The sequence below is a fragment of the Streptomyces purpureus genome, from assembly GCF_014648195.1.
Taxonomy (GTDB): Bacteria; Actinomycetota; Actinomycetes; order Streptomycetales; family Streptomycetaceae; genus Streptomyces; species Streptomyces purpureus.
Genome location: NZ_BMQQ01000030.1, coordinates 27,167 through 82,215 on the forward strand (window position 1 = coordinate 27,167; position 55,049 = coordinate 82,215).

General features: G+C 72.3%; 54 protein-coding genes and 1 pseudogene (1 of these 55 cut by a window edge). 27 read left to right on the forward strand and 28 right to left on the reverse strand.

All coding sequences use genetic code 11. The features are described from left to right. A pseudogene (locus IEZ01_RS35265) lies at positions 1-233 on the reverse strand (3-oxoacyl-ACP synthase); the annotation flags it as partial. A 274-nt stretch (positions 234-507) separates the two neighbouring features. On the opposite strand from IEZ01_RS35265, the gene fdhD reads away from it, so the two are divergent. Continuing rightward, positions 508-1,356 carry a formate dehydrogenase accessory sulfurtransferase FdhD gene (gene fdhD, locus IEZ01_RS28525; protein WP_019890528.1) on the forward strand — a complete coding sequence of 283 codons (849 nt, stop codon included), beginning with the start codon at positions 508-510 and terminating at the stop codon, positions 1,354-1,356. 69 nt (positions 1,357-1,425) lie between these two features. Here fdhD and IEZ01_RS28530 read toward each other — a convergent pair whose 3' ends face one another. Both IEZ01_RS28530 and IEZ01_RS28535 read right to left on the reverse strand, forming a co-directional pair. Further along, the gene (locus IEZ01_RS28530) at positions 1,426-1,836 is read right to left on the reverse strand and encodes a hypothetical protein (protein ID WP_019890526.1); all 411 of its coding nucleotides are present in this window, start codon (positions 1,834-1,836) and stop codon (positions 1,426-1,428) included. 569 nt (positions 1,837-2,405) lie between these two features. Continuing rightward, positions 2,406-3,428, reverse strand: a complete 1,023-nt coding sequence (locus IEZ01_RS28535; RefSeq protein ID WP_189204523.1) for a bile acid:sodium symporter family protein — start codon at positions 3,426-3,428, stop codon at positions 2,406-2,408. A gap of 232 nt (positions 3,429-3,660) precedes the next feature. Between IEZ01_RS28535 and IEZ01_RS28540 the strand changes: the two genes are divergently transcribed. The 6 genes from IEZ01_RS28540 (at position 3,661) to IEZ01_RS28565 (ending at position 12,574) form a co-directional block, all read left to right on the forward strand. Continuing rightward, positions 3,661-4,536 (forward strand): LysR substrate-binding domain-containing protein, encoded by an 876-nt coding sequence (locus tag IEZ01_RS28540; RefSeq protein WP_189204525.1) that lies wholly within the window; start codon positions 3,661-3,663, stop codon positions 4,534-4,536. 432 nt (positions 4,537-4,968) lie between these two features. Next, entirely contained in the window at positions 4,969-6,792 is a 1,824-nt protein-coding gene (locus tag IEZ01_RS28545) for an AMP-dependent synthetase/ligase (RefSeq protein WP_106959866.1), read from the forward strand. A 132-nt stretch (positions 6,793-6,924) separates the two neighbouring features. Continuing rightward, positions 6,925-8,184, forward strand: coding sequence for an ABC transporter substrate-binding protein (locus tag IEZ01_RS28550; RefSeq protein WP_189204527.1), 1,260 nt, complete (start codon positions 6,925-6,927; stop codon positions 8,182-8,184). A 24-nt stretch (positions 8,185-8,208) separates the two neighbouring features. Beyond that, positions 8,209-10,926, forward strand: coding sequence for an ABC transporter permease subunit (locus IEZ01_RS28555; protein ID WP_189204537.1), 2,718 nt, complete (start codon positions 8,209-8,211; stop codon positions 10,924-10,926). Beyond that, the gene (locus IEZ01_RS28560) at positions 10,923-11,732 is read left to right on the forward strand and encodes an ABC transporter ATP-binding protein (protein WP_189204539.1); all 810 of its coding nucleotides are present in this window, start codon (positions 10,923-10,925) and stop codon (positions 11,730-11,732) included. The genes IEZ01_RS28555 and IEZ01_RS28560 overlap by 4 nt, the downstream gene beginning before the upstream one ends. A gap of 14 nt (positions 11,733-11,746) precedes the next feature. Continuing rightward, positions 11,747-12,574 carry an aldo/keto reductase gene (locus tag IEZ01_RS28565; RefSeq protein WP_189204541.1) on the forward strand — a complete coding sequence of 276 codons (828 nt, stop codon included), beginning with the start codon at positions 11,747-11,749 and terminating at the stop codon, positions 12,572-12,574. A gap of 6 nt (positions 12,575-12,580) precedes the next feature. Here the strand turns inward: IEZ01_RS28565 and IEZ01_RS28570 are convergent, their stop codons facing one another. Further along, positions 12,581-13,507: an NADP-dependent oxidoreductase gene (locus tag IEZ01_RS28570; RefSeq protein ID WP_189204543.1), complete on the reverse strand. Its 927-nt coding sequence runs from the start codon at positions 13,505-13,507 to the stop codon at positions 12,581-12,583. A 172-nt stretch (positions 13,508-13,679) separates the two neighbouring features. Between IEZ01_RS28570 and IEZ01_RS28575 the strand changes: the two genes are divergently transcribed. Further along, a complete protein-coding gene (locus tag IEZ01_RS28575; RefSeq protein WP_189204545.1) occupies positions 13,680-14,810 on the forward strand; it encodes a GlxA family transcriptional regulator in 1,131 nt (376 codons plus the stop codon). Continuing rightward, positions 14,807-15,271 carry an RICIN domain-containing protein gene (locus IEZ01_RS28580; RefSeq protein WP_019890515.1) on the forward strand — a complete coding sequence of 155 codons (465 nt, stop codon included), beginning with the start codon at positions 14,807-14,809 and terminating at the stop codon, positions 15,269-15,271. The genes IEZ01_RS28575 and IEZ01_RS28580 overlap by 4 nt, the downstream gene beginning before the upstream one ends. 48 nt (positions 15,272-15,319) lie before the next feature. Here the strand turns inward: IEZ01_RS28580 and IEZ01_RS28585 are convergent, their stop codons facing one another. Together IEZ01_RS28585 and IEZ01_RS28590 are read right to left on the reverse strand one after the other, a co-directional pair. Then, a complete protein-coding gene (locus IEZ01_RS28585) occupies positions 15,320-16,189 on the reverse strand; it encodes a class I SAM-dependent methyltransferase (RefSeq protein WP_189204547.1) in 870 nt (289 codons plus the stop codon). A gap of 68 nt (positions 16,190-16,257) precedes the next feature. Beyond that, positions 16,258-17,205 (reverse strand): AraC family transcriptional regulator, encoded by a 948-nt coding sequence (locus IEZ01_RS28590; protein ID WP_189204549.1) that lies wholly within the window; start codon positions 17,203-17,205, stop codon positions 16,258-16,260. Positions 17,206-17,285: 80 nt separating this feature from the next. Here IEZ01_RS28590 and IEZ01_RS28595 point away from each other — a divergent pair, with 80 nt between their 5' ends. After that, the gene (locus tag IEZ01_RS28595; RefSeq protein WP_229833262.1) at positions 17,286-18,155 is read left to right on the forward strand and encodes a Rossmann-fold NAD(P)-binding domain-containing protein; all 870 of its coding nucleotides are present in this window, start codon (positions 17,286-17,288) and stop codon (positions 18,153-18,155) included. Positions 18,156-18,170: 15 nt separating this feature from the next. Here IEZ01_RS28595 and IEZ01_RS28600 read toward each other — a convergent pair whose 3' ends face one another. Beyond that, positions 18,171-18,473: a 4a-hydroxytetrahydrobiopterin dehydratase gene (locus tag IEZ01_RS28600; protein WP_019890511.1), complete on the reverse strand. Its 303-nt coding sequence runs from the start codon at positions 18,471-18,473 to the stop codon at positions 18,171-18,173. A 207-nt stretch (positions 18,474-18,680) separates the two neighbouring features. Here IEZ01_RS28600 and IEZ01_RS28605 point away from each other — a divergent pair, with 207 nt between their 5' ends. Beyond that, the gene (locus tag IEZ01_RS28605) at positions 18,681-19,490 is read left to right on the forward strand and encodes a helix-turn-helix domain-containing protein (protein WP_028798147.1); all 810 of its coding nucleotides are present in this window, start codon (positions 18,681-18,683) and stop codon (positions 19,488-19,490) included. Here the strand turns inward: IEZ01_RS28605 and IEZ01_RS28610 are convergent. Continuing rightward, positions 19,480-19,902, reverse strand: a complete 423-nt coding sequence (locus IEZ01_RS28610) for a hypothetical protein (protein ID WP_019890509.1) — start codon at positions 19,900-19,902, stop codon at positions 19,480-19,482. The genes IEZ01_RS28605 and IEZ01_RS28610 overlap by 11 nt on opposite strands. 154 nt (positions 19,903-20,056) lie before the next feature. Further along, on the reverse strand, positions 20,057-20,995 hold the full coding sequence (locus tag IEZ01_RS28615; protein ID WP_189204607.1) for an oxidoreductase: 939 nt from the start codon (positions 20,993-20,995) through the stop codon (positions 20,057-20,059). Between the two features lie 80 nt (positions 20,996-21,075). Here IEZ01_RS28615 and IEZ01_RS28620 point away from each other — a divergent pair, with 80 nt between their 5' ends. The 3 genes from IEZ01_RS28620 (at position 21,076) to IEZ01_RS28630 (ending at position 22,613) form a co-directional block, all read left to right on the forward strand. Continuing rightward, positions 21,076-21,708, forward strand: a complete 633-nt coding sequence (locus IEZ01_RS28620) for an acyl-CoA-like ligand-binding transcription factor (RefSeq protein WP_189204551.1) — start codon at positions 21,076-21,078, stop codon at positions 21,706-21,708. Between the two features lie 120 nt (positions 21,709-21,828). Further along, complete coding sequence (locus IEZ01_RS28625) at positions 21,829-21,969, forward strand: hypothetical protein (protein ID WP_189204554.1); 141 nt, start codon at positions 21,829-21,831, stop codon at positions 21,967-21,969. An 80-nt stretch (positions 21,970-22,049) separates the two neighbouring features. After that, the gene (locus tag IEZ01_RS28630; protein WP_019890505.1) at positions 22,050-22,613 is read left to right on the forward strand and encodes an isochorismatase family protein; all 564 of its coding nucleotides are present in this window, start codon (positions 22,050-22,052) and stop codon (positions 22,611-22,613) included. Positions 22,614-22,675: 62 nt separating this feature from the next. Here IEZ01_RS28630 and IEZ01_RS28635 read toward each other — a convergent pair whose 3' ends face one another. Continuing rightward, complete coding sequence (locus IEZ01_RS28635) at positions 22,676-24,106, reverse strand: amidase (protein ID WP_189204556.1); 1,431 nt, start codon at positions 24,104-24,106, stop codon at positions 22,676-22,678. A gap of 155 nt (positions 24,107-24,261) precedes the next feature. Between IEZ01_RS28635 and IEZ01_RS28640 the strand changes: the two genes are divergently transcribed. Beyond that, a complete protein-coding gene (locus IEZ01_RS28640) occupies positions 24,262-24,906 on the forward strand; it encodes a TetR/AcrR family transcriptional regulator (protein ID WP_189204558.1) in 645 nt (214 codons plus the stop codon). Positions 24,907-24,943: 37 nt separating this feature from the next. Here the strand turns inward: IEZ01_RS28640 and IEZ01_RS28645 are convergent, their stop codons facing one another. The 6 genes from IEZ01_RS28645 to IEZ01_RS28670 all read right to left on the reverse strand — a co-directional run bounded on the left by IEZ01_RS28645 (position 24,944) and on the right by IEZ01_RS28670 (position 30,224). Next, positions 24,944-25,108, reverse strand: coding sequence for a hypothetical protein (locus IEZ01_RS28645; RefSeq protein ID WP_019890502.1), 165 nt, complete (start codon positions 25,106-25,108; stop codon positions 24,944-24,946). A 59-nt stretch (positions 25,109-25,167) separates the two neighbouring features. Beyond that, a complete protein-coding gene (locus IEZ01_RS28650) occupies positions 25,168-25,536 on the reverse strand; it encodes a hypothetical protein (RefSeq protein WP_158685722.1) in 369 nt (122 codons plus the stop codon). 91 nt (positions 25,537-25,627) lie between these two features. Continuing rightward, entirely contained in the window at positions 25,628-27,124 is a 1,497-nt protein-coding gene (locus IEZ01_RS28655) for an amino acid permease (RefSeq protein ID WP_189204560.1), read from the reverse strand. A gap of 66 nt (positions 27,125-27,190) precedes the next feature. Further along, entirely contained in the window at positions 27,191-29,329 is a 2,139-nt protein-coding gene (locus IEZ01_RS28660) for a phage holin family protein (RefSeq protein ID WP_189204562.1), read from the reverse strand. 301 nt (positions 29,330-29,630) lie between these two features. Further along, a complete protein-coding gene (locus IEZ01_RS28665; RefSeq protein WP_019890498.1) occupies positions 29,631-30,035 on the reverse strand; it encodes a hypothetical protein in 405 nt (134 codons plus the stop codon). 42 nt (positions 30,036-30,077) lie between these two features. Beyond that, positions 30,078-30,224 (reverse strand): hypothetical protein, encoded by a 147-nt coding sequence (locus tag IEZ01_RS28670; protein WP_189204564.1) that lies wholly within the window; start codon positions 30,222-30,224, stop codon positions 30,078-30,080. A gap of 229 nt (positions 30,225-30,453) precedes the next feature. On the opposite strand from IEZ01_RS28670, the gene IEZ01_RS28675 reads away from it, so the two are divergent. Then, positions 30,454-31,227, forward strand: coding sequence for an MBL fold metallo-hydrolase (locus tag IEZ01_RS28675; RefSeq protein ID WP_019890497.1), 774 nt, complete (start codon positions 30,454-30,456; stop codon positions 31,225-31,227). Further along, positions 31,224-31,859: a DedA family protein gene (locus IEZ01_RS28680; protein WP_019890495.1), complete on the forward strand. Its 636-nt coding sequence runs from the start codon at positions 31,224-31,226 to the stop codon at positions 31,857-31,859. Before IEZ01_RS28675 ends, IEZ01_RS28680 begins: the two co-directional genes overlap by 4 nt. Positions 31,860-31,911: 52 nt before the next feature. Here the strand turns inward: IEZ01_RS28680 and IEZ01_RS28685 are convergent, their stop codons facing one another. Together IEZ01_RS28685 and IEZ01_RS28690 are read right to left on the reverse strand one after the other, a co-directional pair. Then, on the reverse strand, positions 31,912-32,958 hold the full coding sequence (locus IEZ01_RS28685) for an MBL fold metallo-hydrolase (protein ID WP_019890493.1): 1,047 nt from the start codon (positions 32,956-32,958) through the stop codon (positions 31,912-31,914). A 24-nt stretch (positions 32,959-32,982) separates the two neighbouring features. After that, entirely contained in the window at positions 32,983-34,215 is a 1,233-nt protein-coding gene (locus IEZ01_RS28690) for an aminotransferase class I/II-fold pyridoxal phosphate-dependent enzyme (RefSeq protein WP_019890492.1), read from the reverse strand. A gap of 320 nt (positions 34,216-34,535) precedes the next feature. Between IEZ01_RS28690 and IEZ01_RS28695 the strand changes: the two genes are divergently transcribed. The 5 genes from IEZ01_RS28695 to IEZ01_RS28715 all read left to right on the forward strand — a co-directional run bounded on the left by IEZ01_RS28695 (position 34,536) and on the right by IEZ01_RS28715 (position 38,722). Beyond that, complete coding sequence (locus IEZ01_RS28695; RefSeq protein ID WP_189204566.1) at positions 34,536-36,098, forward strand: bifunctional phosphatase PAP2/diacylglycerol kinase family protein; 1,563 nt, start codon at positions 34,536-34,538, stop codon at positions 36,096-36,098. 123 nt (positions 36,099-36,221) lie between these two features. Next, the gene (locus tag IEZ01_RS28700) at positions 36,222-36,785 is read left to right on the forward strand and encodes a GNAT family N-acetyltransferase (RefSeq protein ID WP_040875223.1); all 564 of its coding nucleotides are present in this window, start codon (positions 36,222-36,224) and stop codon (positions 36,783-36,785) included. Beyond that, entirely contained in the window at positions 36,782-37,369 is a 588-nt protein-coding gene (locus tag IEZ01_RS28705) for a GNAT family N-acetyltransferase (protein ID WP_189204568.1), read from the forward strand. The genes IEZ01_RS28700 and IEZ01_RS28705 overlap by 4 nt, the downstream gene beginning before the upstream one ends. An 88-nt stretch (positions 37,370-37,457) precedes the next feature. Beyond that, positions 37,458-38,279: a class I SAM-dependent methyltransferase gene (locus tag IEZ01_RS28710; RefSeq protein WP_019890488.1), complete on the forward strand. Its 822-nt coding sequence runs from the start codon at positions 37,458-37,460 to the stop codon at positions 38,277-38,279. 95 nt (positions 38,280-38,374) lie between these two features. Beyond that, entirely contained in the window at positions 38,375-38,722 is a 348-nt protein-coding gene (locus IEZ01_RS28715; protein ID WP_019890487.1) for a VOC family protein, read from the forward strand. Between the two features lie 57 nt (positions 38,723-38,779). On the opposite strand, the gene IEZ01_RS28720 is transcribed toward IEZ01_RS28715, so the two are convergent. The 3 genes from IEZ01_RS28720 to IEZ01_RS28730 all read right to left on the reverse strand — a co-directional run bounded on the left by IEZ01_RS28720 (position 38,780) and on the right by IEZ01_RS28730 (position 40,793). Then, complete coding sequence (locus IEZ01_RS28720) at positions 38,780-39,679, reverse strand: arginase family protein (protein ID WP_189204577.1); 900 nt, start codon at positions 39,677-39,679, stop codon at positions 38,780-38,782. A gap of 86 nt (positions 39,680-39,765) precedes the next feature. Continuing rightward, positions 39,766-40,335: a GNAT family N-acetyltransferase gene (locus IEZ01_RS28725; protein WP_189204579.1), complete on the reverse strand. Its 570-nt coding sequence runs from the start codon at positions 40,333-40,335 to the stop codon at positions 39,766-39,768. 23 nt (positions 40,336-40,358) lie between these two features. Next, the gene (locus tag IEZ01_RS28730; protein ID WP_229833263.1) at positions 40,359-40,793 is read right to left on the reverse strand and encodes a hypothetical protein; all 435 of its coding nucleotides are present in this window, start codon (positions 40,791-40,793) and stop codon (positions 40,359-40,361) included. Positions 40,794-41,095: 302 nt separating this feature from the next. Between IEZ01_RS28730 and IEZ01_RS28735 the strand changes: the two genes are divergently transcribed. Continuing rightward, positions 41,096-44,077, forward strand: a complete 2,982-nt coding sequence (locus IEZ01_RS28735; protein WP_189204581.1) for a Tn3 family transposase — start codon at positions 41,096-41,098, stop codon at positions 44,075-44,077. 200 nt (positions 44,078-44,277) lie between these two features. Here IEZ01_RS28735 and IEZ01_RS28740 read toward each other — a convergent pair whose 3' ends face one another. The 5 genes from IEZ01_RS28740 to IEZ01_RS28760 form a co-directional block, all read right to left on the reverse strand. Then, the gene (locus tag IEZ01_RS28740; RefSeq protein WP_189204583.1) at positions 44,278-45,222 is read right to left on the reverse strand and encodes an NmrA/HSCARG family protein; all 945 of its coding nucleotides are present in this window, start codon (positions 45,220-45,222) and stop codon (positions 44,278-44,280) included. A gap of 173 nt (positions 45,223-45,395) precedes the next feature. Continuing rightward, positions 45,396-46,142 (reverse strand): SDR family NAD(P)-dependent oxidoreductase, encoded by a 747-nt coding sequence (locus IEZ01_RS28745; RefSeq protein WP_189204585.1) that lies wholly within the window; start codon positions 46,140-46,142, stop codon positions 45,396-45,398. A 118-nt stretch (positions 46,143-46,260) separates the two neighbouring features. Further along, positions 46,261-46,632 carry a DoxX family protein gene (locus IEZ01_RS28750; protein WP_189204587.1) on the reverse strand — a complete coding sequence of 124 codons (372 nt, stop codon included), beginning with the start codon at positions 46,630-46,632 and terminating at the stop codon, positions 46,261-46,263. Positions 46,633-46,732: 100 nt separating this feature from the next. Further along, the gene (locus IEZ01_RS28755) at positions 46,733-47,407 is read right to left on the reverse strand and encodes an SDR family NAD(P)-dependent oxidoreductase (RefSeq protein WP_189204589.1); all 675 of its coding nucleotides are present in this window, start codon (positions 47,405-47,407) and stop codon (positions 46,733-46,735) included. A gap of 43 nt (positions 47,408-47,450) precedes the next feature. Further along, entirely contained in the window at positions 47,451-48,386 is a 936-nt protein-coding gene (locus tag IEZ01_RS28760) for an NADP-dependent oxidoreductase (RefSeq protein ID WP_189204591.1), read from the reverse strand. Positions 48,387-48,526: 140 nt separating this feature from the next. Here IEZ01_RS28760 and IEZ01_RS28765 point away from each other — a divergent pair, with 140 nt between their 5' ends. After that, positions 48,527-49,222, forward strand: a complete 696-nt coding sequence (locus IEZ01_RS28765; protein ID WP_189204593.1) for a TetR/AcrR family transcriptional regulator — start codon at positions 48,527-48,529, stop codon at positions 49,220-49,222. A 357-nt stretch (positions 49,223-49,579) separates the two neighbouring features. Beyond that, entirely contained in the window at positions 49,580-50,449 is an 870-nt protein-coding gene (locus IEZ01_RS28770; protein ID WP_229833265.1) for a recombinase family protein, read from the forward strand. A 72-nt stretch (positions 50,450-50,521) separates the two neighbouring features. On the opposite strand, the gene IEZ01_RS28775 is transcribed toward IEZ01_RS28770, so the two are convergent. Further along, positions 50,522-51,979: an MFS transporter gene (locus IEZ01_RS28775; protein WP_019890483.1), complete on the reverse strand. Its 1,458-nt coding sequence runs from the start codon at positions 51,977-51,979 to the stop codon at positions 50,522-50,524. 248 nt (positions 51,980-52,227) lie between these two features. Between IEZ01_RS28775 and IEZ01_RS28780 the strand changes: the two genes are divergently transcribed. Both IEZ01_RS28780 and IEZ01_RS28785 read left to right on the forward strand, forming a co-directional pair. Next, on the forward strand, positions 52,228-52,977 hold the full coding sequence (locus IEZ01_RS28780) for a GntR family transcriptional regulator (protein ID WP_019890482.1): 750 nt from the start codon (positions 52,228-52,230) through the stop codon (positions 52,975-52,977). 362 nt (positions 52,978-53,339) lie between these two features. After that, complete coding sequence (locus IEZ01_RS28785; protein ID WP_189204595.1) at positions 53,340-54,440, forward strand: adenosine deaminase; 1,101 nt, start codon at positions 53,340-53,342, stop codon at positions 54,438-54,440. A 91-nt stretch (positions 54,441-54,531) separates the two neighbouring features. Here IEZ01_RS28785 and IEZ01_RS28790 read toward each other — a convergent pair whose 3' ends face one another. After that, on the reverse strand, positions 54,532-55,049 hold the 3' portion of the coding sequence (locus tag IEZ01_RS28790; protein WP_189204597.1) for a S66 peptidase family protein. 430 nt of this gene lie beyond the right edge of the window; 518 of the gene's 948 nt are visible here — the last part of the coding sequence; its start codon lies beyond the right edge, outside the window; its stop codon occupies positions 54,532-54,534.

A 55,049-nucleotide genomic window follows, 5' to 3' on the forward strand; every position in this document is an offset into this window, starting at 1 on the left:
TCGGTGGGCGCGAGTCCGGCGGAGGCGAGGGCCTTGGCGGCGGCATGTGCGGCGAGCTCGTCGACGGGCTCGTCGGGTCCGGCGATGTGGCGGGTTTTGATACCGACCCGGGTGGTGATCCACTCGTCGCTCGTGTCGACCAACGCGGCCAGGTCCTCGTTGGTGAGGATCCGGGCGGGCTGGTAGTGCCCGAGTGCGGTGATTCGAGTTCCCGTGGTGAGCGTGCCCGTCATACCCGGGACCCCCTTGATTCGGCTGTTGCGTCAGGAGCTCTCCAGTGTCGTCAGCGACTGGTGGGTAACCGGTTGCGTGAACCACCAAGATTCTTGGGCAGCTGTTGGAGACTCCACAACAAGAGGGGCACGCGCCGCGCGCCGGGACGAATGCCGCAGAGCAGCGCAATGTCACCTTGCACGCAGGGCAATGTCACCGTGTACGTGCCGTACAACCGGTGCAGGACAATGGATCGGACCGAACCGCTCTTCGAAACCAAGGGGACTGATTGCCATGGGACGGGTCACCGAGCGCCGGCGCACCCTGCGGATCCGGGGCGCGGCCGTGTCCACCCGCCCCGACACGCTGGTCGCCGAGGAGCCGCTGGAGATCCGGCTCAACGGCCGCCCGCTGGCGATCACCATGCGGACGCCGGGCGACGACTTCGCGCTGGCCGCCGGGTTCCTGGTCAGCGAGGGCGTGCTGGGCGCCGCGTCGGACGTACGGAACATCGTGTACTGCGCCGGTGCCAACGACGACGGCACCAACACCTACAACGTGGTGGACGTGCAGCTCGCGCCCGGAGTGCCCGTGCCCGACATCACCCTGGAGCGAAACGTCTACACGACGTCGTCGTGCGGCCTGTGCGGCAAGGCCAGCCTGGATGCCGTACGCACCACCGCGCGCTTCCCGGTCGCCGACACTCCCCCGCTGCGGGTGACCCCCGACCTGCTCGCCGGGCTTCCCGACCAGCTGCGGGCGGCGCAGCGGGTTTTCGACCGGACCGGAGGGCTGCACGCGGCCGCGCTGTTCTCCGAGTCGGGTGAGCTGCTGGACGTACGGGAGGACGTGGGCCGGCACAACGCCGTGGACAAGCTGGTCGGGCGGGCGCTGCGGGAGGACCTGCTGCCGCTGGACCGTGCGGTGCTGCTGGTGTCGGGCCGGGCGTCGTTCGAACTGGCGCAGAAGGCGGTGATGGCGGGGATTCCGGTGCTGGCGGCGGTGTCGGCGCCGTCGTCGCTCGCGGTGGATCTGGCCTCGGAGACGGGCCTCACGCTGGTCGGTTTTCTGCGGGGCCCGGACATGAACGTGTACGCGGGTGAGCATCGGATCGCGCTGGAGGCCTGGGTCCCGGCGGGCTGAGGCGGGCGCCCACCGGCTTCCTCCGCCGGGCGGGCTCATCCGGTGGGCGGGCTCATCCGGTGGGCGGGCTCATCCGGTGGGCGGGTCGATCAGCTGGAGGGCGAGCGCGGCCGACGGTTGCGCGATGCCGGGGCCGCCGGCCGCGCTCCAGGCCAGGATGTCGTCGAGGACGTCGTCGTCGAGGCTGAAGCCGACCCAGGCGGCGCGGGCCCCCTTGCGCCGGCCTTCGGTGGAGGGCTGGACCACGATCACATTGGCCTGCGCGCACGGGCCGAGGCAGTCGCTGGTACGCACCTGAAGCCGCCCGCCGGAGGCGGCCGCGGCCTCGCGCAGCCGGGCGAGCTGACCGTCGTGGTCGGTCCCGGGGTGCTTGCGCGCGTCACCGCAGCAGCAGCCCCGGCAGACGACGAGCGTGCAGGGGCGGGAGGCGCCCGGGCGTATCCAGGTGTGGCCGGTTCGGCGGCCGGCGTCTAGGGACATACGGTCACTCTAGGGGCCGGGATGATCTTGCCGAAGGGGCGGGCGCCCTCCGGGGCTCGGCGGGGGTCGGTTTCCGGCCGTACGGTGCGCCCGGCCGCGGTGGGGACCGGGTTCCGGCCGGAGCGGAGGGAGCCTCCCCGCCTCGGCGGGGGTCGGTTTCCGGCCGTACGGTGCGGCCAGCCTCGGCCGAGGTCGGATTCCCTCGGGCACGGCGGGAGCCTCCCGGCCGCGCGGAGGCTAGGTTCCCTCCGTACGGTGCGCCCGTCCTCGGCGGAAATTCGGATTCCCGCCGGGGCGGTCCACGGGCCCGGCTCGGCGGGATCGCCACCGGCGATGTGGCCGGGTCGGAGCGCCACTGGCAGGTCGGTCCTCCGGCCGGGACCGTTCCCCATGCTTCGGCGGACGGCGGAGCCGCGCCGGGCCGGTCTCGCGCGCCCCGGCGACCGGAAGTCACCTCCCCAGGGGGACGGCATCCCGATCCCCGAGCCTCGGCGGGCGTCGGTTTCCTCCCGCCCCCCGACGCCAGCGTCGGAGCCACCCGGGACGGTCCCGCGCCACGGCGGCCGGAGTCAGCCCCCCGCCGGGACGGCGTCCCGGTTCCCGGCCTGCGCGGTCGCGTCCGCGTCGCGTGAGCGGCGTGTGGCGATCACCGCGCAGACCATCAGCTGCATCTGGTGGAAGAGCATCAGGGGCAGGACGGCCAGCGCCGCCTGGGAGCCGAACAGCACGCTCGCCATCGGCAGACCGGCCGCGAGGCTCTTCTTCGACCCGGCGAACTGGATCGCGATCCGGTCCTCCCGGCCGAAGCCGAGGCGACCGGCTCCGTACCAGCTGAGGCTCAGCATGACGGCGAGGAGCACCGCCTCGACCCCGAGCAGCGCGGCGAGACGGCCAGGGGTGACCTGCTGCCAGATGCCCGCGACCATGCCCTGGCTGAAGGCGGTGTAGACGACGAGCAGGATCGAGCCGCGGTCGACGTAACCGAGCACCTTCTTGTGTCGCAGCAGGAAGCCGCTCACCCAGCGCCGCAGCAGCTGTCCCGCGAGGAACGGCACAAGCAGCTGGAGCACGATCTTCAGCAGGGAGTCGGCGGAGAAGCCTCCGGCGCTGCCGCCGATGAGCAGCGCGGCGAGGAGCGGGGTGACGACGATCCCGGCGAGGCTGGAGAAGGAGCCGGCGCAGATGGCGGCGGCGACGTTCCCGCGGGCGAGCGAGGTGAACGCGATGGAGGACTGGATCGTCGAGGGGACCAGGCACAGGAAGAGCAGCCCGCCGTACAGGGCGGGCGTGAGTATGGCCGGTACGAGTCCGCCGGCGGCGAGGCCGAGCAGCGGGAAGACGACGAAGGTGCAGGCGAGCACGGTCAGGTGGAGACGCCAGTGGGTGAGCCCGTCCAGTGCGTCGCGGGTGGAGAGACGGGCGCCGTAGAGGAAGAAGAGCAGCGCGATCGCCCCGGTGGAGGCCGAGCCGACCATGTCGGCGGCGACTCCGGAGGCCGGCAGCAGGGCCGCGACACCGACCGTACCCAGCAGGAGGAGGACGTACGGATCGACGGGCAGCCAGGCTGGCAGGAGGGTGGTGCGGCGGCTCATGGGGGGCGGGGGCTCCTTCTGGGGTGTCTGCGGCGGCTGAGCGGTCTGCGGTGGACGGCGGCGCGGGACCGAGGGGACGCGCGGGCTCCGCGCCAGGCCTTCACGGTGCCGGAGCGGCTGACGCGCCAGGCAACGGCCGCACTCCGCCTCTCCCATCCTGCGCGGTCGGCGAGCGATCGGGAATCCCGTACACCACTCTGACTGCGATCGCGATTCGCAATAACATGGCGGTGTGTACGACCCGACGCAGCTGCGGACCTTTCTCGCCGTCGCCCAGACGCTGAGCTTCACGCGGGCGGCGCGCCGTCTGGGGCTGCGCCAGTCGACGGTGAGCCAGCATGTGCGGCGGCTGGAGGAGGCTACGGGTCGCCAGCTGTTCAGCCGTGACACGCACAGCGTCGATCTCACCGAGGACGGTGAGGCGATGCTCGGTTTCGCGCGGACGATCCTCCAGGCCCATGAACGGGCGGCGGCCTTCTTCACCGGGACCCGGCTGGCGGGCCGGCTGCGGTTCGGCGCCTCCGAGGACTTCGTGGTCACCCGCCTGCCGGAGGTTCTTGAGGCGTTCCGGCGCGATCATCCCGAGGTCGATCTGGAACTGACCGTCGAGCTCTCCGGCACGCTGCACGCGCAGCTGGAGGCGGGACGCCTGGATCTGATCCTGGCGAAGCGCCCCGCCGGGGACAGCCGGGGCGAGCTGGTCTGGCAGTCGGCGCTCACCTGGATCGGGGCGCCCCGGCTGCGTCTCGAGCCGGACCGTCCGGTGCCGCTGATCGTCTTCCCGGCCCCGGGGATCACCCGGGCCCGCGCCCTGGAGGCGCTGGAGGCGCAGGGCCGGGCGTGGCGGATCGCCTGTACGAGCTCCAGCCTGAGCGGTCTGATCGCGGCGGCCCGCGCGGGCCTGGGCGTCATGGCGCATACGCGCGGTCTGATCCCGCCGGGCCTCACTGCCGTGCCGGCCCGGGCGGGCCTGCCGGAGCTCGGCGGCGTCGACTTCGTCGTACGACAGGCGGAGCAGCCGCGGGGCGCGCGGGAGGCGGCGGACGCGCTGGCCTCGGCGATCCTCGCGAGCGGTGACCGTCTGCGCGGCCCGGCGGCGAGGGACTGAGGACGGCGGACTGGTGACGGGGGAATGAGGGGCGGCGGGCCGGTGCGGGTCACGCCCGGAACCACGGGACCACCGGAGCCGCCACGAGCCGCCGGAGCCAGGAGCCACCGGAGCCAGGAGCCACCGGAGCCACCGGAAAGAGCCGACGCGACGCCGAACGAGCAGCGACCGGCAGTCCCTTGCCAGGAGCCTTCCCCGTGCCCACCCGGTACAGATTCGGTGCAGATTCGCCCCGCTCACTACTTACCCGCGAGTCAGTAGCGCCCCTCCGATCTCTCCCCAGCACCCTTCCCCAATCGGGGCCGAACCCCGCTCCCCCGGTCTGACCTGTGACGTTGTCAGTTGTCCGGACATTGTGAAGGCCCTCCCGCAGGGCCCAGGGGTGGGGTACCGTCACCGGCGCTGTGCGGAGCGCCACCAAGGAGCAAGTCATTGCGCGAGTTCACTGCGCCGCCCGTGGAGGCGGCGCCTCAGGTCGGGGGCCTGGCGGACGCCGTGTTCGACCATGCCCAGAACGCTCCGGACCGGGTCGCCCTCGGCCGTAAGGACGCCGCCGGGCACTGGCGGGACGTGACGGCGCGGGAGTTCCGTGACGAGGTCCTCGCGCTGGCCAGGGGGCTGATCGCGCACGGCGTACGGTTCGGCGACCGGGTCGCCGTGATGTCCCGTACGCGCTACGAGTGGACGCTCTTCGACTTCGCGCTGTGGACGGTCGGCGCGCAGCCCGTACCGGTGTATCCGACGTCATCCGCCGAGCAGGTGTTCTGGATGCTGCACGACGCCGAGGTGACGGCGTGCGTGGTGGAGCACGAGGACCATGCGATGACGATCGGCTCGGTGGTGGACCGGCTGCCGCGGCTGAAGCGGCTGTGGCAGCTGGACGCGGGTGCGGTGGCGGAGCTGGTCGCGGCGGGCGCCGCGGTCGACGAGGACGTGGTGCACCGGCACCGGCGGGCGGTGACGCCGGAGTCGGTGGCGACGGTGATCTACACGTCGGGGACGACGGGCCGCCCCAAGGGCTGTGTCATTACACATTCCAATTTCATGTTCGAGTCAGATGTGCTGACGGGGCGCTGGGAGCCGGTGTTCCACTCCAAGCCGGGCGACGAGCCGTCGACACTGCTGTTTCTGCCGCTCGCCCATGTCTTCGGTCGGATGGTGGAGGTGGCGGCGATCCGCAGCGGCGTGAAGATCGGGCATCAGCCGGTCCTCGCGGCGAGCGCCCTGCTGCCCGACCTGGCGGCGTTCCGGCCGACGTTCATCCTGGCGGTGCCGTACATCTTCGAGAAGGTGTTCCACGCGGCGCGGCGCAGGGCCGAGAAGGAGGGCAGGCTCGGGCCGTTCGACAAGGCGGTCGAGGTGGCGGTGCGCTACGCGGAGGCGTTGGAGCAGCGGGCGTTCGGCCTGGGGCCCGGGCCGTCGGCGCCGCTGCGGGTGCAGCACCAGTTCTTCGAGAAGCTGGTGTACGGGAAGGTGCGCGACGCGATGGGCGGCAGGGTCCGGCACGCGATGTCGGGCGGTTCGGGGATGGACCGGCGGCTCGGGCTCTTCTTCGAGGGCGCGGGGGTCACGGTCTACGAGGGGTACGGGCTGACGGAGTCATCGGCGGCGGCCACGGCGAACCCGCCTGAGCGGACCAAGTACGGCACGGTCGGGCAGCCGATCCCGGGGACGACGGTGCACATCGCCGAGGACGGGGAGGTGTGGCTGGGGGGCCCGCACATCTTCTCCGGCTATCTGAACGATCCGCGGTCCACCGGGGCGGTGCTCCGGGACGGCTGGCTGGCCACCGGGGATCTGGGCGCGCTCGACGAGGACGGCTATCTGACGATCACCGGGCGGAAGAAGGAGATCCTGGTGACCTCCGGCGGCAAGAGTGTGTCGCCGGCGGGCCTGGAGGAGCGGGTGCGGGCGCATCCGCTGGTGGCGCAGTGCATTGTCGTCGGCAACGACCGGCCGTACATCGCCGCGCTGGTGACGGTGGATCAGGAGGCGGTGGATCACTGGCTCGCTATGCAGAACCGGCCGCCGCTGCCGGCTGCCGAGCTGGTGCGGGATCCGGCGCTGGAGACGGAGATACGGCGGGCGGTGGTGGCGGCCAACACGTCGGTGTCGCAGACGGAGTCGATCCGTACGTTCCGGATCCTGGCGCATCCGTTCAGCGAGGAGCACGGGCTGCTGACGCCGTCGCTGAAGCTGAAGCGGAAGGCGATCGAGGCGGCGTACGCGGCGGAAGTGAACGCGCTCTACGGCTGATTGGTGACGTCTGACGATCACGCAGCCGATCTCAACGCCTTATCTGACGGCTCATCAATTGATGCTGCGTCAGTTATTGACGGTCGATCAGCCCCACCGCACAATTCGGGTCACTTGACGGAGGGACCCACCGTGTTGCGATCGATCCGCACCCTCGCCGCGGCCACCGCCGCCCTGCTCCTCGCCACCGCGTGCAACTCCGCCTCCACCGGCGGCAGTCCGGGCGATGGCCCCGGCTCCGCCACGCGGGGAGTGAGCGCCACGTCCATCAAGGTCGGCGGCATCGTCTCCATGACCACCGCCAGCGGCTACTCCAAGAAGGACACCGACCTCGGCGCCCGCGCCCGCTACGACCGCGCCAACGCGGAAGGCGGCGTCCACGGACGGAAGATCGAGTACTTGGGCGCCGAGGACGACGGTCAGGATCCGGCCAAGAACCTCGCCGCCGCCCGCAAACTGGTCCAGCAGGACCACGTCTTCGCCGTCTCCCCGATGAGCTCCGTCACCTTCACCGGCGCCGACTTCCTCGACCAGCAGAAGGTGCCCACGATCGGCTGGGGCACCCTGCCGTCCTTCTGCGGCCCCGCACACCTGTACGGATTCAACGGCTGCCTGGTCCCCATGCCCGGCGGCACTCTCAACCAGACCTGGCCCGAGGGCCTCGGCGCCGTCCTCGGCGGCGCGAAGGGCAAGTCCGTCGCGCTGATCGCCACCGACAACGACGCCGGGAAGTTCGGCATCCGTACCTTCACCCGCGGTTTCACCGCGGCCGGGTTCACCGTCTCGTACGCCAAGGCCGTCGTTCCGGCCGCCTCCACCCCGAACGACTGGTCCGCGTACACCAAGGAGATCCTGGGTTCCCGCGACGGCAAGGCGCCCGACGCGGTGGTCTCCGTGATGCAGACGCCGTACAACATCGGCCTGTTCACCGCGCTCAAGCGGGCCGGCTACCGCGGGGTGATCTCCGATCCCACCGACTACGACCCGGGCCTGCTCGCCAAGGACGCGACACGGCAGGCCCTGGACGGTGTGCATGTGCTGTTGCAATTTCAGCCGTTCGAGTCGGACACACCGGCGATGAAGCAGTTCAAGGAGGACATCAGGAAGGCGGCGGGCGGCAAGAACGTACCGCTCAACATGCATATGGTGACCGGCTACATGTCGGCCGACCTCTTCCTCTCCCTCGCCGAGAAGGCCGGCAAGGATCTCAGCGTCGACTCCTTCCAGCAGGCCGCCGCCTCCTTCTCCGACACGGGGACGCTGGTGGGCGACCGTGCCCTGCCCAAGGGCCGCAAGGAGAGCTTCGGCTGCGGGGCGCTCGTCCAGCTCAAGGACGGACGGTACGAGGTGTCGGTGCCGTTCCGGTGCTACCCGCCGATCCCGTTCGACTGACGGCCCCGGCATACGGCATTCGGCATGGGTGACCTGCTGGGATTCGTACTGAGCGGACTGGTCTCGGGCGCGCTGTACGCCCTGCTCGCGACGGGACTCGTCCTGTCGTACTCCGCCTCCGGGCTCTTCAACTTCGCGCACGGCGCCACCGCCTACCTCTGCGCACTCGCCTTCTACGAGCTGCACTCCGGCTTCGGCTGGCCGGCCGTGCCCACGGCGCTGCTGCTGGTGTGTGTCGTGGCCCCTGGGATCGGCTGGGGCCTGGACCGGCTGATGTTCCGCAAGCTGGCGCGGGTCGGTGAGACCGCGCAGATCGTGGCCACGATTGGGCTGCTGGTCGCGCTGCCGGCCGCGGGGCTGTGGGTGGTGGAGCTGCTGGCGGACGCGGGCGCGCCGGTGCTGCCCGCCGAGAACCAGTTCGGGCTGCCGGGCGTCGGGCCGAGCCCCGCCGTGTCCTGGCAGCCGCTGGACGGTGTCGGCATCGACTCCGACCAGCTGATCACCTGGGCCGTGACGGCTGTGGCGGCGATGGCGCTGTGGGTGCTCATGCGGCACACGCGCCTCGGGCTACGGCTGCGGGCGGCCGTCGACAACCGGGGCCTGGTCGAGCTGCGGGGCATCAGCGCGGACCGGCTCTCGTCGGTCGCGTGGATGCTGTCGTCGGGGCTCGCGGGTCTGGCGGGGGTGCTCGCCACGCCTCTGCTGGGCCTCTCCGCGCACGACTACACCCTGTTCTTGTTCGTGTCGGCGACGGCCGCCGTGCTGGGGCGGTTCGTGTCGGTCCCGCTCGCCTTCGCGGGGGGCCTCGGGCTCGGGGTGCTGCAGAACCTGGTCGCCGGGTACGCGACCTTCGCCGAGGGCATCACCGGCTTCCGCACGGCGGTGCCGTTCCTGATCCTCTTCGCCGGTCTGCTGATCCGGGCGCGCCGAGGACGTGCGGCGGGGACGGCCACGGCGGAGGCACCGCCGGTGGACCATCTGGCGGGTACGACCTGGGCCCGCCGGTGGGCGCCGTGGCTGGCGGCGGCCGTACTGCTCTGTGCCGCCTTCTACACCGTGACGACACCTTTCTGGAGCGGCATCCTCACCCAAGGGCTCGCGATCTCCCTGGTGTTCGTGTCGTTCACGGTGGTGACCGGCCTCGGAGCGATGGTCTCCCTCGCCCAGGCCACCTTCGTGACGGCGGCGGCGCTGGTGGCCGGGCTGCTGATGAGCCACGGCTGGCCATTCGTCCTCGCCCTGGCCGTCGGGACGGGTGTCGCCGCGCTGCTCGGCGCGGTGGTGGCGCTGCCCGCGCTGCGCCTTGGCGGCCGGTCGCTGGCCCTTGCGACGCTGGCCCTGGCCTTCCTGGCCGATCAGGTCCTCTTCCAGTTCCGGTGGCTGCGCAACGGCGACACCGGCTGGGAGATCCCCCGGCCGGTGATCGGGCCGCTCGACCTCGGGGACGACCGGGCAATGGGGGTAGCGCTCGTCGTACTGTGCACGGTCACCGTGTACGCGCTGACGCGGCTGCGTGACTCCGCCCGGGGCCGGGCGATGCTTGCCGTACGGTCGGCCCCCGAGGCGGCGCTCGCCTGCGGTGTCTCGGTGGTGCGGACGAAACTCCTGCTCTTCACCGTCTCGGCGGGCCTGGCGGGCCTCGGCGGCGTCATGTACACCTCGTACAACACACGCGTCACGGCGACGGACTTCACGGCGATGACGGGGCTGATCTGGCTGGCGGTCGTGGTCGCGGCGGGGGTACGGCGGCCGCAGTACGCGGTGGTCGCCGGCCTGGTCTTCGCGCTGGCGCCGCATCTGCTGGCGCAGTACGTCACCGAGTCCGCGCACCTTCCGGTGATCCTGTTCGGTCTGGCGGGCCTGGCGCTGGCCAATGATCCGGACGGCTACTGCGCGGCGATCCCGCTGCGGTGGCACGCACGCAGGCAGGCGGGCCGGAAGGGGCCGGCGTCGGGGTCCGCGTCCGCGTACGCGTCTGCACAGGGGGCGGAGCCGAGGCCGGGATCCGGAGAGGAACCGGGGGCGGGCGCGCGCGACGGCGCGGCGCTGCGGCTGCACGGTATACACGCGGGCTACGGCACCGCACCCGTACTGCACGGTGTCGATCTCGCCGTACGGCCGGGGGAGATTCTCGCCCTGCTCGGACCCAACGGGGCGGGGAAGTCGACGACGTGCCGCGTCGCGGCGGGGCTGCTCCGCCCCCGACGGGGAGAGGTCTGGGTCGGCGGGCGCGCGGCGTCGCGGGAGGGGCCGGTGGGGCGGGCGCGACGTGGGGTGCTGCTGGCTCCGGAAGGGCGGGGCATCTTCCCGGGGCTGACCATCGAGGAGAACCTGCTGCTCCAGCTCTCCGACCGGGACGCCCGCGACGCGGTCTACGACCGGTTCGAGGCCCTCGCCCGGCGCCGGAACGTGGCCGCCGGCTCGCTGTCCGGTGGCGAGCAGCAGCTGCTGGCCCTCGCGCCGCTGCTGCAGCACCCGCCCGCGGTGCTGGTCGCCGACGAGCCGTCGCTCGGGCTCGCGCCGCGCGTGGTGGACGAGGTCTTCACCCTCCTTGTGGAGTTGCGCGGCAACGGTACCGCGCTGCTGCTCGTCGAGGAGAAGGCCGCCGAGGTCCTCGGCATCGCGGACACGGTCGCCTATCTGGCGCAGGGCGCCGTCTCCTGGTGCGGGCCGCGCGCGGAGGTGGAGACGGACCGGCTGACGGAGGCCTATCTGGGCATGTCGCAGGGGAGGCGCCGATGAGCGGGTACGCGCTGGAGACGTCCGGGGTCGGCGTCCGCTTCGGCGGGGTGCGGGCCCTGTCGGACGTACGGATCGGGGTGCGGCCGGGCGAGGTGTGCGGGCTGATCGGGCCCAACGGGGCGGGCAAGACGACCCTGTTCGACGTGGTGTCGGGGATCCGGCGGCCGGAGGAGGGCCGGGTCCTGCTCGACGGCCGTGACGTCACCCGCCGCTCGCCGGTGTGGCGGGCCCGGCACGGGCTGCGCCGCACCTTCCAACGGCAGCAGCTCTTCGGTCAGTTGACGGTCGAGGACAATCTTCTCGTCGCGCAGGAGTGGCGCCGGGGCACTACGCGCGAGCGCCGGGCGCGGGCGGTGTCGCTGCTGCGGGAATGCGGCCTTGAGGACATAGCGGGCGCGTACGCCGGGGCGCTGCCGGTGGGCCGGGCCAGGATGGTGGAGCTGGCCCGGGCGCTGGCCGATCCGCCGCGGGTGCTGCTCCTCGACGAGCCGGCGTCGGGCATGACGGCACGCGAGCGCGGGCAGCTGGCGGCGGTGGTACGTCACATGGCGGACGAGGAGGACTGCGCGGTCCTCCTCGTCGAGCACAATGTGACCTTCGTGATGGAGCTGTGCGCCCGGGTGGTGGTGCTGGATCTGGGCGAGGTCCTCGCGGCCGGCACGCCCGACGAGGTGCGCGCGGATCCGCGGGTCCGCGACGCGTACCTCGGCACGCGGACCTCCGGGGAGCGGCACGGACGTGCGGCGGGCGAGGTGATCGCCCACGATGGTGACGTACACCTGACGGACGTGCCCGACGACCAGTGAAGGATCGAAAGCCCGTGACGAAGGTCCCCTCCATCACGCTCAACAACGGCGTCACCATGCCCCAGCTCGGCTTCGGTGTCTGGCAGATCCCCGACGACGAGGCGGAGCGGGCCGTGACCACGGCCCTGGAGGCCGGGTACCGGTCGATCGACACCGCGGCGGCGTACGGGAACGAGCGGGGCACCGGCCGGGCGGTCACCGGCTCGGGGATCCCCCGGGACGAGCTCTTCGTCACCACCAAGCTGTGGAACAACGACCACGGCTTCGACTCGGCACTGCGCGCCTTCGACGCGTCCCTGGACCGGTTGGGCCTCGACCACGTCGATCTCTATCTGATCCACTGGCCGGTGCCGTCGCAGGACGCGTTCGTCGACACGTACAGGGCGTTCGAGAAGATCCACGCGGAGGGCCGGGCGCGGGCGATCGGTGTCTCGAACTTCCTGCCGCGGCACCTGGACCGGCTCGTCGCCGAGACGTCCGTCGAGCCTGCCGTCAACCAGATCGAGCTGCACCCGCAGTTCCAGCAGGCCGAGTCCCGTGCGGCGCACTCGCGGTACGGGATCGCCACCGAGGCGTGGTCGCCGCTCGGGCAGGGGCGCGGCCTGCTGGAGGTGCCGACGGTCGTGGCGGTCGCCCGTAAGCACGAGCGGACCCCGGCCCAGGTGGTGCTGCGCTGGCATCTGCAACTGGGGAACGTGGCCATCCCCAAGTCGGCGACCCCGTCCCGGATCCGGGAGAACCTCGACGTCTTCGACTTCACCCTCGACGAGGACGACATGGCGGCCTTCGCGGCGCTGGACGAGGGCCGCCGGCTCGGCCCGGACCCGGAGGCGTTCGGGTGAGCCGGGTCAGACCGTGAGGACGATCTTGCCCCGGGTCCGGCCGGTCTCGCCGAGCTCGTGGGCCTTCGCCGCCTCGGCGAGCGGCAGGACGGTGTCGACCTCGACGCGGAGTCTGCCCTGCTCGATCAGGGCCGTCAGGGCGCGCAGGCCGGCGTAGTCCGGTTCGACGATGGTGAAGCCGGGCACGCCGTCGACCGGGGCGGTGAGGGGGACGAGCGTTCCGCCCTCGCGCAGGACGGTCCGGGAGCGGGCGGTGTAGTCGCCGCCGACGGTGTCGAGGACGGTGTCCACGTCCCGTACAGCCTCGGTGAAGTCGGTGGTGGTGTAGTCGATCAGCTCGTCGGCGCCGAGCTCGCGCAGGAATGCGTGCTTGGGGGCGCTGGCGGTGCCGATGACGTGGGCGCCGTGGGCCTTGGCGATCTGGACGGCGAGGTGGCCGACACCGCCCGCCGCGGCGTGGATCAGGACACGGTGGCCGGGGCGCAGCCGGGCGGTCTCGACGAGAGACTGCCAGGCGGTGAGCCCGGCCAGCGGCAAGGCCGCCGCGTGGATGTGGTCGAGGCCGGCCGGCTTGCGGACGAAGTGGCGGGCGGGCCCGGTGACGTACTCGGCGTAGCCGCCGGCCTGGCGAGGGAAGTCGGGCATCCCGAGCACTTCGTCGCCGGGGCGGTACAGCGTGACACCGAGGCCGACGGCCTCCACCACGCCGGAGACGTCGTAGCCGAGGACGGGTGTCTCGCCCCACGGGCCGAAGCCGCCGCCGGCGCGGGACTTCCAGTCGACGGGGTTGACGCCGGCGGCGTGGACGCGGACCAGGATCTCGGTCGGGCCGGGCTCGGGGCGGGCGAGGCGGACCTCGGTGAGGACCTCCGGGCCGCCCCATTCGGGGGTGCCGATGGCGCGCATGGTGGCGGTCGCGGCGTTGCTGGTCATCGGGTGTGTGCCCTTTCACATGGTGCGGTGAGGCTGCGTGTACGGCGGTGCACGGCGGCGTGGAATCGCTTGGGGCGAGGGCCGTGCCCTGTGCCGCTCTACGTCCTCAGCCTCCGCCAGGGGCAGCTCCCCCGGTACTGGCCGGATGGCCATGATGTGACAGGATCTGGCCATGGATCGTGGTGACAGAGATCGGGCAGGCGGCAGACACCGGGTGGTCGTCCTCGCCCCCGACGGGGTGATGCCCTTCGAACTGGGGATCCCCACACGGATCTTCGACTGCGCGTGGGACGGGGACGGCTCGCCGCTGTATGACGTGCGGGTGTGTACGCCGGACGGCGCCCCGGTCCGTACGGACGCGGGGTTCTCAGTCTCCGTCGAGCACGGCCCCGAAGCCCTGGAGGAGGCCGACACCGTGGTCGTACCACCCGCGCACGCTCTGCGGCGGCAGGCCGAGGAGGGTCTGCTCGACCAGAAGCTGAAGGACGCTCTGGCCCGGATCCGGCCCGGCGCGCGGATCGTGTCCATCTGCACGGGCGCGTACGCTCTGGCGGCCGTCGGGCTGCTCGACGGGCGGCGGGCGACGACGCATTGGTACGAGGCGGACCACTTCCGGGCGCTGTTCCCGCGTGTCGAGGTCGACGCCGAGGTGCTGTTCGTCGACGACGGGGACGTGCTGACGTCGGCGGGCGCGGCCGCGGGCGTCGACCTGTGTCTGCATCTGGTGCGCCGTGACCACGGCAGCGCCGTCGCCAACCGGGTCGCCCGGCTCTGTGTCGTACCGCCGTGGCGGGAGGGCGGACAGGCGCAGTTCATCGAACGGCCCGTGCCCGAGCTGTCGGTGGCCACGACCGCGCCGACGCGCGCGTGGGCTCTGGAACGCCTGGAGCGGCCGCTGACTCTGGCGGAGCTGGCCGGGCACGCGCGGATGAGTGTACGGACGTTCACGCGCCGCTTCCGGGACGAGTCGGGTCTCACGCCCGGGCAGTGGCTGACGGCGCAACGCGTCGAGCTGGCCAAGCAGTTGCTGGAGACGAGCGATCTTCCGGTGGACCACATCGCCGACCGGGCCGGTTTCGGCAGCGGCAACTCCCTGCGGCAGCACATGCGCAGCGTGGTCGGGGTCTCCCCGGCGGCCTACCGGCGCACGTTCCGGACCATGTCGACGGTGCCGGCCATGTCACACCGTACGGAGCCACCCCGTACCACTGCACACGGCACGAGTTCACGCGGTACGAGCTCACCCCGTACAACTTCACAGCGTGTGAGCTCACACCGTACGAGCGAGGAGTACAGCCGGTGAGCCCGTCCCCTGCCCCGTTCCCCGAGGGCGTCTATCGGGTGCGCAATGTCGGCAGCGGGCTGGTCCTGGAGGTCCACAAGGGCGCCAAGGGCAGCGGCGCCCGGGTCCAGCAGGCCGCGGAGAACGGCACGTCCGGCCAGCACTGGCACATAGCGCCGGTGCCCAATGGCAGCGGGCTGCATCATCTGGTGAACATGGCCAGCGGCAAGCGGCTGGACGTGGCCAACGCGTCCACCGAGAACGGCGCCGCGGTCCAGCAGTGGAGGGCCAACAACTTCGGCGCCCAGGAGTGGATCATCGAGCAGGACCTCCAGTCCCCGGGGACCGTGGCGCTGGTCAGCTTCATCAGCGGGCTGCTGCTGGAGGTCGCCGACGGTTCGACGGAGGACGGCGGGGCCGTGCGGCAGTGGGAGGACACGGACTCCCCCGCGCAGTGGTGGCGGCTGGAGCCCGTGTCCTAGACGATCACCGGGGCCGGTGGCACCCGGTGCGGTCGAGGGGGGCGGCGGTCAGCCGCGCCGGGCGGTGTGGACGGTGTGTGCGGTGGCGTAGTACACGTCGGGCCGCCGGTGCAGGCTCTGCGGGTCCCGCGGGTCGAGCAGCCGGTCCAGGGTGGCCAGGTCGTCGGCGGCGAGCCGGTCCGCGAGAACCGTCCGCCGGCGGGTGAACCCGGCCACGACGTGGTCGCGTACGACGGCGGGCAGCGGAGCCGGTACGTCCAGCAGGAACGTCCGGGTGCCGCTCGGCGTGACGCCGGCCGCCGTGAGCAGGGCGCGCCAGTCCTCGGTCTCTTCCGTGTGGCCGGGCAGCTCGGCCCGCATATCGGTGAACCAGTCCGCGTGGACCGCGTCGAGGCGGGCCTCCAGGCCCGGCCGGCCGATGCCGATGGTCCTGGGCAGGTGGCGGGCGGGCAGGCCGCCTTCGACGACGGCGAGCAGCCCGCCGGGGCGCAGCAGCCGGGTGAACGCGCTCAGGGCGGCGCGCTGATCCCCCAGATGGTGCAGCGAGTTGCCCGCCCAGACCAGGTCCGCCTCGCCCAAGTCATCGATGGCTGCGGGGAGTTCGGCGTGCCGTACGGAGACGCGGTCGCCAAGGCCGGCTCGCTCGGCGCGGCGCGCGGCCTGCTTGAGGAGGGGCTGCTCGGCGTCGACGGCGACGACCTCGGCGTAGGGGAACGCCTTGGCGAGGAGGCAGGTGAGGACGCCGGGCCCGCTGCCGACGTCGAGGATCCGGCGCACCCCTGCGGCGGGCACCAGGGTGCCGAGCCAGGACGCGGCCTGGGTGTAGAGGGGGGCCTGCAGCTCGGCCCCGGTCTCCAGGAGCGTGCTCAGCTCGTTCCAGTCGATCTGCGTGTCGTCGTGGTGGTGGTGATGGCTCATGGAGTCAGCGTGCTGGCCCGGCCGGTTCGAGGCGAGTTTCGTTGCCGTTTCGGCAACGGTGCGGACGGTCAGGTACAGGGGGCGGGGCCGGCTGTGCGGTGTTCCTGGGGGCTGATGCCGCGTTCGCGTTTGAAGGCGGCGCTGAGGGCGAACGAGCTGCTGTAGCCGACCTGCCGGGCCACCGACTCGACGGTGGCGTCCGTCTGGCGCAGCAGGTCGGCGGCGAGCGCGAGCCGCGAGCCGGTCAGGTACGCCATCGGGGGCTCACCCACCAGTTCGGTGAAGCGCCGGGCGAGGCCGGCGCGGGAGACGCCGGCCTTGGCGGCGAGTGCGGCGACCGTCCAGGGGTGGGCCGGATCGTCGTGGAGCAGGCGCAGGGCATGCCCGACGACGGGGTCGCCCATGGCGCGGTACCAGGCGGGCGCCTCGGCGCCCGGCCGGGAGAACCAAGCGCGCAGTACGGCGATCAGGAGCAGGTCCAGGACCCGGTCGAGGACGACGCTCTGGCCGGGCTCGTCGCGGGAGATCTCCTCGTCGAGGATGGGCATGAGGGGGCAGTTCCACACGGCGGCGGGGATGTGCAGCAGGGACGGCAGTGCGTCGAGGAGACGGCGGCTGACCTCGCCGCCCATCTGGTAGGTGCCGATGAGCATGGTGTGCGAGCCGTCCGCGGCGTTGCCCCAGGTGCGTACCCCCAGCCGCATGGCCTGCGACAGCGGCTCCCCGCGCAGGGTGGTGCAGGTGCCGCCGGGGCCGACGACGGCCTGCGGCGCGGTGTGCGGGATGTCGGCGACGGTGTACGGCTCGGGTCCGCGGGCGATCGCCACGTCGCCGGGGCGCAGCAGGACCGGGTCGCCCTCGTCGGGGACGATCCACGCCTCGCCCTCGGTGACGCACATCAGGCAGAGCGGGGCGCGGTCGTCGATCCGTACCGCCCAGGGTGGCTCCATGACCATACGGAGGAGGAAGGCCCCCTTGGCCCGCGGTCCGTCCAGGAGTCCGGCGAGTGCGTCCATGCGGGAAGCGTAGACGCACGCGTATGCGATTGAGCCTGTGCAGCATGGGAAGTTGCCTTGCCCGCCACCAGTCTTGAGGCATGACAACGACGACGAACACCAACTTGGACGCGACCCCTGTGGCGGACACGGCGTCCATCGGGACCGTCCTGGTCACCAGCGGCTCGGGCAAGACCGGACGCCGGGTCGCCGAGCGGCTCCAGGCGCGCAATGTGACCGTACGCTCCGGCTCCCGCAGGGGCTCGACCGTCTTCGACTGGGAGGCGCCGGAGACCTGGGGGCCGGCCCTGAGCGGGGCGGACGCCGCGTACGTCGCCTACTACCCGGATGTTGCCGCGCCCGGGGCGGTCGAGGCGATGGACGCCTTCGGGAAGCTCGCCGCCGGGCTCGGGGTGCGGCGGCTGGTACTGCTGTCGGGACGGGGCGAGCCGGAGGCGCTGCAGACCGAGGACGCGCTGCGGGAGGCGGCCACGGGCGTGGAGCTGACGGTCGTACAGGCCTCGTTCTTCGCGCAGAACTTCAACGAGGGCGCCATGGCGGACGGCGTGCGGGCGGGCGCGATCCCCTTCCCGGCCGGGACCACCGCCGAGCCGTTCATCGACGCCGACGACCTCGCCGACGTGCTGGTCGCGACGCTCCTGGAGGACGGTCACGCGGGGCTGGTCCATGAGGTGACCGGGCCGCGGCTGCTCACCTTCGCCGAGGTGGCCGCCGAGATCTCCCGGGCCTCGGGGCGCACGGTGACGTACGTACCGGTGAGCGGCGAGGAGTACGCCGCGATGCTGGAGGAGTACGGGCTGCCGCGGCCCGAGGCGCAGTGGCTGGCGGGGCTGTTCTCGATGCTGCTCGACGGCCACAACGCCTCGGTGACGGACGGGGTGGAGCGGGTTCTCGGCCGGGCTCCGAAGGACTTCGGGTCCTTCGCCGCCGCGGCCTGGCAGCGGGGCTGACCGGCCGGGGTGAGGTCAGTCGGCGCCGTGGCCGGGGGCGGCTTCCTCGACCCGGTGGGCGAGGGCGAAGTCGCGCTCGGTGATACCGCCGACGTCGTGGCTGTTCACGGCGAGGGCGACGGTGTTGTAGCCGAGGGTCAGGTCGGAGTGGTGGTTGAGCTCCTCCTGGATCTGGGCGACGTGGACGACGAGGGCGGTGGCCGCGAAGTGGGTACCGAGACGGTAGGTGCGGGCGATGCGGTCGCCGTCCAGGCTCCATCCGGGCAGTTCGCGCAGCCGGTCCTCGATCTCCTTCTGTGACAGCGGCTGGGTGGGCATGGCCGGGGCTCCCTCCGGTGAGACGGATATGACGGTGGGTCGACTGAGTCCGAGTCGGCGACGGGGTGGCGGATGTGACATTGCGCGGCGTCCGTCACACGGTGTGACATGGCGTACGGCGGTGACGATACGGTCTACGTACCCGCTCTTCGGTCTCCCCATCTGGGCGTCACCCGGCCGGTTCCCCTCCTGGGTTACCGTCTGCCCATGACAACTGTCGCCGGCGACAACGGGGTGGGGCCGCTGCTGCGCGGCTGGCGGGTGCGCCGGAGGCTGAGCCAGTTGGAGCTGGCGCTGCGCGCCGACTCCTCGGCGCGGCACATCTCCTTCGTCGAGACGGGCCGGTCGCGGCCGAGCGAGGAGATGATCCTCAAGCTGGCCGAGCACCTGGAGGTGCCGGTCCGGGAGCGGAACGCCTTGCTGCTCGCCGCCGGTTACGCTCCCCGGTACACGGAGTCGTCGCTGGACGACCCGTCGCTGGAGACGCTCCGGGACGGGATCGAGACCCTGCTCCAGGGCTACGACCCGTATCCGGCGATCGTGGTCGACGGCTCGTACACGGTGGTGGCGGCGAACCGGGCCATCGGGATGCTGCTGTCGGGGCTGCCGGAGCACCTGCTCACCCCGCCGCTGAACGCGATGCGGATCACCCTCCATCCGGAGGGTCTGGCGCCGCGCATCCGGAACCTGCGGGAGTGGCGGGGCCACCTGCTGGCCCAGATGGAGCGCCAGATCGGCCTGGCCCGTTCGGAGCCGCTGCGGGCGCTGTACGACGAGGTCGCCGCCTATCCCCTGCCGGAGACGGGCGGCGACCCGGACGACCGGGAGGACCCGGTGCCGTTCCCCTACTTCGCGCTGCCGCTGCGGATCGAGCACGACGGTCAGGTGCTGTCGTTCGTGTCGTCGATCTCGACGTTCAACACGCCGATGGATGTGACGGTCGCCGAGCTGGCCATCGAGACGCTGCTCCCGGCCGACCAGGCGACGGTGGCGTACCTGCGCTCGGTCAGCGGGTAGCGGCGGCGGCCCGCAGCGCGGACCACTGCAACGCGACGAACGCGGCGACGACGGCGGCCTGCGCCGGGATCCAGACCATGCCCACGGCGGTCGGCGACAGCCAGACGCCGAGGGCGACGACACTGAGAACCACCCAGACCGCGTTGATGTCCACCACGACCTTCACGGCCCCGACGGCGGGCCGCGCCCGCGAGGCGAGAAACCCGACGAACCCGGCGAACACGACCAGCAGCAGCCCGAGTTCGAGCAGCAGCCCGGCATCCACCCCGAGCAGCTCCCCGAGCGGCGCGGAGGCCACGGCGTAGGCCGCTCCGTTCGCCCCGGTGACGACGGCGTCGAGCGCGAGGAATCGACGCAGCATGGACTGCGGCTCGGTGGTACGGGAGATTCCGGCGAGCAGGGCGTGTGACATGGCGGATCAGCCTCCGTCAGGGATGAGTTCTCTCCAACCGCCGACCCCGCCCGGAGTGCGCCGGGCGGGGCCCCGGCAGACCCCACGATGCCGGGGGCCGGTGACGGGGGTCGATTACGTGAGAGGTAATGCCGGGGGCCGGCGCCAGGTCTGGCTAGACCGGGGCCGGGAGGCCGTAGCGGACGTCCGTCAGTTGTTCCGAGAGGTCCCACAGGCGGCGGGCGGTGGTCGGGGACGAGGCTGAGGGGGACAGCGGCACTCGGGTGGGGGTGCCGCGGAGTTCGGCGGGGCCGTTGGGGCCGATGAAGTGGCCGCTTTCGGCGGTCGGGGCCGTGGCCGCATAGAGCTGGGGCAGGGCGCCCTGGGGTGGTGACTGGGCGAGCAGGGGGTTGCCGAGTCGGCCGAAGACCAGGCGCCAGAGGGCGATCGGGGCGCTCGTCTGGAGGTTGGTGGCGGTGTAGCCGGGGTGGGCGAGGACGCTGCGGACGGGGCTGCCCGCCCGGGTCAGGCGGCGGTGGAGTTCCCAGCCGAAGACGGCGTTGGCGAACTTGGACTGGTTGTAGAAGGCCATGGGGCCGTAGGTGCGCTCGCCGGAGATGTCGTCGAAGTGGATGCGTCCCTTGCGGTGGTTGATCGAGCTGACCGTCACCACGCGGGGGTCATGTCCGGCGCTCAGCTGGTCCAGCAGGAGACCGGTGAGGGCGAAGTGGCCGAGGTGGTTGCAGGCGAACTGCAGTTCGTGGCCCTGTGGGCTCAGTGTGCGTGGCGGCGCCATCACGCCGGCGTTGTTGACGAGCACGTCGAGACGGGGGTGGTCGGGGCGCAGCCGGTCGGCGAAGGCGCGTACGGAGTCGAGGTCGGCCAGGTCGAGGTGGCGTACGTCGAGGTCCGCGTCCGGGTGCTCGGCGGTGATCTCGGCGGCCGCGCGGCGGCCCTTCTCCTCGTCGCGTACCGCGAGGATCACCCGGCCGCCGCGGCGGGCGAGCGCGCGTGTGGTCGCCAGGCCGAGGCCGCTGTTGGCGCCGGTGACGACGAACACCCGCCGGGTCTGGTCCGGAATCTGGTCGGCGGTCCAGCGCTGCTGCGATGTCATGTGGCACACACTGACGTCCATGACACCAAGTGTCAAGACGCCTCTGAGTGCCATATGAGGCATGGGGTTACCATGGCACCGTGAGCTCACGCCCCGAAGTCACGCGTCCCGAAGTCAGCCTGGCCCAGCGCAAACGCCAGCTCGTCTCCAACGAGTTGACCGAGGCGGCGCTGCAGCTGCTGGCGCGCAAAGGGTTCGACGGGGTGACCATCGACGAGATCGTGGCCACCGCCGGAGTCTCCAAGCGGACGTTCTTCCGGTACTTCGCGTCCAAGGAGGACGTGGTCGTCCAGTTCCTGGCCGAGATGGGCGCGGACATGTGCACGGAACTGGCGGCTCGCCCCGCCGGGGAGAGCCCGTCGGTGGCTCTGCGACAGGCCGTGTCGGTCCCCATCGCCGCCTGCGCCGACCACTTCGACCGGGCGCTGAGCGTCGTTCAGCTGATTCTGCGTACGCCTGCCCTGCACGCGCGTTTCCTGGAGCGGCAGGCACAGTGGCGTGACGACCTGGCGGCGGAGGTGGCGCGCCGCCAGGGGTTCGACGGGGACGGCGATCTGTATCCGCAGCTGGCGGCCGCCATGGCGCTGAGCGCCTTCGACACCGTGCTGCAGCGGTGGAGCGGCAGCGCCGGCGCCGCGGACCCGGCCGAACTGATCGACCAGGCCTTCGCGGTCATCGCACCGGCGCTGGACGCCGTCGGACGGCGCGCCTAGCGCACTCCGTTCACGGGCTGCTGATCGCGGCCGTGCCGTGGCGGCTCTACGCTCGGCACGGCGGCCATCCTGGCGCGGGCCGGGGGCCGTTGGTCGCCCGCGCTGCTCGGGGGCGGGGTCGTGTTCCTCGCGTCGGGCGCGCTCGTCGTACGGATTCCCGCGCCGGCGGCACTGGGCCTGCCGGCCGTCGCGGTGACCGCGCTGGCGGTGGCACACAGGCGGATCGCGGCGCGCGCGAGTCTGGTCGCGGAGCACGTGTAGGCCGGTCAAGCACCACTGTCAGTGGCCCGGCCTACAGTGGGGAGCGATACAAGACCCATGACGACGAACGGGAGTTCCCCTTGACGACCCTGCCCGATCGGCCGAACACCGCGCTGCTCGTCATCGATGTCCAGAACGGGGTGGTGGCAGGGGCCCACGACCGGGACGGTGTGATCGCGAACATCAACACCCTGGTGGGCAAGGCCCGCGCCGAGGACGTGCCGGTGGTGTGGGTGCAGCACTCCGACGACGAGATCGAGCGGGACAGCGAGCCCTGGCAGTACGTGCCGGAGCTGGCGGACCGCCGAGCGGCCGAGCCTCTTGTCCACAAGATCTACGGCGACTCCTTCGAGGACACCACGTTGGAGGCGCTGCTCGCCGAGCGTGGGGTCGGGCGGCTTGTCGTGACGGGCGCCCAGAGCGACGGGTGCATACGCGCGACCCTGCACGGCGCCTTCGTCCGCGGGTACGACGTGACGCTCGTCGGCGACGCCCATACGACACAGGACCTCAGTCGGTACGGCGCGCCGCCCCCGGACCAGGTGATCGCGCACACCAACCTCTACTGGCAGTGGCAGAGCGCACCCGGACGCCGCGCGGGCGTCGTCGGCACCGCGGACGTGAGTTTCGCCGAGGCGAGCTGAGCGACCCGGCGGGCGGGGCCGCCGACCGCCACCCCCACGGCCGAGACCGGCGCACCGCGCGTTCAGGCCGTACGAACCGCGGGGCGCGGGTCCAGCGGGGTCAGGACGCCGAGGCGGTCCTCGATCGCCTGGGACGCCAAGAGGCACAGGTCCTCGCGGAAGGCGCGGCCGACGATCTGGACTCCCATGGGCAGGCCTTCGGTCACGCCGGTGGGTACGGCCACGCCGGGGACACCGACGAAGCTGGTGACCGTGCACAGGCGCATGCCCGAGCCGACCCGCTCGCGGCCCGCGCTGTCGCGCGACTCCAGGCCCGGCTCCACCGGGGGCTCGGTGAAGACCGGGCCGAGCAACAGCGGGTACTCGTCGAGGAATTCGGCCCATGAGCGGCGGATGTTCAGCCACATGCCCATCAGCTTCATGAACTCCGCCGGGCTCGCGGGCGGTGTCCGGGCCATCGTCATCTCGATGTAGCGGTCTCCGCCGTCACCGAGGAGTGTGCGTACCGCCGGCCAGGTCGGGGCGAACTCGGTCACGGTGATCCGGCCGTACGCGTCGAGGGCCTCGTCCAGCCTGGGGACGTCGTCGACCTCGCGCACGTCGTATCCGGCGTCGCGCAGCGCGTCGGCCGCGGTCGCGACCGCGGCGCGGATCGCGGGGTGGACGCCGTGCCCGCCGGGGTCCGACACGACCGCGACCTTGACCGGGCCGGGCAGCGGCTCCCCGTACACGGGCACCGGCACGGCCCGGGGGTCGCGCGGGTCGGTCCCGGCCAGGACCTCGTACGCCAGGCGCAGGTCCCCCACGCTGCGGGCCAGCGGGCCGTCGGTGACGAGCATCTGGGAGGCGGGTCCGGGGTCCTCCGGGCCGAAGGCGCGGTGGTCGGCGGGGAACCGGCCCGTGGACGGCTTCAGCGCCGCGACCCCGCAGAACTGGGCCGGGATGCGCACCGACCCGCCGGAGTCGTTGCCGAGCCCGAGGGCCGCCATGCCCGTGGCGACGGCCACGCCGTCGCCCCCGCTCGTGCCACCGGGCGTACGGGCGCGGTCCCAGGGGTTGATCGTGTCTCCGAAGAGTTCGCTGCGCGTGTGCATCCCCGCCAGGATCAGGGTGGGCATGTTGCTGTGCCCGATGGGGATGGCCCCCGCCGCGCGCAGCCGGGCCACCGGAGGCGCGTCGGCCGGTGCCACCATGTCCAGGAAGCGTTCCACGCCGAACGTCGTCGGCACGCCTTCGACGGCGGTGCTCTCCTTCACCGTGAACGGCACTCCCGCGAGCGGCCCCAGCACGTCACCGGCGGCCCGTCGCCGGTCGGTGTTCGCGGCGGCCTCCCGCGCCCGTTCCGCCAGGAGCTGCGTGACCGCGTTGACCTGCGGGTTGACCTCGGCGATGCGCTCCAGGTGGCTGTCGACCAGTTCGACCGCCGAGACGTCTCCGTCGCGTACCGCCTCCGCCTGGGCGGCGGCCGTCATTTTCCACAGGGCGTCCTGCATGGCGCTGTCCTTTCCCCTCCACGTACCGATGCGCTTGCATCGGAACCATACTCTGGAACCGATGCGAGCGCATCGAATAAACTCCGCCGGGAAACTCCGCCGAGAGCTCCGGCGGAGTTACGAGAACAGGTCGAGGACGCAGAGAGGCGACGGGCATGCCGAAGCATGTCGATCACGAAGGCCGGCGCCGCCTCATCGCCGAGGCCGTCTGCCGGCTGGCCGACGAGCGCGGGCTGGAGGGCGTGACGCTGCGCGACGTCGCCGCCCGCGCCCAGGTGTCGATGGGCGCCGTGCAGCGCTGCTTCAGCACCAAGGAGGAGATGCTCGACTTCGCCCTCGGGCACGTGGGCGAGCGGATCGGCGAGCGCGTACGGGCCCGCCTCGTCAGGAGCCCGGCCCAGTCGGCCGGTACCGCTCTCGGCCACGCGGCCACCGAGATCTCGCTGCTCCGTGAGGAGCACCGCGCCCAGGCCAGGGTCTGGCTCGCCTTCGTCGCGCAGGCGGTCGTCAGCGAGCCGCTCGCGGCGACGCTGAAGACGAACTACGCCGCCCTGGAGCAGACGTTCACCCGGCTCGTGGCAGAAGCCCTCGAAGACGTCGCGGACGCGGCGGGCGCCGTCACGGAGGCCGGGGACCGGGCTGCCGCCGAGCCGCTCGACCCGCGACGCGAGGCCCGCGCTCTGCTCGCCCTCGCCGACGGTCTCACCACCCATGTCCTCATCGGCCATCTCGCGCCGCAGGAGGCACACGATGTCCTCCACGCGCACCTCGGCGCGCTCTGGGAGCGTGCGGCCCACTGAGGGGCGCCGCTCCCGGCGCCCCTCGACGGGCGTGGCTTCAGCGAGGGGAGGGGTGGTCCCCGAGGTGAGGTTCGCTCTCCGGCCGGGGTGCGGGCTCGCCGCTCTCCCGGGCAGGGGCCGTGCGGTCCGCGGCGTGCACCTGTTCGCGGGCGGCCTCCGCGCGCAGCAGGGCGTTCATGACGGCGTAAGGGTCGACGGGCATGGCTGTGCTCCCTTGCGGTGGGGATGATCGGGGATGAGCTGCGGGGAGGTACGGGCCTCTCAGCAGCGCATCACCACGTACCGCGCGGTGTGGAGCGTGCGGGGGAGTACGGGCCGCAAGTCGTCGGTGCGGGGCGGGCCGGTACGGGTCCGGGAGGGGCGGGCGGCGCCGGTCGCGGCTCCGTGGGCGCGGCGGGCGCGGGCGGGGGCGGTGGACTCGGTCTCGGTGTCCGCGGACTCGCCGCCGGGATCGGGTGCGGCCGAGGCAGCGGGGCGGGGGACGGCCGTTCCGGCGGCCACGGCCTGCGCCGAGACCCCGAGGAGGGCGGCGAGGACCAGCAGGGCCACGAGCCCGGTACGGCGGACCGAGCAGCGGCCCCGGCGCACGCGAGGGCGCGTCTCGGGGACGGGCGTCGGCGCGGAGCTCATGAACATCCCCACTACCCCGCCGCAGGCCGGATCCGGTGGCGGCGCCCCGGAATCCGCCCGCCCGGCCTACACGCCGAGGCCGGATTTCACCTCATTGGCGGGAGGGTCCGCCCGACCCTGCCGTGACCGGCCACTCCTCCCCTTCACCGGCCGGCTCAAGGGCGGGCGCGGCGCTGTCCCCTGCGCCCGAACCGACCGCACCGACCTCGCCGACCGCACCGACTCCGACGGCCTCGGCGCCCGTACCGTCCTCGGCACGCGCCGCCTTGCGGGCCGACATCCACGCGTAGACGAGCACGCCTGCGAAGAGGAACAGCACGCCCTGGTAGACGGCCGCGTAGCCGGACCCGGCCACCAGCCACATGGAGAAGCCGAAGGCGGCCAGGGCGAGGAGGGCGTCGCGGACGAGGCGGGGGCGGTGGACGCGGTCGGAGCGGCCCGAGAGGAGGAAGTAGATCTGGGCCGCGGTCGACAGCAGGTAGGGGACGGTGGCCGTGAACGTCGTGATCAGGACGAGGATCTCGAAGACGCCCTGCGAACCGGCCGTGTAGTTGTACACCGTGAGCAGCGAGGCGAGGACGACCGTGACGAGGACGCCGACGGTTGGCACACCGCGCTTCTTGACCGCGAACACCTGCGGGAACAGTCCGTCGCGGGCGGCCGCGTACGGCGTCTGGGCGCTGAGCAGGGTCCAGCCGTTGAGGGCGCCGACCATGGAGACCAGGGCCATGCAGGCGACGGCGGTGCCGCCCCACGCGCCGCCGAACATGGCGTTGACGGCGTCGGAGAAGGGCGCCGAGGAGCCGACGAGGTCGTCGTGGGCGACGGTGCCGAAGACGGCCAGGGTGCCCAGGAGGTAGACCAGGGCGGCGGCGAGGGTGCCGAGGACGGTGGCCCGGCCGACGTTGCGCTGGGGGTCGCGGACCTCGCCCGCGCTGACGGCGGCGGATTCCACGCCGAGGTAGCTGAAGAGCAGGATCGCCGCCGAGGCGGAGATCGCGCCGAGCGCGCCGTGGTCGCCGGCCTGGAACGGGCCGAGGTTGTCCGCGTCGAAGAAGAACAGACCGCCGACGGCGACCAGCAGCAGGGGGATGAACTTGAGGACGGTGGCGACGAGTTGGACGACGCCGACGTACCGCGTGCCGGCCAGGTTGGCGAGCGCGGGCAGCCACTGCAGGAGCAGCGCGGCGGCGATCGTCGCGGTCGTGGAGTCGCGCAGCGGGACGAGGACGTCGAGGTAGCCGACGGCGGCGACGGCGAGTGCCGCGTTGGAGACCCAGGTGGTGATCCAGTACGACCAGGCGGCGAGGAAGCCGGCGAAGTCGCCGAAGGCGGCGCGGGCGTACACGTACGGGCCGCCGGTCTGCGGGTGGCGCCGGGCGAGCCGGCCGAAGACCAGGGCGAGCGTGAGGGCGCCGACGGTGAGGACGCCGAAGGCGACCAGGCTGATGGTGCCGTACGGGGCGACGGAGGCGGGGAGCAGGAAGATGCCGCCGCCGATGATGTTGCCCATGACCAGTGCGGTGGCGATCGGGAGTCCGAAGCGCCGGGCGTGGGGGCTGTGCTCTTCGGTTGTGGTGCCGGTCATGGGGGGTGGTGCGCCTTTCGTCGAACAAGCCCGCCCATGGTCGGTGATGCGAAAGGCCGTTCCAAATCAGTGGCGTTTGTCCGGCACGACCGGCTCGGCGACCGGAAGAACTTCTTCCGGCGAGGGCAGGGACGGTGAAATCTCCGCCGGCCGGAAAGGGCCGAGCGGCACCTGCGGCCCCATGCACTCGCGCAGCCAGCGGCGCAGTACGCGGTGGACCCGCTCGGCGCCGACCAGCTCGCCGCCGTCGGTGACGGGCGGGGACAGGTCGAGGGGCGACAGGAGGAACGGCCGGGACTGCTCGCCGCCGAGGCCGCCGTGCGAGCCGATCTGCTCCTCGAAGGCGTGGACCGTGCCGGTCGACGGGTCGTACATCGAGTTGACCATGATGTCGGCGGCGTGCGGGAACGCGTCGGTGCGCCGTACGGTCTCCGCCGCGCCCTTTCCGAAGACGGCGAGGGGTCCGTCGTCGGTGAGCTCGGCGACCGGCACCTCGGTGTTGCCGGGGCCGAGCACGACCGAGCCGTGGGCGGCGCTGCGTACCAGCAGGAATCCGATGCCCGGGTGGTTGGCGAGGGTGCGCAGCAGGGCGGGGTGGCGGCGGTCGATCTCCTCGCGGGTCATGCGGTGGGGTACGTGCGGAAAGGAGACCAGGCTCAGATTGCCGGAGGCGAGCACGACCGGGTCGGAGCCCTTGGGCGGCGGCTGCTCCTCGCCGCTCTCCTCCAGCGGCCGGTGCAGGGCGCTGCGCAGGGCGTCCCGTGCGGCGTCGCGCGCCTCGGACCCGCTGGGGGTGCGCCCGGCGCGCCGCGGTACGGGCAGCCCGCATCCGGCGCGTACGAGGTCCTTCAGGGTCAGCCCGTAGACGCTCTCGAAGGTCGCCCCCTGGCTCTGGCCGTGGTCGGAGAGCAGCACGATCTTGTACGGGCGGGGGGCGTGCTCGGCGACCTTGGCGATCAGGGCGATGGACCGGTCGAGCCGCTGGAGGACCTTGGCGGCGTCGTGGCTGTGCGGGCCGGAGTGGTGGGCGACCTCGTCGTAGGCGACGAGGTCGGCGTAGACGGCGGCGCGGCCGGCCAGCAGGTCGCCCATGACGGCGGCGACGACCACGTCCCGTTCGACGACGGTCGCGAAGGCCCGGATGAAGGGGTACAGGCCGCCGCGGGAGACCCGGGGGGTGTCGGCACGCAGGCGTGCGCGGGCGGACTGGACGATCTCGCGGGCGGCCTCGGCGACGAAGGAGCCGGCGGTGCGGACGGCGTTGGCGGGGTCGGAGAAGTAGGCGAAGTAGCCCGCGCGGGAGCGGTTGCGGCGGCCGCGCCGGGCGGCCATGGACAGGACGAGGGCGAGCTGGTCGGCGCCGCCGCTGAAGAGGTTGCCGCGGCTGGCGCCGTCGACGGTGAGGAGTCCGCCGTCGCCGGTGCGCTCGATGGCGCGGCGCTGGAGTTCGACGGCGCTCGCGGGCCGGTTGGAGACCATGAGCCGGCCGGTGTCCTTCTCGTACCAACGGAAGGCGGGCACGTCGTGGTTCGAGCCGTGCAGTATGCCGAGCTGGCTGGCGCCGGTCTGGCTGGACCAGTCGGTGCGCCAGGGCGTGAGGCGGTGGGTGGTGCCGGCCCAGGCGGCGACGGTGGGCATGTGGCCGGCGGCGAGGGCGTCGAGAAGGACCTGGTGGCCGACGCCGTCGAGCTGGAGGAAGAGGGTCCCGGGTGGGGTTTCGGGGCCGCCGGGGATGTCCGTGCGACGGCGTTTGCGGTCGGTGAGGCGGTAGAGCCTTCGGCGGTAGGCGTTGTCGTCGCGCACGGCGAGGGCGGTGGAGGTGGCGGAGGCGACGGCCGACATGACGGCCGCGACGGCGACGGCGGTCTCGGGGTCGGCGGCGCCGCGGCCGTCGGGGATCAGCCAGAGCGCGATCAGCAGCAGCGAGCCGTTGAGGAAGAAGACGAGCAGCCCGAGGACGAGGGCGGGGACGAGCAGCAGCGCGCGGACGGCGACCGGCCACACCAGGGCGCCGAGGAGTCCGAACGCGCCCGCGCCCCAGGCGGCGGTGACGGCGGTCCTGGTGATGCTGTCGCCGTCGTCGGACTGGAGCTGGAAGTCGGGCAGGATCGCGGCGAGGGCCAGCATGGTGAGCGAGGAGACCGCCCATACGGCGACGACCCGCCACAGCGCGCCGCCCGCTCTGCGCCATCGCCCTTCGCCCACGCCGCGTCCGCCCCTTCGCGTGTCGCCGGTTCGCGTCTCGCCCGGCCACCTTCCGGCCCGGATCCCGGTCGCCTTCGCCGTCGACGCTCGGTCCGTCGCCTTCCGGACCCGGGTCTTGCCCGTCGCCTGCCGCGCCCGGGTCCTGCCTATCGCCTTCCCCGGGTCCGGGCCCTACCCGTCGCCTCCTGCGCCCGGTTCGCGTTTCACCCTTTCCTGCCTCAAGCGTGACACAACGCCGCCGGGGGCCGCCGAGAAATCCGGACCAGGCTCCCGGGACCCCCGGACCCGCCGGGCGCGGCGCTCAGCAGCCGTCGTAGCCGGCCGTCGGCATGGACAGCCTGCGGTGGACGTCCGCCTTGGCCGCGGCGTCGTACGCGGGCTCGTCGAGTCCGACGGTCTCCAGCCGTACGCCCCGCCGCTCGCACTCGGCGGAGAAGTCCCGCACCGACGTCAACGCCCGTGCGAGCACCCGCTCGTTGGGCGCGACGAAGAGGTCCACGGCCCCCGCGTCGACGTCGGCCCACAGCCCGCGGTGGTCCGGGCGCAGTCCGTAGAAGAGCAACTGCCGTGCCAGGACGTAGCCCTTGTCCGCGGCCCAGCGCGCGCACATGGCGTGCTGGCTGCGGGTGTCCACGAGGAAGGGGTCGCTGTCGAGCTCCTCCAGCGGGGTCAGGCTCGCGATCGCCGCCACCCGTACGTCGTCCATGACCGCCCCCCTGTACACGCGGTACGCGCTGTCGCACCGACCCTACTCCGATCCCGCGCCGCCGAGGAGGCGCGCCCCCTGGGCGCATGGGGGCGAGGAATAGCCGCAGGTGTGGCAGATCATCCAGCCGTCCTGGTTGACGGCGAGGACGCCTCCGCACCGTGGGCACTGCGCCGAGTGCATCGTCATGACGGCCGCTCCCATCCCTGCCCCTGTGTCCCTGGGAGCCCCCTTTCCCCGGGAATCCCGGGAAACTCCTGAGAAGTCCCGGGGATGGCTACCCGTGTGCGCGTCGGCGCAGACCCACCCGTTCGCGGCTGTGGACATTTACGCTCGTAGGTGCCGCTCGCAGGTGCCGTCTTGGGCGGCGCCCGTGGGTGAGCAGGACGGGCTGTCCGGTCGGCGAGGGAGGACGGGCGTGCCGGTGGAGGTCACATGGTGGGGTCATGCCACCTGTACGGTCGAGGATTCCGGCGTCCGGGTGCTCACCGACCCGCTGTTCGTCCGCCGGCTCGCGCATCTGCGGCGGCGGCGCGGGGCGCTGCCCCCGGCGCGGGCCGCGGCCGCCGAGGTGGTGCTGGTCTCCCATCTGCACGCTGATCATCTGCATCTGCCGTCGCTGTCCCGGCTGGCGCCGGGCACGCTGCTGGTGGTGCCGCGCGGGGCGACGCGGGCGGTGCCGGGGCTGCGCAGGCTTCGCGGGCTGCGGATCACCGAAGTGGGGCCGGGTGACGAGGTGAAGGTGGAGTCGCTGGCGGTACGGGCGGTGCCGGCGCTGCACGACGGGCGGCGGCTGCCGGTGGGGCCGCACCGCTCCCCCGCGCTCGGCTATGTGATCAGCGGGGCCGCGCGGACGTACTTCGCCGGGGACACCGGGCTGTTCGACGGGATGGCGGAGGCGGTGGGGCCGGTGGACGTGGCGCTGCTGCCGGTCGGCGGCTGGGGTCCGTATCTGGGTCATGGCCATCTGGACGCGGGACGCGCGGCGCGGGCGCTGGCCACGCTCGGGGCCCGCGCGGCAGTGCCGGTGCACTACGGCACGTACTGGCCGATCGGGATGGACGGGATCCGCCCGCACGAATTCCACGCGCCGGGTGATGAGTTCGTACGGCACGCGGCGCGGCTGGCGCCGGAGGTGGCGGTGCATCTGCTGGCGCAGGGCGAGTCGGTGCGGCCGGAGGTCGCTCCGTGATCGAGGAGATCGCGCGGCAGTTCCCACCCGAGTCGACGCAGCAGGCCGTGGGGTATCCGTCGCTGTTCCTGCTGGTGGCGTTGGGGGCGCTGGTGCCGGTCATTCCGACCGGGGCGATCGTGAGCTCGGCGGCGGTGGTGGCGTTCCATCAGACCGCGCCGGTGGCGCTGGGTTTGGTGTTCCTGGTGGCGGCGAGCGCGGCGTTCGTGGGCGATGTGGCGTTGTACTGGCTGGGGCAGCGCGGGGTTCGTTCGCAAGGAGGCTCGCGCTGGCTGTCGTCGCTGCGGGGCCGGGCGGCGCCGGACCGGCTGGAGCAGGCCCAGGCGAAGCTCCGTACGCATCAGGTGTCTCTGCTGGTGCTGTCGCGGCTGGTGCCGGCGGGGCGGATCCCGGTGATGCTGGCGTGTCTGCTGGCGCAGATGCCGCTGCGCCGGTTCGTGCGCGGGGACGTGCCGGCGTGTCTGGCGTGGGCGGCGACGTATCAGCTGATCGGCATCCTGGGCGGCTCGCTCTTCCCCGAGCCCTGGCAGGGCGTGGTGGCGGCGGTCGCGCTGACCTTGCTGATCAGCGCTGCTCCGGCGGTGTGGCGGCGGCTGCGCCGCGGGGCGGGGACGGGCGAACGTCCGGCGTGAGGCCGGGTGGCACCCGCCCGCCCCGGCCCGGCCGCCCGGGCGGAGAGCGGGGTCAGTCCTCCAGGGTGCGGGAGGCGCCCACCGGAAGGTCCCACAGGTCGGCGCGGGGGAGGTTCGCGGCTTGCCAGGCGGCGCGGACGCGGGTGAGGGGCTCCAGGACCGGTTCGGCCGACAGGACGAAGGTGGCCCAGTGCATCGGGGCCATCCGCCGGGCTCCGAGGTCCTGGAAGGCGCGGACCGCCTCCTCCGGGTCGGTGTGGACGTCGCGCAGCCACCAGCGCGGCTCGTAGGCGCCGATCGGCAGGAGGGCCAGGTCGATGCCGGGGTGGCGGCGGCCGATCTCGGTGAACCAGTGGCCGTATCCGGTGTCCCCGGCGAAGTAGACCTTGCGGTCCGTACGGTCGGTGAGGACCCAGCCGCCCCACAGGGACCGGCAGGTGTCGGTGAGACCGCGCCGGGACCAGTGGTGGGAGGGTACGAAGTCGAAGCGGACGCCGCCCAGTTCGGCCGCCTCCCACCAGTCGAGTTCGGTGACGCGGGTGAAGCGGCGGCGGCGGAACCACGGGCCGAGTCCGGCCGGGCAGAAGACGGGGGTGCGGCGGGGCAGTCGCTTCATGGTGGGGGCGTCGAGGTGGTCGTAGTGGTTGTGGCTGATGACGACGGCGTCGACGGGCGGCAGGTCCTCCCAGCGCACCCCCACGGGGGTGATCCGGGCGGGGGTGCCGACGATCCGGCGGGACCAGACGGGGTCCGTGAGGACGGTCAGCCCGCCGATGTGGACGACCCAGCTGGCGTGCCCGGCCCAGGTCACGGCGACGGTGGTGGGGGTCGCGTCGGGCAGCGGGCCGGGTTCGAAGGGCAGCAGCGGGATGGCTCGCAGACCTTCGGGGCCGGGCCGCACGGCGCCTTCGCGGGCGAAGCGGGCGAGGGCGCGCAGGCCGGGGAGCGGGGCGGTCAGGCGGTCGGCGAAGGTTCTGGGCCAGTCGCGGACGAGGCCGAGGGGCTGGAGCCGGACGGGCGGCCGCTCCGGGCGGCGGCCGGGGGCGGTGGCCCCGGGCGGGGTACCGGCGCCGGTCGTCCGTGCCGTCTGTTCCGTCATCTGCGGGCTCTCCGTTCTCGCTGGTCACACCGGTCCGTGGGGGCGCAGTGTTTCGAAGGCCGACCCGAAGGTGGTCAACGCCGCCGCCACGTGCGGCAGTTCCAGGGGATCCGGCGCGCCGAGGGATTCCAGCCGTTCTTCCGGGGTGGCGCCGAGGAGCGGCCCGGTGGCGAGCCGTACGCGCAGGGCGCCCAGTTCGTCGCCGAAGCGGTGGCCGCCCGGGGCGGGGGCGCCGAGCCGTGCGGAGAGGTACTCCTCCAGCTCCATGGAGTCGTTGACGCCGCGGGCGGCGAGGCCCGCCCGCAGCGGTCCGAGGTCGGCGTAGAGGTGACGGCCGGCCTGCGGGGGTCTGGCCAGGGCGCCCGCGGTGAGGAGTGCGCGGTGTGCGGCGGTCGCCACGCGCGCGTGGAGGGCGGTCGCGGCGGCGATGCGGTCGGTGACCTCTCCAGGTTCGCCGAGCGCGTGGGCGGCGGCCGCGGCGACGGGGGCGGGCAGGACGGCGCCGAGGGCGGTGAGGAAGTCGAGGGTGCGGGCCCGGCGTCCGGCGGAGGGCGCGGCGGGCGGGAAGCGGGCCACGGCCGCGGGCCAGGCGGGCGGGGCGAGCGCGCCGGCGAGGTCGTACAGGACGGTGACGTCGTCGGGGCACATCTCGGCGGGGCTGAGCAGGACGGTGTCGTGCGGGCGGTGCAGGGTGTCGCGCCAGGTCTCGTCGCTGATGATGTGCATGCCCTCGGCGACGGCGGCCTCGCAGGTCTCGCGGACGAGCTCGGGCGGGGCGACGGTGGCCGTGGGGTCGTCGGCGACGGAGAGCAGCAGCAGGGCGGGGTGTCCGCCTTCCGCGCGGACCCGGCGGACGGTCTCCAGGAGCGCGAACGGGTCGGGGATGCCGCCGCACTCGGCGGTTGTCGGTACGTGGTAGGCGGGCCGGCCGAGGAGCCGGGCCTGCGGGGTCCACCAGGCGGGGCAGGGCCGGGGCAGCAGGACGTCGCCGCCGTGGGCGGCGAGCAGGGCGAGCAGCAGGGGCTCGGGGCCGGGGGCGGCGGCCACGTCCTCGGGATGGCTGCGCAGTCCGCGCCGCCACCAGTAGCCGCAGGCGGCCTCGCGCAGGACCGGGCCGCCGCCCGCCGGCTCCGCGGCGGGCAGCCCTGCCGCCGCCGCGAGCACGGCGGCCAGCTCGGGCAGGACGGGCAGGCCGGGGTCCGGGGCGTGCGGCCCGTAACGCACCGGCCCGTGCCCCTCCGGAGCCGTCTGCCGCATGCCGTACCTCCGCCGCTCGCGCGTGGACCTTCAGAGCCCTTTATACGGAGGTTTGATGCGGTTCGCCGCTCCAGAGCCAGGGGCGGGGGCCGGCCGCTGACGCGGTTCGCCGCTCCAGCGCCCGGGCGCGGGGCCGGTCGGCGGCACCGATGGAAGGCGTGAGCGCCCGCGACGGCCGAGGGGCGGCGCGGCGCCGCTCCAGCGCCGGGTGCTGGGCCGGGCGGGGCACCGGCGGCAGGCATGAGCGCCCGCGGCGACCGGGGCCGGCCCGCGAGCCCGCGGGCGGCTTGGGGTGCGGGGGAAGCGGGTACCCGCGTGGCATGTCCGAACCGTTCGCTCCTCATCTCCATGTGCCTCATGTCCACCTCCCTCATGTCCCCGCGCCGGTCCACGGGCTCGGCCGTGCGCCGTCGCTGGGGCTGCGGACCGCCCGGCTGCTCGGCGACTGGGACCGCGAGCTCTTCCACCGGGTCGCCCGCCGCCACTGGCCGGGGGCGGACCCGCTGCTCCCCAGGCTGAGCCGGTTCGCGGACCACGGGGTGCTGTGGTTCACCACGGCGGCCGGGATCGCCGCGCTGGGCGGGAGCGCGCGTGCTCGGCGGGCGGCGCTGCGCGGGGTGGCGTCGCTGGCGCTGGCCTCGGCGACGATCAACACCGTGGGCAAACGGGCGGTGCGGCGGGCCCGGCCGGTACTGGACGCGGTGCCGCTGATCCGACAGCTGAAGAGGCAGCCGTTCACGACGTCGTTCCCTTCGGGGCACTCGGCGTCGGCGGCCGCCTTCGCGACGGGCGTGGCGCTGGAGTCGGCCGGCTGGGGGGCCGCGGTCGCCCCTCTGGCGGGTGCGGTGGCGCTGTCCCGGGTCTACACAGGGGTGCACTATCCGAGCGATGTGCTGGTGGGCGCTGGGCTCGGGGTGGCCGCCGCGTTCGCGGTGCGGGCGCTCGTACCGGCCAGGACCCAGCCGCACGCACCGGGCCGTCCGTACCACGAGGCGCCCGCGCTGCCCGGCGGCGCCGGTCTGACCGTCGTGGTCAACGAGGCGTCGGGGTCGGCCGACGCGGAGCTCCTGCGGGACGCGCTGCCCTACGCCGAGGTGAGGGCCTGCGCGCCGGAGGACGTGGAGAGGGAACTGGAGTCGGCGGCGTGGGAGTGCCGGGCGCTCGGGGTTTCCGGCGGGGACGGGACCGTCAATCAGGCGGCGGCGGTCGCCGCGCGGCACGGCCTGCCGCTCGCGGTCTTCCCCGGCGGCACGCTCAACCACTTCGCGATGGACCTGGGCCTGGAGACGGTCGCGGACACCTGCCGGGCGCTGACGACGGGGGACGCCGTACGGGTCGATCTGGGGCGGTTCTCGCCCGGGCCGCGTGGCGCCGCTCACGGCTACTTCGTCAACACGTTCAGCCTCGGGGTGTATCCGGAGCTCGTACGGCTGCGGGAGCGCTGGTCGCCGCGGATCGGGGCCTGGCCGGCGGGGATCCTCGCGGCGGTGCGGGTGCTGCGGGGCGAGCATCCGCTGGAGACACAGGTGTCGGGCGAACGGCGGCCGCTGTGGCTGCTGTTCGCCGGGAACGGCGTGTACGGGCGGGTGGGGCCGGCGCCGACCCGCCGCGACGACCTGGCCGACGGGCTGCTGGACGTACGCGTGGTCCACGGCGGACGGCTGCCGGGCCTGCGGCTGGTGGCGGCCGCGCTGGCGGGCCCGCTGAGCCGCTCCCCCGTGCACGCGGCGCGCAGTCTGCACGGGCTGCGGATCGGCGGGCTGGCGCCGGGCACACCGATCGCCTACGACGGCGAGGTCGCCGAGGCGGAAGGCTCGCTGCTGGTCGACAAGGCGCCCCGGGCGCTGATCGTGTACGGCCCGAGGAAGAGGCGGCGGCGATGAGAGACCGCGCGCGGGCGTCGACGGGCCTGTCGAGGCCGGTCGGGGCGGCCGGGCAGGTGGGGGTCTGTCGGAGTCTGTCGAAATGATGTTGCGGCGGGCAGGCAGGCCTCGGAGCATCGGGCCATGAACTCCCCCGTGTTCCTGGAAACCGCGCGGCTGCGGCTGTGCCCCTTCGACGGCGACGACGACGTGGAGCGGATCCTCTCACTCGACAGCGACCCCGAGGTCATGCGCTACCTCAACGGCGGGCGGCCGACCGCCCGGGAGGAGGTGCGGGAGCGGGTGTTGCCGCGGCTGCTGGGGCCGGGGTTCTGGGCGGCGTGGGAGCGGACGGCGGACGAGTGGCTCGGCTGGTTCCAGCTGGAGCCGCTGACGGCCGGGGACTGGCGGACGGTCGAGCTGGGATACCGGCTGCGCAGGGACGCCTGGGGCAAGGGGTACGCGACGGAGGGGTCCCTGGCCCTGATCGACAAGGCCTTCGGCGAACTCGGCGTGGAGAAGGTCACGGCGAACACGATGACGGTCAACTCCGCCTCGCGGCGGGTGATGGAGAAGGCGGGGCTGCGGTACGTCCGCACCCGCTTCGAGCATTGGCCGGAAGTGATCGACGGGTCGGAGTTCGGGGACGTCGAGTACGTGCTCGGCCGCGCCCGCTGGGAGCGGCGCCGGGAAGGCCGGACGGCATGACGGCCCGACCGGTCCTGGCCGAACCGATCCGCACCGCACGGCTGCGGCTCGTACCGCTGGCCGTGGGGCACGCGGAGGAGATGGCGCGGGTGCTCGGCGACCCGCGGCTGCACACGTTCACCGGCGGCGTCCCGGACACGGTGGACGAACTGCGGGCGCGTTACCGGCGGATGCTGGCCGGGGCGCCCGACCCGGGCGTGTCCTGGTGCAACTGGGTCGTACGGCTCGGCGCGGACGGGCAGGCGGACGAGGGAACGGGCGGTCGGACTGGCGGGCCGCTCACCGGCACCGTGCAGGCCACGGTGACGGACGGCGGTTCGCCGGGCGGCCGTACGGCGGAGGTCGCCTGGGTGATCGGGACGCCCTGGCAGGGGCAGGGGATCGCCGGGGAGGCGGCGCGGGCGCTGGTCGCCTGGCTGTGGGCCAGGCCCGTGGACCGGGTCGTGGCTCACATCCACCCGGACCACCACCGCTCGGCGGCGGTCGCGGCGTCGGCGGGCCTCTCTCCCACCACTGTCCGACAGGGCGGCGAGGTCCGCTGGCAGGCACTACCCGACCCATCCAACTTCCGCTACGACTCTTGAAGCATGGCGTCCATATCTCAAGACGCGGATCTCATTATTCGGCCGGGCGGCGTACGGTGGTGACCACTTCACGGGAGGGAGTCCGGTCATGACGGATGCCGCGCGGGAGACCGCCGTCTACACCCACGGCCACCACGAGTCGGTGCTGCGCTCGCACCGGTGGCGTACCGCCGCCAACTCGGCCGCGTACCTCGTCGCCGAACTGCGCCCCGGGATGGCGGTGCTGGACGTGGGCTGCGGGCCGGGCACGATCACCGCCGATCTGGCCGAGCTGGTCGGTCCGGGCGGCCAGGTGACGGCGGTGGACCACGCAGAGGACATCTTGGAGCAGGCCCGGGCCGTCGCCGCCGAAAGGGGGCTGACGAACGTGGAGTTCGCGCCCGCCGACGTGCACGCCCTGGAGTTCCCGGACGAATCCTTCGACGTCGTCCACGCCCACCAGGTACTCCAGCACGTCGGCGATCCGGTGCGGGCGCTGCGTGAGATGCGGCGGGTGTGCCGACCGGGCGGGATCGTCGCGGTCCGCGACAGCGACTACGGCGCGTTCACGTGGTTCCCCCAGCTGCCGGTCCTGGACGAGTGGCAGGAGCTGTACGGGCGGGTGGCCCGCGCCAACGGAGGTGAACCGGACGCCGGACGGCGGCTGCTGTCCTGGGCCCGCCGGGCCGGGTTCACCGACATCACCGCCACCGCCGGCACCTGGTGTTTCGCCACGACGGAGGAGCGCGCCTGGTGGAGCGGGCTGTGGGCGGACCGTACCGAGGCGTCCGTCTACGCGAAGCTGGCGGTGGACGGCGGGCACACGACGCCCGGGCGGCTGGCCGCGCTCGCGGAGGGCTGGCGGGAGTGGGGCCGTCAGGACGACGCGTGGTTCATGGTCCCGCACGGCGAACTGCTCTGCCGGGCCTGACCCGCGCGGCCCCGCGACCGCGCTCCGGCCCCGCGCCCCTGGGCACCGCCAGGCACCCTCCCCCGCACGCCGAATGGTCAACTAGGCTCGGCCGCATGGAGATTCTGGGCACCACGCTGCGTATCTGCGTCGACGACCTCGAACCCGCCGTGGACTTCTACGAACGCCTCACCGGCGGCAGCGCGCTGCGCTTCGAGCGCGGCGGGGTGTCGGTGGCGGCGGTCGGCTGCTTCCTGCTGATGAGCGGCCCCGAGGCGGAGCTCGAGGTGCTGCGCAAGGTGACCGCGACGATCGCCGTCCAGGACGTCGACGTGGCGTACACCGCGCTCACGGACGGCGGTGCGAAGATCCTGGCCGGGCCGGTGCCGACCCCGGTTGGCCGCAACCTGATCGCGGTCCACCCGGACGGGTCGGTCTTCGAGTACGTCGACCGGCGCCAGTGAGACCGTACGCCTGAGTGCCCCGCGCCCCGGCGAGGGCGCGGGGGTGGCGTGGGGGCCTCAGGCAGTGAAGGCCCCGACCACGATGTCGGCGAGGAGCGCGCCCGCTGTGCCGTCCGGGTCGCGGTCGGGGTCGTACACGGTGACATTGAGCCCCACGCACCGCTCGGAGCGGACCAGAGTGCCGAGCAGGGTGGTCAGTTCGTCCGGGAGCAGGCCGTCCGGCTCCTGGCTGTCGACGGCGGGCATCACGGACGGGTCGAGGACGTCGGCGTCGAGGTGCACCCAGAACCCGTCGAGCTGCGGGATCGCCAGCGTCTGCAGCACCGCGCCCGCCATCTCGGCCACGCCCCGCTCGCGCAGCTGGCCGACGGTGGCGGTGGGAATCTTCAGCTCGGCGAGTTCGGCGAGGTCCTCGTCGCCGTCGCGGAGACCGAAGAGGCGTACGTCCTCGTCGCGGAGGTAGGGCCGCAGGCCCTCCAGATCCGTGAGGTCGTCCTGGCCGCGGCCGGTGGCGAGGGCCAGCTCCTCGCCCGCTGCGGCACCGATCTCGTCGGGGCGCGCGTTGCCGGTGTGGCGGAAGTCGGCGGAGCCGTCCAGGGCCGCGAGTCCGTAACGGCCCAGACGCCGCAGCGCGAGAGAGGCGCCGAGCTGGATGGAGCAGTCACCGCCGAGGACGAGGGTGAAATAGTCCTCCCGTACGTGACCTTCGATCCGGTCGGCGAGCTTGCGGGTGTACGTGGCGAGGGCGTCGGCGTTGAAGACTCCGTCGCCTTCACGCCAGTCGCCCCGGTCGTATCGGGGCGGGACGACGACACCGCCTTCGAATGCGCGAAGGCGCTGCACGATCCGCTGCTCACGCAGGGCTCCGGCGAGCTTGTGGCAGCCGGGAACCGTGCCTGGAGCCGGCGGGCGCAGTCCCAGGTTGGAGGGGGCGTCGACGATCACGATCTTCCGCATGCGCCCCATCCTGATCCCCATGAGGCGCAATCTCAATGTGACATCACACGCGAGAACATCACCGGCGGGCCGGCCAACGTCCTTCCTCAGGAAGGCGCTTGGGGCCGGAAGCGCATCTCGGTGGTGAGCGCCCAGCGTTCGTGGTCGCGCCAGGCGCCGTCGATGAAGAGCATCGCCGGCGAGAATCCTTCCAGCCGGAAGCCCGCGCGCCGTACGAGTGCGAGGGAGGCCGTGTTCAGCGGCTGAATGTTGGCCTCCAGGCGGTGCAGCCCGAGTGGACCGAATGCCTGCCGGCACACCAGCTCCAGCGCCTCGCTCATCACGCCCCGGCCGGCGGCGTGCGCAAAGGCGCCGTAGCCCAGCGCGCCGCTGAGGAGGCCGCCGCGGACGATGTTGTTGATGTTGATGAATCCGGCGATCTGGCCGCCGGAACGGGGTTCGGTGACGAGGAATCCGATCCTGGCCGGGTCCTCGTCGAGGTTCCGCGTGTACGCGGCGTACTCCTCGGCGGTCCGGGGCGGGAACAGCCACGGCCGGTGGAGCTCCACGCTCTCGCGGGCGCGGGCGGTGAACTCCTCCGCGTCGTCCGGGGCGAAGGGGCGGATGGCGACGCGCGGGAGGTTCGCGCGGCCCTCGGGCCCGGGAAGGTCTGACACCAGGCCAGGCTATTCGGCGGCGCTCACGGCACCGCGACCGCGTCCGGGTCCGGGTCCGTGGCGGCCGGACACGTCTCGGCGTTCTTCACCACGCCCAGGGTCGCGGTGCGGCCCGTGAGGTCCGTACCGGGCTTCGGATACTGGCTGCAGACCTTCCAGTTGGCCGGCCACAGCACGCGGCGCTGCTCGCCGCCGACGTCCCGGGTGTCGACGCGGGTCCGCCCGTCGAAGGCGCCGAGCGCCCCGAGCAGGTTGCGTCCGGTGACGTCGGGCATAAGGGGGCCGGCGGCCGGGACCGGGTCTGCGGTGGTTCCGGCGGCCGCCGCCTGGGCGGCCGGGGCGGCGAGGGTGAGCAGGGCCGCGGGCAGGATGGCGACGACGGCGACGGCGATCCGGCGCGGTGCGAAGGCCCGGAAGAGGCCCTTCGTGTCCGTCGTCGCGGTGTCCTTGGCGGTCATGCGCGGCCTCCTCGTTCGTACGCCCCTGTGGAACCAGGATGGACGGATCCCGGCGCCACAGGGGCGGTCGGACGGGCCGTACGGGTGAGGGACCCCGGCCCGTCCCCACCGGAGCCGCGGCCATGACCGGCAGGCCGGCCTCGGCATCGGCGGTGCCCCGGTGTGGGCACCCGGTGGCGGCCCTGGAGTCCTAGCTCAGACACCAGCCGCAAAGTAGGTCGCGGGTAGCCGGACGAGCCCCGTTTCCCCGTCCTGGGCATCGTCGTTGGTCTGATCGAGTGATCGAGGTCAAAGGGGTGGGCGTGCCGCAAGAGTGGTCGCCAGAGGAGCTGTTGGCGAACTGGACGCTGGTAGACGGCGACTGGGACCTGGTGGCGAACAAGAGTGGGACGACCCGGCTCGGCTTCGGCCTCTTGCTGAAGTTCTTCGAGCTGGAAGGCCGGTTCCCCGATGCACTGGAAGAGGTCCCGCTGGCCGCGGTTGAGTACGTCGCCGATCTGGTGAAGGTCCCGGCCACCGACTTCGCAAAGTACATGCTGGTCGGACGGACTGCCGAGTACCACCGCAAGCAGATCCGTGAGGCCCTGGGCTTTCGGCCCTCGACGGTCGCGGACGAGAAAGCGCTGGCCGAGTGGCTGGCTGTGGAGGTCTGTCCGGTCGAGTGGGTGGAGGACCGGCAGCGCGAGGCCCTGCTGGTCGAGTGCCGGGCCCGGAAGATCGAGCCGCCGGGCCGCTCCCGGGTCGAGAAGGTCCTCGTCGCGGCGCGCGGCAAGTGGGAGAAGACGTTCTGTGCTCGCACGATCGGCCGCCTCGGCGAGGTGGGCACGGCCCGGTTGCTGTCCCTGGTGGCCGAGGACAACGAGGCGGGTACTGCGCTGCTGGCCGCGCTCAAGCGCGACCCTGGCGCGGTCGGCCTGGACTCCTTGCTGACGGAGATCACCAAGCTCAACGACGTGCGCAAGCTCGGGCTGTCCGACGGGCTGTTCACGGACTGCTCGGAGAAGCTGGTGGCTGCCTGGCGGGCACGGGCGATCAAGATGTACCCCTCGGACTTCCGTGACACGTCGGAGGACGTACGGATCACTCTGCTTGCGGCGCTGTGCGTATCCCGGCAAGCGGAGATTACCGATGCCCTGGTCGACCTGCTGGTCGCTCTGGTTCACAAGATCAACGCACGTGCCGAGCGGCGGGTGGAGAAGCAGCTCACCGCCGAGCTGAAGAAGGTCCGCGGCAAGGAGGGCATCCTCTTCAAGCTGGCGACGGCCGCCGTCGACAAGCCCGACGAGGTGGTACGCCGGGCGCTGTTCCCGGTGGTCGGGGAGAGGACGCTGCGCGAGCTGGTGGCCGAGGCGAAGGCGAACGAGAAGGTCTTCAAGGCCAAGGTCCGCACCACGCTCCGGTCGTCGTACAGCTCGTACTACCGGCAGATGCTGCCGCCGCTGCTGAACACCCTGGGCTTCAAGTGCAACAACACCGCGTATCGGCCGGTGATGGACGCGATGAAGCTGCTGAAGAAGTACGCCGGCGTCGACGGCAAGACCCGCTTCTACAACGCCGGCGACGAAGTACCCATGGACGGCGTGGTGCGCAAGGACTGGCGCGAGGCGGTCGTCGACGACAAGGGCAAGGTCGAGCGCATCCCGTACGAGCTGTGCGTCCTGGTCGCGCTGCGGGACGCCGTAAGGCGCCGCGAAATCTACGTCGAGGGCGCCTCGCGCTGGCGCAATCCGGAGGACGACCTGCCCGGCGACTTCGAGGCGACCCGCGCCGTGCACTACGCCGCGATCCGGCAGCCGCTGAATCCGAGGGCTTTCATCGCGGACCTGAAGAAGCGCATGGCCGCGGGCCTGGACCAACTGTCCGGCGCGCTCGCGGACGGCAGCGCGGGCGGGGTGAAGGTCACCACCCGCAAGGGCGAGGCGTGGATCACCGTGCCCAAGCTGGAACCGCTGGCCGAGCCCACCGGCCTGGCGGCCCTCAAGGACGAGGTCGCGCGCCGCTGGGGCGTCCTGGACCTTCTGGACGTGCTGAAGAACGCCGACTTCCTGACCGGTTTCACCGAGGAGTTCTCCTCGGTGGCCGCGTACGAGCGCATCGAGCGTGACGTCCTCCAGCGCCGCCTGCTGCTGGCCCTCTTCGCGCTGGGCACGAACATGGGCATCCGGGCGATCGTGGCGACCGGCGAACATGGCGAGAGCGAGGCCGCGCTGCGGCACGTGCGCCGGCACTTCATCACCGTCGACAACCTCCGGGCCGCCGTCACCAGGTTGGTGAACGCCACCTTCGCCACCCGCGACACCGCCTGGTGGGGCCGCGGAACCGCGTGCGCGTCGGACTCGAAGAAGTTCGGTTCCTGGTCCTCGAACTTTATGACCGAGTACCACGCCCGCTACGGCGGCAACGGCGTGATGATTTACTGGCACGTCGAACGGAAGAACGTCTGCATCTACTCCCAGCTCAAGAGTTGTTCGTCGTCCGAGGTCGCGGCGATGATCGAGGGCCTGCTGCGGCACTGCACGGACGCCGACATCGAGTCGAACTACGTCGACACCCACGGCGCGAGCGTGGTCGGCTTCGCCTTCACCGAGCTGCTCAACTTCCGTCTGCTGCCGCGGCTGAAGAACATCGGCAGCATTCGCCTGTACCGCCCGGACGACAGCCCGCCCGGCTGGCCCGCGCTCGGCGCCTCGCTGACGCGACCGATCCGCTGGGAACTGATCGAGCAGCAGTACGACCAGATGGTCAAGTACGCCACCGCGCTCCGGCTCGGCACCGCCGAGGCGGAGCAGGTGTTGCGGCGCTTCACTCGTGGCGGCCCCAAGCACCCCACCTACCAGGCCCTCGAAGAACTCGGCCGCGCGGTTCGTACGGTCTTCGCCTGTGACTACCTGGCCAGCCCTGGCCTGCGCCGGGAGATCCACGGAGGGCTCCAGGGCGTGGAGAACTGGAACAGTGCGAACACCGTGCTGCACTATGGCAAGGACGGCGCCTTGACCGGCCCGGACAAGGAGCATGCTGAGACCTCGATGCTCGGCTTGCACCTGCTCCAGTCCGCGCTCGTCCACGTCAATACCCTGCTGGTCCAGCAAGTCCTGGCCGAACCGGCCTGGGGGAAGAAGCTAAGCGACGAGGACCGGCGCGGCCTGACCGCGCTGTTCTGGTCCAACGTCAACCCGTGCGGCACGTCCCGGCTCGACATGGACAAGCGTCTCGACCTGGGGCCGGCTGCTGTCGTGCCTCGCCCCCGCACCGCGGCTGATACCCTCGGCCGACCGAGAAGATAGAGCCAGCCGGATCCACCCCGTCCGGGGCTCTTGGTCAGGCGGTCGCAGGCGGCGTGCAGAGCGCGGCGGTCGCTTCGGCGGCCTGGACGGCCAGGGCCTGGCGGAGATCGTCGGGAGCGATGACTTCCGAACGTTCATGAACGCGGGCACGGGCTCGATGCTGTCCCACGCTGGGACCGGAGGCAGGACTTCCGGCCCTGTCAGAGGACCTTGATCTGGTCCTTGTGCTCGCTTACCCACTGCTCGAACGTCTCGGTCTCCGGGCTGAGGGAGTGAACCACATCCAGGTCCCGGGCACCGACGTACTCGGCGTTGAAGGCCTGCTGGAACTGCATCATGTTGGCGAAGTGGTCGGCCATCGGCATGTCGAAGGCGCGCAGCTCCTCCAGCGTGTACGGCTCGTAGCGGACCTCCTGGCCCGTGACGCGGGCGAGGGTGTCAGCCATCTCCGCACCGGTGAGGTGTGCGTTGGCGACACCCACGGTGCGGCCGATGAACTCCGGATGGGTGAAGATACCGAAGGCGAACCGGCCGATGTTCTTCACCGACACGCCGGGCAGCAGGCCATCGCCCATGGCGATGGTCAGCAGCAGCGCACCGTCGTCACCGCGGCGCACGAACAGCGGACCGAGCAGGTTCTCCCAGAAGAAGCAGGTGCGCATGAACGTGGCGGGCACGCCCAGCTCACGGAAGTAGCCGTCCGCCTCACCCTTGGAGTCGGAGTGCGGGAGGTAGCGGCCGCCCTCGAACGTGACGAAGCGCGGATCATCGTCGCCGATGAGCTCGCGGGTGTCCTCCAGGGTCGACCAGACCACGTGCCGCACGCCGGCCTTCTTGACGGCGTCCGCCATGGCCTTGGCCTGCGCCGTCTCGCGGGCGGAGTCGCCGTGCTCGTTGAAGTTGGTCACCAGGAACGCGCCATAGGCGCCCGCGAATGCCGCCTGCAGACTTGCCGGGTCCTCCGCGTCACCGCGCACCACCTCGATGCCGCGCGAGGCGAGGGCCTTCGCCTTCTCCGAGTCGGGGTTGCGGGTCAGGGCGCGGACCGTCAGGCCGCTCTCGGGATGCTCCAGGATGGCCTCGACGAGGCTGCCGCCCTGCGAGCCCGTCGCAACGACGACTGCGATGATCTTGTTCTCGCACATGAAATTCCCTTGGCTTGTGAAGTAGTCAGGTCGCCTGGTCATAGGAGGAATGAGGAGAGCTGGGGCGCTGGTCGCGGCAATCCCGCACGGCGAGCGTCCTGGCTGCGGCGCGGACGCCACCGGGCGCCCCGTCAGATTGGAGAGGTCGGGACGTACGCGGTCCCCGGTGGTTGTCACCAGGGCAGTTGCTTTTCGTCCCTGAAGAAGAGGCCGGTGGGACCGTCGTCGGGCAGGGTGGCGGCCCATGCGATGCCCTTGGCGCTGTCGGCTACGGGGCGGGCGAATCCTTCTGTGCCGGGGTGCGTGGCGGTGAGGCCGGGGCAGACGGAGTTCACGAGGATGTTGTCTCTCTTGAGGTCCTTCGCCATCTTGATCGTGAGCCCGTTGAGCGCCGTCTTGGTCAGGGCGTAGGCGGTGATCGGCATGTCGCCGAATCGGGCCATCGCGAATCCGGGGTGGTTGACCAGTCCGTGGTCGGGATCCCAGAACGACCCTGCTCCGCTGGACACGTTGACGATCCTGCCGTGGCCGCTGGCAACGAGGAGGGGCAGGAACTGCTGGGTGACGCTCCACGTGCCGACCACATTGGTCTGGAACTCAAGGAGCAGCTCGTCCATGTCCTTGTCCGCTACGCCCGCGGGGCCCACCAGCATCGCGGCGTTGTTCACCAGGATGTCCAGCTTCCCGAACCGCGCCTCGACGCGTTGCACCGCCGTCGCCACGCCGGCGGGGTCGAGCAGGTCCAGCTTCAGGGCGGACGCTTCGATGCCCTGGTCAACGAGTTCCGTGGCGAGAGGCTCCACCTGCTCGGACCGGCGGGCGGACAGGATGACGTGGATTCCCTGGGCGCCCAGTTGCCGAGCGGTCTCGAAGCCCAGCCCTTCTCGTCGGCCGGATCCGGTGATGAGTGCGGTGCGCATGCTTCTTCTTTCTTGGTCTGGCTTGGTCGTCTCGGTGATGTCTCGCTGGGATCCCGCGGTGATCCGGCGGGCCCGCAGCGGCCCGGAGGGTCGCTGTGAAGGGGAGTAGGCCGGGCGGTCAGAAGGCGTAGGGCCCGAACCGGCCCCACATGATGACCGCGGCAACGATGAGCAGGATCGCGTTGAACCCGATGGCTTTCGGCTCCTTGCGACGGGCGTGGAGGCCCATGGCCGGGATCATGATCACAGCCAGGCCGGTGGCGGCCAGCGCGGTGAGCGCGGTGGCGATGTCGAAAGCACCCGGCAGGATCAGCCCGAGGGCGCCGGCGAGTTCGGCGACGCCGATCAGACGCACCACGGGTGTCGAGACGTCACTGACCCAGGGCAGCTGGGCTATGAGCTTTTCGCGGGGCTGGGTGGCCTTGGTGACTCCGGCCATCAGGAACAGCGCGGCGAGGACGCCCTGCAGGATCCACAGGAACACGTTCATCGGAGCGGAGACCTTCTTCTTCGGTCGCGCCGCGGCGGGGATCGCCGCGGCGGATGAGGATTGAGCGGATCAGGATGCAACGGGGGAGAGCCGGGAGGCGTCAGCCGGTGAAGACGCGCTCGGCTTCGTCGCGCTGGGTGTGCAGGTCCCAGTAGAGAGGGGCGATGTCCTCGGCCTCGGCGGTCGGGATTTCGGGAGGGCCGCCCGCGCCGATCCACACGCCGATGGCGACGTGCGCGGCCTGGATACCGGTGCCGGCCAGCTCCTTGTGCAGGTTGAGCGCCCAGTTGCGTAGCGCCGCCTGGGCGGGGTTGACGTTGCCGAGCATCGGGTTCGGGTCGACCGAGCCGGCACCGTTGGTGAAGAGCAGGGTGCCCGCGCCGGCCTCACGCATCGCGGGCAGGACGGCCTGGGTGGCGGTGATGGCGCTGCAGAGCAGGAAGTCGATCCATCCCTGCACATCGGAGGGGCTGGTCTGGGACGGGGAGGTGAGGTTCATGGAGCCGATGCTCGGAGCGGGGGAGTGCTCCAGGACGTCGATGCCGCCGAAGCGGGAGGCGGCGTCCTTGAGGGCCTGGGTCAGCGCATCGTGGTCGAGCACGTCCGCCGGGAACGCCGCGGCGGTGATGCCCTCGGCGGTGAGCTGGCCGACGAGGTCGTCGAGCTTGGCGCGGTTACGGGCGATGAGAGCGACGTCGAAGCCGCGCGAGCCGAAGGTGCGGGCGATGGCGAGGCCCATGCCGGGGCCGGCTCCGACGATGGCGATGCTGGGCATGGTGAAGTCCTTTCGTGAGGGAAGTGTCTGGGGTGCGGACTGGTCAGGCGACGGTGATGGCGATCTTGCCGAGGGTGCCGGCGCCGAACGCGGCGAATGCCTCGGGGGCACGCTCCAGGTCGAACTCGGAGTTCACCGAGACCTTGAGGGAGCCGGAGGCGACCTGCCCGGCGAGGGTGGACAGGGTGTCGGCGGTCGGGTTGGACCGGATCATGGCGGCCTGCAGCTTGCGGTCCTCCGAGGACTCGGGGACGGTGAGGGCGGAGGCGACGGCGCCGCCGTCGCGGGTGAGCGCGGTGAGCTCGGCCAGGTCGCCGGCGAGGTGCAGCACCGCGTCCACGCCGTCGGGGGCGATCGCCCGGACCTGCGCGGTCACGTCCTGGAGGTAGTCGACGACGGTCACCTCGGCGTCGGTCAGCGCCGAGACGAAACCGCTCTCGGAACCCGACCCGGCCGTGGCGATCACCCTCGCGCCCCGGGCCACGGCCAGCTGTACGGCGATGGCGCCCACGCCGCCGGTGGCACCGGAGATCAGCACCGTCCTGCCCTCCAGCGGACCGAGCAGGGCGAGACCGTCGAAGGCGGCGGTGCCTGCCAGCCCGAGCGCGCCGGCGTCACGTACGGAGACCCCGTCGGGCCGGTGGGCGATGCCGATGGCAGCGGGAACGGCGACGTACTGCGCCATCGAACCGGTGCCCAGGTGCGCCTTGGTGACCACGCCGAACACGGCGTCGCCGACCGTGAAACCCTCGACACCCTCACCGACCGCCTCGACGGTGCCGGCGAAGTCCTTGCCGGGGATCAGCGGGAAGCGGTGCTCCATCATGCCCTGCAGGTATCCGGCCACCGTGCCCAGGTCGAAGCCGTTCACCGAGGACGCGGCCACCTTCACCAGCACCTCACCGGCCTCCGGACGGGGCACCTGCGCCTCGGTCACCTCGGGACTGCCGGGCACCTGCGCCAACGTCACAGCACGCATGATCATCAACTCCTTGACATAGATGTCGGCTAATACGGAAGGACCTATCCGATTCGCGATCCGGAAAGGCCTATCCGGTTCCTGCACCCACGATAACACCGGAAGTGGATAGGGCATTCCAGTTCGGTTAGGCTGGTGCCATGAACCTTCACGCTCGGCCCGGCGACGGCCCCGCCCAGCCGCTACGCAGCGACGCCGAGCGCAACCGCGCGCGGATCGTCGCCGCCGCGCGCACGGTATTCAGGCGAGACGGCCTGAACGCCTCCATGGCTTCCGTGGCCCGCGAGGCGGGGGTGGGTATCGCCACGATGTTCCGCCGCTTCCCGACCAAAGAGGAACTGGTCGCCGCGGTCTTCGCCGACCGCATGGACGCCTACGCCGACGCCGTCGGCACCGCCCTCGACGACCCCGATCCCTGGCACGGCCTCGCCGGGTTCATCGAAACCGTCTGCGCAATGCAGGCCGCCGACTACGGCTTCGCCGACGTACTGACCATGACCTTTCCCACGGCCAAGGCCCTGGAAGAGCGCCGAAACCAGGCCTACGAGGGCGTCGTGCAGCTCATCGGCCGCGCCAAGGCCGCAGGACGCCTACGTGAGGACTTCACCCCCGAGGACCTAGTGCTGGTGCACATGGCCAACGCCGGAGTCGTCAACGCCACCGGCGACGCCGCTCCCGACGCCTGGAAACGCGTCGTCGCCTTGATGCTCCAGTCCTTCCAGGCCCCCGCCCGCGGCCCGCTGCCCGACTCACCCGAGCCTCGAGCTCTCTACAAGGCCATGCTCCGTGCCAGTCGGGCGTCCTGTGCCCCGCCGGAGCCGGAGAGGAAGGGCTAATCCGGCGCGCTTCCTCGCAGGATGTGCGCGAGCGCGTCGACCAGGCTGCCCTCGGCGCCTCGGCAGCCAGTGTGCTGCCTGCCGCCAGCACAATCCGTGCAGGGTGCGGAAGGTCGGCAGGGCGAGGCACTGCCCCGGCCCTCGTCAATCATGTCGTTCGCTCCCGGCCCCCAGCGCGGCCTGAAAGCCCGGCTTGGCATCATGCTGCCGGTGTGGGCCATGCGGATCCGCCGTGTTTCACAGGTGGTCACTCATGAAACAGCCGACCGCCTCGCGGCCCACCTGCGGCGATCATGTTTCATGAGTTGTTGCAAATAGTTGGACGCCTGAAACACCCTCATGAAACGATCCGGGGTCGTGAGCGACGACTTCAAGCGCGTGGAAGCCAACGACTGCCCGATGTCCACCTGTGCCGTCCCGGCGGGCTCGCCCTGCCGCACCGGCAAGAACAAGGTGGCCGCCCAGTACCACACGGCCCGCTTCCGGCTCGTGCCCCAACTCGCCAAGGCCCTCAACGTGCCCACCCCCGCCGTACGCAAGCCCGGCGCGGCCTGGACCGAGCTGCCCCGCCCGGTGAACGCCGGCGTCGAGCCAGTCGGGCACGTCCGCATCGGCTACGCCCGCGCCTCGACCGCCCGCCAGTCCCTCGACGCACAGCTCGACTCCCTCGCCGCGGCCGGAGTCACCCGGGTCTTCTCGGAGAAGATCTCCACCCGCGCCACCACCCGGCCCGAGCTGAACAAGGCAGTCGCCCTCGCCGGTGAACTGCGCGCCTCCGGCGTCCGCGTCACCCTCGTCGTCCACGAGCACAAACGGCTCGGCCGCGGCATCGAACTCGCCACCCTCGCCGAGGAGCTGAAGGCCAGCGACGTCGGCCTGGAGTTCCTCACCGGGGAACTCCAGGGCTCACACGACCCCTCCGGCATCGTCTTCACCGTGCTGGCCGCCCTCTCCGGCAGCGAACGCGAGTACATCCGCGACCGCACCCTGGAGGGCCACGAATCCGCCCGCACCCGCGGCAAGACCATCGGCGGCGCCAGCGTCGCCGACCCCGACATGCTCGCCATGGCCCTCCACCTGCGCAAGCAGGAACTGAGCCTGCGCGACATCGCCGCCCGCCTCGTCATCACCACCGGCAAGAAGAAGGGCCAGCACCCCTCACCCGCCACCGTGATGCGGATGCTGCGCGAGCACGACGAACAGACCGCCACAGCGCCGGGCGCATGATCATCCGGCTAGTTTGCGGCTGGTGTCTGAGCTAGGACTCCAGGGCCGTGGCGGTCTGGGTGGCTGCCTGCCTCAGTGGTGGCTGAGGACCAGCTGCGGCTCGTCGGCCTCCGCGGTGTCGGCCGGGTCGGGCCGCTGGATGAGGAACGCGGTGACCACACCGATGCCGAGCAGAGCCAGCGCCGTGTACATCGCGTGCTGGTAGCCGGCTTCGGTGACGCCCTGGGCGTCGCTGCCCGCGGTGATCATGGCCGAGGCGAGGGCGATGCCGAGCGAGGCGCCGATGCCGAAGCAGGCTCCGTTGAGGCCGGAGAGCGAGCCCGGCTTGTCCTTGGGCGCGGTGGTGACGGCGAGGCCGTTGAGGCCGGTGAGCATGAAGCCGCCGTACGTCACACCGAGCGCGGCGAGGGCTGCGACCAGGATCCACTCGTTGTGCAGGAAGAAGGTGGCGAAGAGGAAGATCGCGAAGTTGGCGACGGCGCCGGTGACGACGATGGTGCGCCAGCCGATCTTCGGGCCGAGGCGGCCGGTGAGCGGGGCGGAGATCACGCCGATGAGCTGGATGGGGGTGAGGAAGAGCACGGCGGCGGTGACCGCGGAGAGGCCGAGGCCCACCCGGGCGTCCTGGGAGAACAGCGGGATGGTCAGGGCGATCGCGCCGAACGCGCCGCCGAGGGTGCAGATGGTCGTGATCAGCAGCGGCCAGGCGCGGCGCGAGGCGAGCACCTCGATGTCGATGACCGGGTTCTCGGCGCTCTTCTGGGAGACCACGAAGTAGACCAGCGAGGCGACGCCGCCGAGCAGGAAGCCAAGGGTGAGCGGCGAGGTCCAGCCCCAGGCGCCGCCCTGGGCGAGGCCGACGAGGACACCGGTGAGGCCGAGCGCGAGGGCGGCGATGCCGCGCGAGTCGAAGCGGGCGTCGGCGGTGGTCGGCGGGACGTCGGGGACGTACTTCCGGACGCCGAGCAGGCCCGCGACCGCGATCAGGGTGGAGCAGACGAAGATGCCGCGGAAGCCGATGGTGTCGGCGATCTGGCCGCCGGCGATGGCGTCGACACCGGCGAGACCGCCGTTGACGGCGGTGATGATGCCCGCGGCCTTGCCGAACCCGGCCGGGGTGAGCAGCTGGTTCAGGGTGAGGAAGGCGAGGGTGAACATCGCGGCGGAGATGCCCTGGAGGACGCGGCCGGCGATGAAAATCTCGATGTTCGGCGCGAAGACGCAGAGCAGGTTGCCGATGATCAGCACGATCGCGCAGACGATCATCATGGGCTTGCGGCCGCGCTGGTCGCTGAGGCGGGCGAGGGTGACCTGGCCGATGGCGGCCATCAGGAAGAAGAGGGTCTGGGACAGGCCCGCGGCGGCGGTCGTGGTGCCGAGTCGCTCGATGACATCCGGCAGGGCGGGGCTGAGCATCGTGGCGTTGATCTGGTAGCCGAGGACGGCCAGCACCATCGCCAGGAGCATGGGCCCGCGGCCCGCGAGTGAGGAGTCGGATCCGGAACGCGTCCGGCCGATCGTGGTGGACATGTCGGCCCCTTTGCCCTGGATGTCATGTCGTGAGCGAATCGGTGGAACGACACCCGTGAGAAGCCCGTACGAACGTTGTCTGACAAGTGCCGCGCAGACACTCTGAGATCTACGCGCGTAAACGTCAAGACCTTCGGCTCTGTGAATCCCGATACCCCGCTTCCCGCTGGGACCGGCCTGGTCAGGCATCGTTGCCGGTCGGCACCGGATCGGGCTTAACTTGCCGACAAGTGAGTCGAGGAGGGGCAGTGGCTGTCAGCGGAACCCAGCGGCGACCGGTCGTGGTGCTGTACGAGCGCATCGCGGACGCCATCCACGAGGGCGTGTATCCCCCCGGCTCCACGCTGCCGTCCGAGCCCAAGCTCGCCACCGAGCTGGGCGTGAGCCGGCCCGCCCTGCGCGAGGCCCTGCTGCTGCTCCAGGAGGACGGCCTGCTGACGGTACGGCGCGGGGTGGGCCGGACCGTGAACGACCGCCCGCCGCGCCGGGGCTTCGAGCACATCCAGCCACTGGAGGACCTGATCGGCTCCGGCGCTCCCCTGCGGGTACGGGCGCTGCTTCGGACCGTCGAGGAGCCCACCGACTTCACCACCCAGCACCTGCTCGCGCCCGCCCGCGCCGAGCTGCGGTTCTGGGAGTCGCTCCTCACCGGAGAGGGCACGGCGGCCGCGCTCAGCCAGGAGTGGGCGGCGGCCGACGACGTACTGGACGCGGCCCACCCGGCCTTCGCCGAGGCACTCCGCGCCCCGGCCCCGACCGACCGGACCTCGATGCTCGCGGTCCTGGCCGGGGCCTCGCGCGGGGTGGCGCTCAGCGCCCACAGCAGTGTGACCGCGACCCTGCTCGGCCAGCGGCGCGGCGAACAGCTGGGCCGCCCGGCGGACACACCTGCGGTCCTGGTCACCCAGGTCGTCCGGGTGGACGACACGCCGATCCTGGCGGCGAAGCACATGCTGCCGACGGGCGCGCCGGCGCTGCCGGTGCTCCAGTCCAACTGAGGGAAGCGGCACGTCGACCTTTGGGCTGGCGGCCGGGCGAGCGCCGCCGCCGCGTGGGCGGGCTCACTCGCGCCCGCGGCGGCCGGCGAGCCGCGCACGGCGAGGTGCGGCATGGCGTTCGCCGCCTCCCGGCCGCGGTCCCGCCGAGGCCGACTGCGCGCGCACCCGGCTCCCGCCGGCGGCCGGGCGAGCGTCGCTCCACGGGTCGGCTCGGCGCGGCCCGCCACGGGTCGACACCGCCCGCCGCCGGCGAGCTGCGCCGAGCGCGATACGGCGTGGCGTTCGCCGCCTCCGCTCCACCCCCAACCCGAGAGACCGACGTCACGGCACCCGGTACCCGGCGTGCCGTACACTTCCGCGGCATGCACTTGTCTGACAACCCCGCCGCCGGTACCGCGACCCCGGTCGCCGACTGGATTCAGCGCGCCCCCAAGGCCGTCCTCCACGACCACCTCGACGGTGGTCTGCGTCCCGCCACGATCATCGAGCTGGCCCGGGAGTGCGGGTACACCGCGCTGCCCACCGAGGACCCGGCCGCGCTCGCGGTGTGGTTCCGGGACGCCGCCGATTCCGGGTCGCTGGAGCGGTACCTGGAGACCTTCGCCCACACCTGCGCCGTGATGCAGACGCGTGAGGCGCTGTTCCGGGTCGCGGCGGAGTGTGCCGAGGACCTGGCGGCCGACGGGGTCGTCTACGCCGAGGTCCGCTACGCCCCCGAGCAGCACCTGGAGGGCGGCCTGACCCTCGACGAGGTCGTCGAGGCCGTCAACGAGGGCTTCCGGGAGGGCGAGCGCCGTACCCGCGGGCGGATCACCGTCGGCACGCTGCTCACCGGCATGCGGCACACCACCCGCTCGCTGGAGATAGCCGAGCTGACCGTCGCCCACCGCGAGCGCGGTGTCGCCGGTTTCGACATCGCGGGCGGCGAGATCGGCAACCCGCCGGCCAACCACCTGCCGGCCTTCCAGCACCTGAAGCGGCACAACTGCCACTTCACGATCCACGCGGGCGAGGCCGTCGGCGCCGAGTCGATCCACGAGGCCGTGCAGGTCTGCGGCGCCGAGCGGATCGGCCACGGCGTGCGGATCACCGACGACATCCAGGTCCACGACGACGGCACGGCGACGCTGGGCCACCTCGCCGCGTACGTCCGCGACAACGGGATCGCCCTGGAAGTCTGCCCGACCTCCAACCTCCAGACGGGCGCCGCGAAGGACTACGCCTCGCACCCGATCGACCTGCTGCGCCGCCTCGGCTTCCGGATCACCCTGAACACCGACAACCGCCTGGTGTCCGGCACGACCATGAGCCGCGAGTTCCAGCACATGGCGGACGCGTTCGGCTACGGCCCCGAGGTCTTCGAGCAGTTCACGGTCGCCGCGGTCGAGTCCGCGTTCCTGCCGCTGCCGGAGCGCCGCCGTCTCGTCGACGAGGTGATCCGGCCGGGGTACGCGGCGCTCTGAGCCGCCCGCCCGTGGCACCCACCGGCCGACTCGCGGCCGGTGGTGCCCGCGGCATGCCCGTCGGCCGGCCCGTGCGGCACTTGACATACCGTCAGATCAGGGCCGGTACGTCCAACGTCAACGCGCCCGCCTCCGCGTCCAGCACGGCCGGCACCCCGAGCGGCATCGTCAGCGCCGTGGGGCTGTGGCCGAAGCCCATCTCCTCCACCACCGGCACCCCGAATCCCCCGAGCCGGTCGGCGAGGACCGCCCGCACCTGCTCGTACGGTCCGCACTGCGCCCATGAGCCGAGACCGATCCCGGCCACCCCTTCGAGCCACCCCGAGCGCAGCAGCTGGGTGAGGATCCGGTCCAGGCGGTACGGCTCCTCGCCGGTGTCCTCCAGGAGCAGCAGGCCTCCGCGGGCCGAGGGGCGGGCGTGGGGGGTGCCGAGGTCGGCGGCGAGCAGGCTGACGCAGCCGCCGAGGGTGATGCCCCGGGCCCGGCCGGGGACCAGCGGCCGGGCGGCGGACAGGCCGAGGGTGTGGACGGACTCGGGCGCGAAGAGGGTGGCCCGGAGCGACTCCTGGGTGGGGGCGTCGGTGAGGAAGGTCGTCGTCGCCGCCATCG

Coding starts and splice junctions, on each gene's coding strand:
- IEZ01_RS28715 (WP_019890487.1), top strand. CDS start 38,375: ATGGAGATTCTGGGCACCACGCTGCGTATCTGCGTCGACGACCTCGAA.
- IEZ01_RS28745 (WP_189204585.1), bottom strand. CDS start 46,142: ATGCGCACCGCACTCATCACCGGATCCGGCCGACGAGAAGGGCTGGGC.
- IEZ01_RS28605 (WP_028798147.1), top strand. CDS start 18,681: ATGACAACTGTCGCCGGCGACAACGGGGTGGGGCCGCTGCTGCGCGGC.
- IEZ01_RS28695 (WP_189204566.1), top strand. CDS start 34,536: ATGTCCGAACCGTTCGCTCCTCATCTCCATGTGCCTCATGTCCACCTC.
- IEZ01_RS28730 (WP_229833263.1), bottom strand. CDS start 40,793: ATGACCGCCAAGGACACCGCGACGACGGACACGAAGGGCCTCTTCCGG.
- IEZ01_RS28560 (WP_189204539.1), top strand. CDS start 10,923: ATGAGCGGGTACGCGCTGGAGACGTCCGGGGTCGGCGTCCGCTTCGGC.
- IEZ01_RS28645 (WP_019890502.1), bottom strand. CDS start 25,108: ATGCCCGTCGACCCTTACGCCGTCATGAACGCCCTGCTGCGCGCGGAG.
- IEZ01_RS28705 (WP_189204568.1), top strand. CDS start 36,782: ATGACGGCCCGACCGGTCCTGGCCGAACCGATCCGCACCGCACGGCTG.
- IEZ01_RS28740 (WP_189204583.1), bottom strand. CDS start 45,222: ATGTGCGAGAACAAGATCATCGCAGTCGTCGTTGCGACGGGCTCGCAG.
- IEZ01_RS28755 (WP_189204589.1), bottom strand. CDS start 47,407: ATGCCCAGCATCGCCATCGTCGGAGCCGGCCCCGGCATGGGCCTCGCC.
- IEZ01_RS28760 (WP_189204591.1), bottom strand. CDS start 48,386: ATGCGTGCTGTGACGTTGGCGCAGGTGCCCGGCAGTCCCGAGGTGACC.
- IEZ01_RS28615 (WP_189204607.1), bottom strand. CDS start 20,995: ATGACATCGCAGCAGCGCTGGACCGCCGACCAGATTCCGGACCAGACC.
- IEZ01_RS28685 (WP_019890493.1), bottom strand. CDS start 32,958: ATGACGGAACAGACGGCACGGACGACCGGCGCCGGTACCCCGCCCGGG.
- IEZ01_RS28555 (WP_189204537.1), top strand. CDS start 8,209: ATGGGTGACCTGCTGGGATTCGTACTGAGCGGACTGGTCTCGGGCGCG.
- IEZ01_RS28590 (WP_189204549.1), bottom strand. CDS start 17,205: ATGGACGCACTCGCCGGACTCCTGGACGGACCGCGGGCCAAGGGGGCC.
- IEZ01_RS28765 (WP_189204593.1), top strand. CDS start 48,527: ATGAACCTTCACGCTCGGCCCGGCGACGGCCCCGCCCAGCCGCTACGC.
- IEZ01_RS28750 (WP_189204587.1), bottom strand. CDS start 46,632: ATGAACGTGTTCCTGTGGATCCTGCAGGGCGTCCTCGCCGCGCTGTTC.
- IEZ01_RS28640 (WP_189204558.1), top strand. CDS start 24,262: ATGCCGAAGCATGTCGATCACGAAGGCCGGCGCCGCCTCATCGCCGAG.
- IEZ01_RS28690 (WP_019890492.1), bottom strand. CDS start 34,215: ATGCGGCAGACGGCTCCGGAGGGGCACGGGCCGGTGCGTTACGGGCCG.
- IEZ01_RS28670 (WP_189204564.1), bottom strand. CDS start 30,224: ATGACGATGCACTCGGCGCAGTGCCCACGGTGCGGAGGCGTCCTCGCC.
- IEZ01_RS28610 (WP_019890509.1), bottom strand. CDS start 19,902: ATGTCACACGCCCTGCTCGCCGGAATCTCCCGTACCACCGAGCCGCAG.
- IEZ01_RS28655 (WP_189204560.1), bottom strand. CDS start 27,124: ATGACCGGCACCACAACCGAAGAGCACAGCCCCCACGCCCGGCGCTTC.
- IEZ01_RS28635 (WP_189204556.1), bottom strand. CDS start 24,106: ATGCAGGACGCCCTGTGGAAAATGACGGCCGCCGCCCAGGCGGAGGCG.
- fdhD (WP_019890528.1), top strand. CDS start 508: ATGGGACGGGTCACCGAGCGCCGGCGCACCCTGCGGATCCGGGGCGCG.
- IEZ01_RS28710 (WP_019890488.1), top strand. CDS start 37,458: ATGACGGATGCCGCGCGGGAGACCGCCGTCTACACCCACGGCCACCAC.
- IEZ01_RS28575 (WP_189204545.1), top strand. CDS start 13,680: ATGGATCGTGGTGACAGAGATCGGGCAGGCGGCAGACACCGGGTGGTC.
- IEZ01_RS28650 (WP_158685722.1), bottom strand. CDS start 25,536: ATGAGCTCCGCGCCGACGCCCGTCCCCGAGACGCGCCCTCGCGTGCGC.
- IEZ01_RS28775 (WP_019890483.1), bottom strand. CDS start 51,979: ATGTCCACCACGATCGGCCGGACGCGTTCCGGATCCGACTCCTCACTC.
- IEZ01_RS28720 (WP_189204577.1), bottom strand. CDS start 39,679: ATGCGGAAGATCGTGATCGTCGACGCCCCCTCCAACCTGGGACTGCGC.
- IEZ01_RS28530 (WP_019890526.1), bottom strand. CDS start 1,836: ATGTCCCTAGACGCCGGCCGCCGAACCGGCCACACCTGGATACGCCCG.
- IEZ01_RS28595 (WP_229833262.1), top strand. CDS start 17,286: ATGACAACGACGACGAACACCAACTTGGACGCGACCCCTGTGGCGGAC.
- IEZ01_RS28700 (WP_040875223.1), top strand. CDS start 36,222: ATGAACTCCCCCGTGTTCCTGGAAACCGCGCGGCTGCGGCTGTGCCCC.
- IEZ01_RS28665 (WP_019890498.1), bottom strand. CDS start 30,035: ATGGACGACGTACGGGTGGCGGCGATCGCGAGCCTGACCCCGCTGGAG.
- IEZ01_RS28570 (WP_189204543.1), bottom strand. CDS start 13,507: ATGACCAGCAACGCCGCGACCGCCACCATGCGCGCCATCGGCACCCCC.
- IEZ01_RS28585 (WP_189204547.1), bottom strand. CDS start 16,189: ATGAGCCATCACCACCACCACGACGACACGCAGATCGACTGGAACGAG.
- IEZ01_RS28600 (WP_019890511.1), bottom strand. CDS start 18,473: ATGCCCACCCAGCCGCTGTCACAGAAGGAGATCGAGGACCGGCTGCGC.
- IEZ01_RS28535 (WP_189204523.1), bottom strand. CDS start 3,428: ATGAGCCGCCGCACCACCCTCCTGCCAGCCTGGCTGCCCGTCGATCCG.
- IEZ01_RS28785 (WP_189204595.1), top strand. CDS start 53,340: ATGCACTTGTCTGACAACCCCGCCGCCGGTACCGCGACCCCGGTCGCC.